General features: G+C 71.4%; 43 protein-coding genes and 1 other RNA gene (2 of these 44 only partly in view). 34 read left to right on the top strand and 10 right to left on the bottom strand.

Features of this window, described 5'->3' with window-relative positions; translation table 11 throughout:
• Positions 1 to 1,603, top strand: the 3' portion of a protein-coding gene (locus IF29_RS0128315; RefSeq protein ID WP_198037582.1) for an LpqB family beta-propeller domain-containing protein. 278 nt of this gene lie to the left of the window's left edge; only the last 1,603 of its 1,881 coding nucleotides appear in the window; its start codon lies beyond the left edge, outside the window; its stop codon occupies positions 1,601 to 1,603.
• A gap of 132 nt (positions 1,604 to 1,735) precedes the next feature.
• Here IF29_RS0128315 and IF29_RS0128310 read toward each other — a convergent pair whose 3' ends face one another.
• Positions 1,736 to 2,488, bottom strand: coding sequence for a ComF family protein (locus IF29_RS0128310; RefSeq protein WP_063757627.1), 753 nt, complete (start codon positions 2,486 to 2,488; stop codon positions 1,736 to 1,738).
• A 430-nt stretch (positions 2,489 to 2,918) separates the two neighbouring features.
• Between IF29_RS0128310 and hpf the strand changes: the two genes are divergently transcribed.
• Positions 2,919 to 3,551: a ribosome hibernation-promoting factor, HPF/YfiA family gene (gene hpf / locus IF29_RS0128305; protein ID WP_030260689.1), complete on the top strand. Its 633-nt coding sequence runs from the start codon at positions 2,919 to 2,921 to the stop codon at positions 3,549 to 3,551.
• Between the two features lie 182 nt (positions 3,552 to 3,733).
• A complete protein-coding gene (locus tag IF29_RS0128300) occupies positions 3,734 to 4,462 on the top strand; it encodes a response regulator (RefSeq protein WP_030260686.1) in 729 nt (242 codons plus the stop codon).
• Between the two features lie 16 nt (positions 4,463 to 4,478).
• Here IF29_RS0128300 and IF29_RS0128295 read toward each other — a convergent pair whose 3' ends face one another.
• Positions 4,479 to 5,672 (bottom strand): winged helix-turn-helix domain-containing protein, encoded by a 1,194-nt coding sequence (locus IF29_RS0128295; protein ID WP_030260683.1) that lies wholly within the window; start codon positions 5,670 to 5,672, stop codon positions 4,479 to 4,481.
• Positions 5,673 to 6,030: 358 nt separating this feature from the next.
• On the opposite strand from IF29_RS0128295, the gene IF29_RS0128290 reads away from it, so the two are divergent.
• The 5 genes from IF29_RS0128290 (at position 6,031) to IF29_RS0128270 (ending at position 12,910) form a co-directional block, all read left to right on the top strand.
• Positions 6,031 to 8,274 (top strand): hypothetical protein, encoded by a 2,244-nt coding sequence (locus IF29_RS0128290; protein WP_051726119.1) that lies wholly within the window; start codon positions 6,031 to 6,033, stop codon positions 8,272 to 8,274.
• Between the two features lie 103 nt (positions 8,275 to 8,377).
• A complete protein-coding gene (pelF, locus tag IF29_RS0128285; protein ID WP_051726118.1) occupies positions 8,378 to 9,865 on the top strand; it encodes a GT4 family glycosyltransferase PelF in 1,488 nt (495 codons plus the stop codon).
• Positions 9,862 to 11,265: a hypothetical protein gene (locus IF29_RS0128280; RefSeq protein ID WP_030260674.1), complete on the top strand. Its 1,404-nt coding sequence runs from the start codon at positions 9,862 to 9,864 to the stop codon at positions 11,263 to 11,265. The genes pelF and IF29_RS0128280 overlap by 4 nt, the downstream gene beginning before the upstream one ends.
• Positions 11,266 to 11,327: 62 nt before the next feature.
• Positions 11,328 to 12,062 (top strand): spherulation-specific family 4 protein, encoded by a 735-nt coding sequence (locus tag IF29_RS0128275; RefSeq protein WP_232242558.1) that lies wholly within the window; start codon positions 11,328 to 11,330, stop codon positions 12,060 to 12,062.
• The gene (locus tag IF29_RS0128270) at positions 12,059 to 12,910 is read left to right on the top strand and encodes an endo alpha-1,4 polygalactosaminidase (protein WP_030260669.1); all 852 of its coding nucleotides are present in this window, start codon (positions 12,059 to 12,061) and stop codon (positions 12,908 to 12,910) included. Before IF29_RS0128275 ends, IF29_RS0128270 begins: the two co-directional genes overlap by 4 nt.
• Before the next feature lie 48 nt (positions 12,911 to 12,958).
• Here IF29_RS0128270 and IF29_RS0128265 read toward each other — a convergent pair whose 3' ends face one another.
• The gene (locus tag IF29_RS0128265; RefSeq protein ID WP_030260665.1) at positions 12,959 to 13,504 is read right to left on the bottom strand and encodes a GNAT family N-acetyltransferase; all 546 of its coding nucleotides are present in this window, start codon (positions 13,502 to 13,504) and stop codon (positions 12,959 to 12,961) included.
• A gap of 245 nt (positions 13,505 to 13,749) precedes the next feature.
• Here IF29_RS0128265 and secA point away from each other — a divergent pair, with 245 nt between their 5' ends.
• The gene (gene secA / locus IF29_RS0128260; protein WP_030260662.1) at positions 13,750 to 16,512 is read left to right on the top strand and encodes a preprotein translocase subunit SecA; all 2,763 of its coding nucleotides are present in this window, start codon (positions 13,750 to 13,752) and stop codon (positions 16,510 to 16,512) included.
• Positions 16,513 to 16,545: 33 nt separating this feature from the next.
• Here the strand turns inward: secA and IF29_RS43930 are convergent, their stop codons facing one another.
• Positions 16,546 to 16,902: an Rv3235 family protein gene (locus IF29_RS43930; protein ID WP_051726117.1), complete on the bottom strand. Its 357-nt coding sequence runs from the start codon at positions 16,900 to 16,902 to the stop codon at positions 16,546 to 16,548.
• A 388-nt stretch (positions 16,903 to 17,290) separates the two neighbouring features.
• Between IF29_RS43930 and IF29_RS0128250 the strand changes: the two genes are divergently transcribed.
• From IF29_RS0128250 to IF29_RS0128235, 4 genes are all read left to right on the top strand, one after another.
• Positions 17,291 to 17,806 carry a DUF6912 family protein gene (locus IF29_RS0128250; protein WP_030260657.1) on the top strand — a complete coding sequence of 172 codons (516 nt, stop codon included), beginning with the start codon at positions 17,291 to 17,293 and terminating at the stop codon, positions 17,804 to 17,806.
• Between the two features lie 58 nt (positions 17,807 to 17,864).
• On the top strand, positions 17,865 to 18,521 hold the full coding sequence (locus IF29_RS0128245) for an HAD family hydrolase (protein WP_030260654.1): 657 nt from the start codon (positions 17,865 to 17,867) through the stop codon (positions 18,519 to 18,521).
• A 13-nt stretch (positions 18,522 to 18,534) separates the two neighbouring features.
• Positions 18,535 to 20,160 carry an L-glutamate gamma-semialdehyde dehydrogenase gene (gene pruA / locus IF29_RS0128240; protein WP_030260652.1) on the top strand — a complete coding sequence of 542 codons (1,626 nt, stop codon included), beginning with the start codon at positions 18,535 to 18,537 and terminating at the stop codon, positions 20,158 to 20,160.
• 263 nt (positions 20,161 to 20,423) lie between these two features.
• Entirely contained in the window at positions 20,424 to 25,385 is a 4,962-nt protein-coding gene (locus tag IF29_RS0128235) for an NAD-glutamate dehydrogenase (RefSeq protein WP_030260648.1), read from the top strand.
• A 69-nt stretch (positions 25,386 to 25,454) separates the two neighbouring features.
• On the opposite strand, the gene IF29_RS42425 is transcribed toward IF29_RS0128235, so the two are convergent.
• On the bottom strand, positions 25,455 to 26,564 hold the full coding sequence (locus IF29_RS42425) for a bifunctional glycosyltransferase/class I SAM-dependent methyltransferase (protein ID WP_232242557.1): 1,110 nt from the start codon (positions 26,562 to 26,564) through the stop codon (positions 25,455 to 25,457).
• Positions 26,565 to 26,620: 56 nt separating this feature from the next.
• On the opposite strand from IF29_RS42425, the gene IF29_RS47970 reads away from it, so the two are divergent.
• On the top strand, positions 26,621 to 26,785 hold the full coding sequence (locus IF29_RS47970) for a hypothetical protein (RefSeq protein WP_232242548.1): 165 nt from the start codon (positions 26,621 to 26,623) through the stop codon (positions 26,783 to 26,785).
• Between the two features lie 80 nt (positions 26,786 to 26,865).
• On the opposite strand, the gene IF29_RS0128225 is transcribed toward IF29_RS47970, so the two are convergent.
• Positions 26,866 to 28,200 carry a glycosyltransferase 87 family protein gene (locus IF29_RS0128225; protein ID WP_084715101.1) on the bottom strand — a complete coding sequence of 445 codons (1,335 nt, stop codon included), beginning with the start codon at positions 28,198 to 28,200 and terminating at the stop codon, positions 26,866 to 26,868.
• Between the two features lie 149 nt (positions 28,201 to 28,349).
• Between IF29_RS0128225 and IF29_RS0128220 the strand changes: the two genes are divergently transcribed.
• The 4 genes from IF29_RS0128220 (at position 28,350) to IF29_RS0128205 (ending at position 33,323) form a co-directional block, all read left to right on the top strand.
• Positions 28,350 to 29,720 (top strand): polysaccharide biosynthesis protein, encoded by a 1,371-nt coding sequence (locus IF29_RS0128220; protein ID WP_051726115.1) that lies wholly within the window; start codon positions 28,350 to 28,352, stop codon positions 29,718 to 29,720.
• A 174-nt stretch (positions 29,721 to 29,894) separates the two neighbouring features.
• Positions 29,895 to 31,280 (top strand): ABC transporter substrate-binding protein, encoded by a 1,386-nt coding sequence (locus tag IF29_RS0128215; RefSeq protein WP_051726114.1) that lies wholly within the window; start codon positions 29,895 to 29,897, stop codon positions 31,278 to 31,280.
• Positions 31,281 to 31,380: 100 nt separating this feature from the next.
• Positions 31,381 to 32,355, top strand: a complete 975-nt coding sequence (locus tag IF29_RS0128210) for a carbohydrate ABC transporter permease (protein WP_051726113.1) — start codon at positions 31,381 to 31,383, stop codon at positions 32,353 to 32,355.
• Positions 32,352 to 33,323 carry a carbohydrate ABC transporter permease gene (locus tag IF29_RS0128205; RefSeq protein ID WP_030260638.1) on the top strand — a complete coding sequence of 324 codons (972 nt, stop codon included), beginning with the start codon at positions 32,352 to 32,354 and terminating at the stop codon, positions 33,321 to 33,323. The genes IF29_RS0128210 and IF29_RS0128205 overlap by 4 nt, the downstream gene beginning before the upstream one ends.
• A 156-nt stretch (positions 33,324 to 33,479) precedes the next feature.
• Here IF29_RS0128205 and IF29_RS0128200 read toward each other — a convergent pair whose 3' ends face one another.
• Positions 33,480 to 36,356, bottom strand: coding sequence for an FHA domain-containing protein (locus IF29_RS0128200; protein WP_030260636.1), 2,877 nt, complete (start codon positions 36,354 to 36,356; stop codon positions 33,480 to 33,482).
• A gap of 308 nt (positions 36,357 to 36,664) precedes the next feature.
• Here IF29_RS0128200 and IF29_RS0128195 point away from each other — a divergent pair, with 308 nt between their 5' ends.
• The 4 genes from IF29_RS0128195 (at position 36,665) to IF29_RS0128180 (ending at position 42,085) form a co-directional block, all read left to right on the top strand.
• On the top strand, positions 36,665 to 38,491 hold the full coding sequence (locus tag IF29_RS0128195; RefSeq protein ID WP_051726112.1) for a serine/threonine-protein kinase: 1,827 nt from the start codon (positions 36,665 to 36,667) through the stop codon (positions 38,489 to 38,491).
• A 145-nt stretch (positions 38,492 to 38,636) separates the two neighbouring features.
• Entirely contained in the window at positions 38,637 to 40,166 is a 1,530-nt protein-coding gene (locus IF29_RS0128190; protein ID WP_063757626.1) for a serine/threonine-protein kinase, read from the top strand.
• A gap of 52 nt (positions 40,167 to 40,218) precedes the next feature.
• Entirely contained in the window at positions 40,219 to 41,328 is a 1,110-nt protein-coding gene (gene prfB / locus IF29_RS0128185; protein ID WP_030260631.1) for a peptide chain release factor 2, read from the top strand.
• Positions 41,329 to 41,536: 208 nt separating this feature from the next.
• Positions 41,537 to 42,085 carry an LPXTG cell wall anchor domain-containing protein gene (locus tag IF29_RS0128180; protein WP_030260629.1) on the top strand — a complete coding sequence of 183 codons (549 nt, stop codon included), beginning with the start codon at positions 41,537 to 41,539 and terminating at the stop codon, positions 42,083 to 42,085.
• A gap of 80 nt (positions 42,086 to 42,165) precedes the next feature.
• Here IF29_RS0128180 and IF29_RS0128175 read toward each other — a convergent pair whose 3' ends face one another.
• Complete coding sequence (locus IF29_RS0128175) at positions 42,166 to 42,360, bottom strand: hypothetical protein (RefSeq protein ID WP_030260626.1); 195 nt, start codon at positions 42,358 to 42,360, stop codon at positions 42,166 to 42,168.
• A gap of 429 nt (positions 42,361 to 42,789) precedes the next feature.
• On the opposite strand from IF29_RS0128175, the gene ftsE reads away from it, so the two are divergent.
• From ftsE to murJ, 10 genes are all read left to right on the top strand, one after another.
• Complete coding sequence (gene ftsE, locus IF29_RS0128170; RefSeq protein ID WP_030260622.1) at positions 42,790 to 43,479, top strand: cell division ATP-binding protein FtsE; 690 nt, start codon at positions 42,790 to 42,792, stop codon at positions 43,477 to 43,479.
• 74 nt (positions 43,480 to 43,553) lie between these two features.
• Positions 43,554 to 44,474: a permease-like cell division protein FtsX gene (ftsX, locus tag IF29_RS0128165; RefSeq protein ID WP_030260619.1), complete on the top strand. Its 921-nt coding sequence runs from the start codon at positions 43,554 to 43,556 to the stop codon at positions 44,472 to 44,474.
• A 128-nt stretch (positions 44,475 to 44,602) separates the two neighbouring features.
• Positions 44,603 to 45,724 (top strand): S41 family peptidase, encoded by a 1,122-nt coding sequence (locus IF29_RS0128160; RefSeq protein ID WP_030260618.1) that lies wholly within the window; start codon positions 44,603 to 44,605, stop codon positions 45,722 to 45,724.
• A 33-nt stretch (positions 45,725 to 45,757) separates the two neighbouring features.
• Positions 45,758 to 46,255, top strand: a complete 498-nt coding sequence (smpB, locus tag IF29_RS0128155; protein ID WP_030260614.1) for an SsrA-binding protein SmpB — start codon at positions 45,758 to 45,760, stop codon at positions 46,253 to 46,255.
• Between the two features lie 167 nt (positions 46,256 to 46,422).
• Positions 46,423 to 46,792, top strand: a transfer-messenger RNA (tmRNA) gene (gene ssrA, locus IF29_RS44495).
• Between the two features lie 99 nt (positions 46,793 to 46,891).
• Positions 46,892 to 48,004, top strand: coding sequence for a winged helix DNA-binding domain-containing protein (locus IF29_RS0128150; RefSeq protein ID WP_030260611.1), 1,113 nt, complete (start codon positions 46,892 to 46,894; stop codon positions 48,002 to 48,004).
• A gap of 166 nt (positions 48,005 to 48,170) precedes the next feature.
• Positions 48,171 to 50,423 (top strand): HelD family protein, encoded by a 2,253-nt coding sequence (locus IF29_RS0128145; RefSeq protein WP_030260609.1) that lies wholly within the window; start codon positions 48,171 to 48,173, stop codon positions 50,421 to 50,423.
• A 315-nt stretch (positions 50,424 to 50,738) separates the two neighbouring features.
• Positions 50,739 to 52,190, top strand: a complete 1,452-nt coding sequence (locus IF29_RS0128140) for an NAD-dependent malic enzyme (RefSeq protein WP_030260607.1) — start codon at positions 50,739 to 50,741, stop codon at positions 52,188 to 52,190.
• Positions 52,191 to 52,542: 352 nt separating this feature from the next.
• Positions 52,543 to 52,824, top strand: a complete 282-nt coding sequence (locus tag IF29_RS0128135) for an HU family DNA-binding protein (protein ID WP_030260605.1) — start codon at positions 52,543 to 52,545, stop codon at positions 52,822 to 52,824.
• A gap of 95 nt (positions 52,825 to 52,919) precedes the next feature.
• Complete coding sequence (gene murJ, locus IF29_RS0128130) at positions 52,920 to 54,563, top strand: murein biosynthesis integral membrane protein MurJ (RefSeq protein ID WP_084715099.1); 1,644 nt, start codon at positions 52,920 to 52,922, stop codon at positions 54,561 to 54,563.
• Here the strand turns inward: murJ and IF29_RS0128125 are convergent.
• Together IF29_RS0128125 and murA are read right to left on the bottom strand one after the other, a co-directional pair.
• Entirely contained in the window at positions 54,541 to 55,293 is a 753-nt protein-coding gene (locus tag IF29_RS0128125) for a hypothetical protein (RefSeq protein ID WP_232242532.1), read from the bottom strand. The genes murJ and IF29_RS0128125 overlap by 23 nt on opposite strands.
• 46 nt (positions 55,294 to 55,339) lie before the next feature.
• Positions 55,340 to 56,671: a UDP-N-acetylglucosamine 1-carboxyvinyltransferase gene (gene murA, locus IF29_RS0128120; protein ID WP_030260598.1), complete on the bottom strand. Its 1,332-nt coding sequence runs from the start codon at positions 56,669 to 56,671 to the stop codon at positions 55,340 to 55,342.
• A gap of 337 nt (positions 56,672 to 57,008) precedes the next feature.
• Between murA and IF29_RS0128115 the strand changes: the two genes are divergently transcribed.
• Both IF29_RS0128115 and IF29_RS0128110 read left to right on the top strand, forming a co-directional pair.
• Positions 57,009 to 57,587 (top strand): YqgE/AlgH family protein, encoded by a 579-nt coding sequence (locus tag IF29_RS0128115; RefSeq protein ID WP_030260594.1) that lies wholly within the window; start codon positions 57,009 to 57,011, stop codon positions 57,585 to 57,587.
• Positions 57,588 to 57,611: 24 nt separating this feature from the next.
• Positions 57,612 to 57,671: the beginning of a DUF3039 domain-containing protein gene (locus tag IF29_RS0128110; protein WP_030260591.1), read on the top strand. Its footprint extends 219 nt past the window's final position; 60 of the gene's 279 nt are visible here — the first part of the coding sequence; it begins with the start codon at positions 57,612 to 57,614; the stop codon falls past the right edge of the window.

Below are 57,671 nucleotides of genomic sequence, written 5' to 3'. Positions count from 1 at the left end.
GCAGAGCGCGACCGTTCTGGACGGCCTGAAGATGACGGAGATCAACGACGCTTCCACTTCCAAGAAGGTCGTCATGCGGGTCACCGGCAAACAGGTCGCAACGCTGGACGCACGGCATGCCTTCAAGCCCGTCAACAACGTTCCGTTCGAAGAGGACTACACCTTCACCAAGGGTCCCAGCGGGTGGCGGATCGACAGTCTGCCGAACGGGCTGGTGCTCAAGAAGGAGGACTTCCAACGGATATACGAGTCCGTCAACGTCTACTTCCCGATCGCCGGCCAGTCCCCGAGCGGGACGCAGACGCCGCTGGCGGCCGATCCGGTCTATGTTCGCAGCCATGTCGACCCGTTGACCGAGGCCGCGAACATCCTGCTGAGCGGACCGAGTTCGTGGCTGGCCCCGGCGGTGCAGCCCGGGTTCCCGAGCGGGACCACGCTGGCCGCCTCCGCGCCCGCGGTGCAGGTCTCAGCTGACGGCACCGCGTCCGTGCGGCTCAAGAAGGCGGTGGCGGGCGGGTTGCAGACCTGTGAGCGGATGGCCGCGCAGCTCTACTTCACCCTGGCCCAGGTCTCGACCCAGCAGGCCAAGGAGGCGGGCCAGCAGATCACCAAGGTGAGCCTGTACGAGGGTGACGGTTCCACGCAGTCCTGCGACTCGCTGGGGAGCAGCTCCTACTCGCCTGTCCAGTCGGCGACCGGGGCGCCGACCATGTACTTCGTGGACGCGGCCGGACACCTTGCCAGCCTTGACGCCGCCAGTCGCGGCTCCGGAGGCGGACAGCAGGTGACCGGGCTGCTCGCACCCGCCACCGTCAAGTCGATCGGCGGCTTCGCCGTGGCTCCCGACCTCAGCGGCAGGACCGCGGTGCTGTCGAACGATCAGAAGTCCCTCTATCTCAGTACGCTGACCAGCACGACGGCCCCCACCCATGCCGCGAGCACCGACAGCGTCGGGTTCGGATCGTTGAGCTGGGACAGCCTCGGCACGCTGTGGACGGTCGGCAACGACCCTGCGGGCCAGGGGATCGGCGCCGTCTCCGGCCAGACGGGGAAGGTCGTCCCGGTCGTTGTGGACGGGCTGAAGGGTCGGGTCATCAACGCCAAGGTCGCGCAGGACGGGGCCAGGATCGCTCTGGCCGTGGACGACGCCGGCACCATCTCGGTCCAGGTCGGCCGGGTCCAGCGCGCCACCACCAGCGGTTCGCCGGAACTGACCATCGCCGGGCTGCACCCGATCATGCCGGGGAGCGACCTGACCAGCGTCACATCGCTGTCCTGGAACGACGGCGACAGCATCATCGTGCTCGGACAACAGACCACGACCGGCAAGGCCCCTTCGGTCTGGGAGATCGACGGCTCCTCCGCCGTCATGCCGGGTGTGCAGGCGCCTTCGTCCGCCGACGGGATGAACAGCATCAGCGCGCTCCAGCAGGATCCGAGCACGCTGGGGACCGGCGTGAAGGCGCCGTACCTGCGGGACGCGAGCGGGACCTCCGCGGTCGGCGAGAGGGGCAAGGTCTACCGCTGGGAGAAGGGCGGCTGGGAGTTCCTCACAACAGGGAGCAGTTCGGCGCTCGGCCCCATGCCCAGCTACCCGGGCTGACCGAAGCCGGATTGACCGAACCCGGGCTGACCGAAGGCTGGTTGGCCGGGATCGGGCTGACCGGAGCTGGGTTGTCCGAACCCGGGTGGTCCGGACCCGGACCCGGGCCGGCGCTGACCGGACCTGGACTGGTCACCCCAGCCGCGCACCCCGGTCGCGCACCCCGCCCGCTCCGCCGCCCGCGTCCCTGCGGACCGTCGTGGCGACGACCGCCGCCGCCAGGACGTCCCCGCCTGCCTCGGCCAGGGCGCGGGCGCCCTCGGCCAGGGTCGCGCCGGTGGTGACCAGGTCGTCGACCAGGACGATCCGGCCGTGGCCGAGGAGTCCGCGCCGGTGTCGCGGCACGGCGAGTGCGCCGCTCAGATTGCGCAGCCGTTCCGCCGCGCCCAGTTCGGACTGGTCGGCCACGGCCCGCTGCTGGCGCAGTACGGCCAGCAGTCTGGCGGGGACGCCCGCACGCCGCAGGGCGCGGGTGGCCGCCAGGGTGAGCCTGCGGGTCGGGTCGTGGCCGCGGGCCCGTACGGTCGACGGCGCCGACGGCATCGGGACCAGCAGCAGTGGTGCGCCCCGGGTGCCGCCGGTCGGTACGGCGGCGCGTACCGCGCGGGCGAGTGCGCCGCCCAGGGGTTGGGCGAGCCGGAGCGCTCCGCGCTCCTTGTGCGCCAGCAGGATCTGCCGGGCCGCCCCCTCGTAGGTGGTTGCTGCATACACCTCCGGTAGCCCGGGCGGCGCGGCGTGGGGGCGCGCGGCGCGCGGCTGCGCTCGATCGAGCTCCTCCCGGCAGGCGGTGCAGAGCTGGGCGTGCTGCAGGCCGCAGCCCACGCACTGGGCCGGGACGAGCAGATCCAGGGCGGCATCGAAGAGGCGGACGGACGCACTGGTCACGGGGGTCCTCCGGGCGTCGACGGCGGATCGCGGGACGGTCGCGGGACGGGGGTCGGACTCCGCAGAGCGGGGACAACAGGATGCTGCAGGGACGGAAAGGGCCGCGGAGTTTTACCGTGAGTTCATCCGTACGGGGGTAGGACTGACGCGAGGGCTGTACAAGGCCCCGTACTGCCGCGATTTTGGGTGCTCAGGAGGTTCCGGCCGGTGCCGGTGCCCTCTGGTCGCCCCGATCGCACCGCATCCTGCCGGCAGCGGGCGGGCGGAATCCCCGGAACCGTTGTTCCATGGGGTTTCAACCGTCCCCAGTGGGGAGGAAGGGATGTGAGGGGCGGTTCCGCCCATCCCGAGCGGGCGGTGCTGCGTACTCGATGGGCCGCGCGGACCTTGAGGGTCCGACCGGCGACAGTGCAAGGGATCGGAGTTCTGCGTGGACATCGTCGTCAAGGGTCGGAAGACCGAGGTGCCCGAGCGGTTCCGCAAGCACGTGAGCGAGAAGCTGGAGCACATCCAGAAGCTCGACGGCAAGGTGATCAGCCTGGACGTGGAGCTCTCCAAGGAGCGCAACCCCCGCCAGGCGGAGCGCTCCGAGCGCGTGGAGATCACGCTGCACAGCCGGGGACCGGTGATCCGGGCCGAGGCATGCGCCCCCGACCCGTACGCCGCGCTCGACCTGGCCTCCGCCAAGCTGGACGCCCAACTGCGCAAGGTCGCCGACCGGCGGCGGGTGCACAAGGGACCGCGCTCGCCGATGAGCGTGGCCGAGGCCACGGCGCGGCTCTCGACCGCTCCCGACGTGGCCACCCCGGAGCAGATCGCGGCGCCGGCGGCGAAGACGAAGATCGGTTCGCTGGAGATCGAGGGCGACGGTCCGCTGATCGTCCGGGAGAAGACCCACGCGGCCGTGCCGATGGCGCTCGACCAGGCGTTCTACGAGATGGAGCTGGTCGGCCACGACTTCTTCCTCTTCATGGACACCGACACCATGCAGCCGAGCGTGGTCTACCGCCGGCACGGCTACGACTACGGCGTCATCCATCTCAAGCTGGAGGGGCCGGAGTAGGACTCCGGCAGCGATCCGGCGCCCGAAGCAGGGGCGCGGCAGGGGCGCGGCAATCGTTGCCGCGCCCCTGCGGCGCGCCCGGAGTCACTCGTCCGAGCCAATGCTGGCCTGCGGAATGATCGCACGGCGGCCGGAGCGTGGAATCATGGCGGCAACAGCCACCAGCCGAGGGGGAGTACCGGATGGCGGAGCGATGGGACGAGCGGCGCGGCGACGACCGGGAGCTCGACGAGCCGCGGCGTGCCGCCGAGCCGATCAGGGTCCTGGTCGTGGACGACCACGCACTCTTCCGGCGCGGCCTGGAGATCGTCCTCGCCCAGGAGGAGGACATCCAGGTCGTCGGTGAGGCGGGGGACGGGGCCGAGGCCGTGGAGAAGGCCGCCGACCTGCTGCCGGACATCATCCTGATGGATGTCAGGATGCCGCGGCGCAGCGGCATCGAGGCCTGCACCTCGATCAAGGAGGTGGCCCCCAGCACCAAGATCATCATGTTGACGATCAGCGACGAGGAGGCCGACCTCTACGAGGCGATCAAGGCCGGGGCCACCGGCTACCTGCTCAAGGAGATCTCCACCGACGAGGTCGCGACCGCCATCCGGGCGGTCGCGGACGGGCAGTCGCAGATCAGTCCGTCGATGGCGGCGAAGCTGCTGACCGAGTTCAAGTCGATGATCCAGCAGCGCACCGACGACCGCAGGCTGGTGCCCGCGCCGCGGTTGACCGACCGGGAGTTGGAGGTGCTCAAGCTGGTGGCCACCGGGCTGAACAACCGCGACATCGCCAAGCAGCTCTTCATCAGCGAGAACACCGTGAAGAACCACGTCCGCAACATCCTGGAGAAGCTGCAGCTGCACTCCAGGATGGAGGCGGTGGTCTACGCGATGCGGGAGAAGATCCTGGAGATAGGCTGACCGCGGCCGGCGACGCCTACTGGAGCAGCAGTTTCTCCAGCGGGGTGCGCAGGGCCTCGTCGTCCAGCCGCTCCACCCTGACCGCGTCGCAGCCGACCCACTCGGCGGCCTCGCGCAGCGCCCCGGCCAGCGCCGGGAGTGCCTTCGCCGAGTCCAGTGTGATCTGACGGGCGATCAGAGTCCGTCCCTCGCGCGCCGGATCGACCCGGCCGACGAGCCGGCCGCCGGCCAGCAGCGGCATGGCGAAGTATCCGTACTGCCGCTTCTCCTTGGGGGTGTAGGCCTCCAGGCGGTGGCTGAGGCCGAAGATCCGCTCGGTGCGGGCCCGGTCCCAGACCAGCGAGTCGAAGGGGGACAGCAGCGTGGTGCGGTGCCGGCCGCGCGGTTCGGAGTCCAGCGCGGCCGGATCGGCCCAGGCGGGTGCAGCGGCCCTGCCCCGGCCCCAGCCCTCGACCAGCACCGGGAGCAGACCGCTGTCGGGCAGCGCGGCGGCGACCTGATCGACCTTCAGCCGGTGGTAGTCACTGAGGTCCTTGACGGTGGCGACCCCCAGCGCGGCGCCCGACTGGCGCACCAACTGCCGTACGCAGGAGGCGTCGTCGGGATCCGAGTCGAGCAGCTCAGCGGGGACGGCGCGCTCGGCCAGGTCGTAGACCCGCTTCCAGCTGCGGCGCTCGGTGCAGACCACCCGCCCGGTGTCCAGCAGCCACTCCACCGCGATCTTGGTCTCGGACCAGTCCCACCACTCGCCGCCCTTCCTGGCGCCGCCGAGCTCGGTCGAGGTCAGCGGGCCGTCCGCGGTCAGCCTGGCCAGCACCTCGGCGCAGGAGCGCTCGGCGTCCTCCATCCGGTGCCAGCGGTGGCCCCGGGCCAGGAAGGCCCGGCGGCGGAAGGCGAACAGTGGCCACTCCTCGACCGGCAGTACGCAGGCGGCATGGGACCAGTACTCGAAGGAGGTGCCGCCGCCCCAGTAGGCCGCCTCGACGCCGGCGCGCCCCACGGCGCCCAGGCGGGCGTACGGGACCAGCTCGTGCGAGCGGGCCAGCACCGAGATGGTGTCCAGCTGCACCGCGCCCAGGTGGCGCAGCACGCCGCGAACCCCGCCGCGCCGGTCGGGGGCGCCGAGCAGGCCCTGGGCGCGCAGGGCGATGCGGCGGGCCTGGTCCGCGCTGAGGGTGAGGACGCCGGCGGGTGAGGTGGCTTCGGTCATGGGGTCAGCGTAGGAGCTGCCACTGACAGCACCCCCCTTGCGGGTGAGCGAAACCGAACAGCTGGCTGGAGATGAACCCGCAAGGGTGAGCTTTGGTCCGCACTCGCCGGTAAGGGTCGCAGCCGCCGCGTCCGGGCTTCTAGCATATGAACGCAACGCCACGCACCGCAGTCACGGCAGTACGAGCAGTGACGGCGGACGGGGGCTGGGCGTATGCGGGCGCGGACAGTCGTGGGGGCGACGGGGCGACTTCCTTGAGTGTCGGGGGCCACTTCATTCCATTGAGGCGCGGGGTATCGCGCCACATCCGTACTTCGGCATGCCCACTCGGACGTGGGGTGCCTCTGGAGGGGACATCATGGGTCGTAGGACCCGTTGGGCCGCCGCGTTCACCGCGGCGGGACTGCTGGCAGCCGTGGCACCGGCCGCCGGAGCACATGCGGCGACCGCCGCGCAGCGCATCGACCTCAGAGTGCTGGTCGTGGACGACGGCGGACCGGCCACCGCCGCGATCATGAACGAGATGGACATCTCCGGCACTCCCTACACGGTGGTGAAGCTCGCGGACAGCAACCGGCCGACGATCAACGCCGCCTTCCTCAGCGGTACCGCCAACGGCCAGGCCGAGGGCAAGTTCCAGGCCGTGGTGCTGCCCAACAACTCCCCCTTCGCGGCCGGTTCGGCCGAGATGGCGGCGCTGACCAGCTACGAGCAGACCTTCGGGGTCCGCCAGGTCGACGCGTACACCTACGCCCAGCCGGCCGTCGGGCTCAACTACGCCGCCGATCCCGGCTACATCGGCTCGCTGGACGGCACCACCGGGACGGTCACGGCGGCCGGGCTGGCCGGGCCGTTCAAGTACCTCAAGGGGACGCTGCCGTTCGAGGACAACGACCCCACCGTGACCGAGAGCTACGGCTACCTGGCCACCCCGCTGGCCACCCAGGCGGCCGGGGCGACCTTCACCCCGCTGGCCACCGCACCGATCCCGGGCAGCAGCTCGCAGGGCGTGCTGGCGGGCGAGTACGACCACGGCGGCATCTCCGAACTGGTGCTGACCTTCGCCTACAACCAGTACCAGGAGCAGTACCGGCTGCTCGCCCGCGGCATCGTCGACTGGATGACCCAGGGCATCCACCTCGGCTACGACCGCAACTACTACGAGCAGCACATCGACGACGTGTTCCTGCCGGACGACCGCTGGAGCTCCACCGCCAAGTGCACGCCGGGTGACGCCGCCTCGGCCTGCAGCGGCACCCCGGCCGAGTCCACCATCCGGATGACCCCGGCCGACGTCACCTACGCCCAGCAGTGGGAGCAGGCGCACAACTTCACCTTCGACTTCCTGTTCAACGGCGGGGGCAGCGACGAGCAGGTCGCCGCGACCGGATCGGACCCGCTGCTGACCGCGCTGACGGCGGCCAAGTCCTCGTTCCGCTGGGTGAACCACACCTACGACCACCCCTTCCTGGGCTGCGTCCAGAACACCACCACGGTGCCGTGGTCCTGCACCACCAACGCCGACGGCAGCACCGCCTGGGTGAGCAAGGCGACCATCCAGACCGCGATCACCCAGAACCAGCAGTGGGCCGCCAGCCACGGCTTCAGCACGGACAACACCGAGCTGGTCACCGGCGAGCACTCCGGCCTGGCGACGCTGCCGCAGCAGCCGGTGGACAACCCGAACCTGGCGCCCGCGCTGGCCGCCGCCGGGGTCAAGTGGACCGGCAGCGACCACTCCCGCGAGGCGAACCAGCGCGCGGTGGGGTCGGCGCTGACGGTGCCGCGCTACCCGATGAACGTGTACTACAACGCCGGTCACACCAATGACGAGGTGGACGAGTACAACTGGCTCTACACCAGCACCGCGCAGGGCGGCAGCGGACTGTGCACCGCCAACCCGGCCACCAGCACCTGCCTGCCCTCGCCGCTGGACGAGTCCACCGGGTACAGCAGCTACATCGCGCCGCTGGAGGCGCGGATCGACCTCGGGCACATCATCGACAACAGCCCGCTGCCGACCTACGCGCACCAGTCCAACCTGGCTGAGGACCGGATCCTCTACCCGGTGCTGAACCAGATCTTCGACAGCTACGCCAACCTCTTCGCCGCCAACGCGCCGATCGTCAACCTGCGCGAGTCCGCCATCGGCGCCGAGCTCAAGCAGCGCACCGCCTGGCAGGCGGCGGTCACCGCCGGGACCGCCAGCGGCTACCGCGTCGGCAGCACGGTCACGGTCACCGCTCCCAGCGGTGTCGCCGCCCAGGTCACCGTGCCCACCGGCACGGTGCAGCAGCAGCTGCTGGGCACCAGCGCCTTCGGCAGCGCCTACGCCGGGGAGCTCTCCGGCTGGGTCAGCCCGGGTCTGCTGCAGGGGAATGTCACGCTCAAGCTGAACGCCGCCGGGACTCCCGCGGCGCCGGCGGCCGGCGCGGCCACGACGCCCAGCAGCAGCCCCAGCAGCAGCCCCAGCAGCAGCCCGAGCGCCGGCTCCAGCACGCCGCCCACCTCCAGCACCACCCCGGTGGTGCCCAACGGGGTGAAGAACCTGGTGCCGCTGACGGTCGCCGGGGTCGCCAAGCTGGTCGGCGCCCTGCTCTGACCGAGGACCGCAGCATCTGACCGGACCGCGTCCGGGGCCCCCGACACCACGGGCCCCGGACGCGCCGCGCCGCGAACATCTGGAGCAGGGGGAACGCAGGGACATGCACGGACCAGTGGAAGTAACCCTCCTCACCGAGGGCACCTATCCCTATGTACACGGCGGGGTGAGCGTCTGGTGCGACCAGCTCGTCCAGGGCATGCCCGATGTGCGCTTCCATGTGCTGGGCATCACCGGGAGCGGTCGCGAGCCCCAGGTCTGGACGCTGCCGCCGCAGGTCGCCTCGGTCAGCTCTGTACCACTGTGGGGGCGCACCCCCGGCGGTTCCGCGCCGCGCGGCCGCGACCTGCGCCGCTTCCTGGCCGGGTACGAACGCTTCCTGCTGTCGCTGCTGGACCAGGACTTCGAGAAGTACTTCGCCGACGAGCTGTACGAGCTGGCCGAGTTCGCCCTCACCGGCGGCTCGCTCACGGCTGCGCTGCGCACCGAGGGCGCGCTGCGCTCGCTGCAGAAGCTCTGGCAGCGGCCCTTCCTGGCGACCCACGCCTCCCAGCCCACGGTCCAGGACGCGCTGGAGGCCACCGACCTGCTGGAGCACGCGCTGCGGCCGCTGACCGTGCAGCCGCCCAGCCGGGGTGTGGCGCACGCGGTCACCGGCGGTCTCGCAGTGCTGCCCGGGCTCACCGCCCGGCGCTTCCACGGGGTTCCGCTGCTGCTCTCGGAACACGGCATCTACCTGCGGGAACGCTATCTCAGCTACCGCTCGGCGCCGTACCGTTGGCCGGTCAAGGCGCTCATCCTGGGCTTCTTCCGGCTGCTGGCCACCGAGGGCTACCGCGGCGCCGATCTGATCACTCCGTGCAACCGCTACAACCGCCGCTGGGAGGAGCGCGGGGGCTGCGATCCGCAGCGGATCCGCACCGTCTACAACGGGGTCGATCCGGAACTCTTCCCCTATGCCGGACCGGAGCCCGAGGCGCCGACGCTCAGTTGGGCCGGCCGGGTCGACCCGATCAAGGACCTGGAGACCCTGATCCAGGCCTTCGCCCTGGTCAGGGTGGAGATTCCGAATGCCGCGCTGCGCCTCTTCGGAGCGCCCCCGGCCGGCGGTGAGGCCTATCTGGAGCGCTGCCGGGCGCTGGCGGCGGAGCTCGGGGTCGCCGCCGCGGTGACCTTCGAGGGGCGGATCGACACGGTCCGGCACGCCTACGCGGCCGGCAGCGTGGTGATGCTGTCGAGCATCTCCGAAGGCTTCCCGTTCAGCCTGATCGAGGCGATGGCCTGCGGCCGGGCCACCGTCTCCACGGATGTCGGCGGGGTGCGCGAGGCCGTCGCCGACACCGGCCTGGTGGTCCCGCCCAGGGATCCCGAGGCCATGGCGCGGGCCGCCGTCGGCCTGCTGCGGGACCAGCGGCGCCGACAGGAACTGGGCGACGCCGCCCGGGCCCGGGTCATCGAACAGTTCACCCTGGGCCGGACGGTGGCGACCTTCCGCACCGTCTACGAGGCACTGCTGGAGGATCCGACCCGGCTCTGGTCACCGGCCGGCGACCCGACGCCGATGCGCTCCCGGATGGCGGCCACCGCATGAGCGCCGTCCTGGAGTTGCGGCCGGGCCTGCGGCTCAGTCCACTGCCGGAGCCGCTGCCGAGGCCGGTCGGACCGCTGGACCCGGCGGCGGAGGCGGCGCTGCGCTTCGGGAGCGTCGCAGCGGCCGCAGTGCACCCCTTCGAGGTGGCCGCCGCCATCGAGGCCGAAGGGGTGACCGACCGTCAGGTCCAGCGCCGCTACGGCAGATCGGACGCCTTCGAGCTCGCCGAGGACCTGTACGCGGAGACCCCGCGCAGCTATCCGGAACCCGAGGCGGCCGTGTCACCGTGGCACGCCCCGCTGTCCACCAGCGTGCTGCGTGGCTGCCTCTACGCCCTGCCCGGCCTGGCCTTTCCGCTGGGCGCCCCGATGCTCAAGGGCCCGCCGGACGCCGGCGGCCTGCCGCATGGAACCTTCGCGCTGGCCCTGTCCGTGCTGTTCAACTGGGCCTGGAACCAGGCGCTGGCGCACCGCACCCATGCCAGGCTGGGCCGCGGCCTGCGCCGCTCCGGCGGACGTTGCCTGCTGCGCGGTGCCCTGGTGGGGACCGGGCTGGGGATGCTCGGCGCCGTGGTCGGCGTGCTGGCGGCCGGTCACCGCAGCGGCGGTGTGCTGCTCTTCTGCGGCGGCCAGGCGGTCTACCTCGGCAGCTCCTGCGTGCTGCTGGTGCTGGGTCGGGAGCTGCTGCTGCTCCGTGCGCTGGCCCCGGCGACGCTGGGCGGGGCCGCGGTCCTGCTGGGGCTGGTCCGTCCGACCCCGCTGACGGCACTGCTGCTGCTCTGCACCGTGCTGCTGACGCTGCGTCTGGCCGGGCGCGAGCTGCGCGACTGCCTGGCGGAGGCGGACGGTGACAGCGCGATCGAGCCGCTGCCGCCGCTGCGGACCTCGGTGCCGCACGGCCTGTTCGGCATGGCGATGTCGCTGCTCACCCTGGGCATCGCCCTGCGCGGCGGCCATCTCGACCTGGGCCCCACGGTGGCGCTCACCATCAGCATGGGCCCGGCCGAGTGGCTGCTGTACGGGTACCGGAACCGGATCCACGGCGCGCTGCGCGCCGCCCACACCGCACGGGGATTCGCGCTGCTGTCGGCCCGGTCGCTGGCCCTGGGCCTGGCCAGCTATCTCGTCCTGCTCGCCGTACTCGGCGGGGCGGTCGGGACGGCCCTGGCCGGCGGCTCGCTCGGGGAGCAGCTGCCGGGACTGCTCGCGCTGGGGGCGACCATCTGGACGGCGCTGTTGCTCCAGGCCTTCGGGCTGGCCTGGGCCGCAGCCGGGATCTGCACCCCGGCGGCGGCCGCGACGGTCGCCGGTGCGACGGAACTGGTGGTGGGATCGACCGCCGCCGCGCTGCTGCTGGCCGTTGCCTGCTGGACGCTGGGCCGGGTCACGGTGCACAGGTGACACCGAAACAACTGGCACCAAACAACTGACATTCTGAACCGAGCGGACGAAGGAGAGCGGAAGTGACGACCGGTGAGCCGGGAGACGGGCCGGTGGAGCGGTGCCTGCTGGTGCCGTTGTACGTCCACCCCGGGGCGGATCCTGCTGCCTGGGAGGCGACGGCGGCGAACGCGGCGTCCGTGGCCTGGGTGGTGTTCAACCCGGCGAGCGGTCCCGGCGGCGCTCCGCAGCCGGAGTTCATCGAGGCGGCCGCACTGCTGAGCACGGCGGGGGTGCCGCTGCTCGGCTATGTGGACACCGACTACGGCAGGCGGAGCCACCACGAGGTGGTCGCCGACATCGAGCGCTACCAGGACTGGTACCGGATCGGGGGTGTGTTCCTGGACCAGGCCGCCGCGGCGACCGAACTGCTGGCCCACTACCGGAGGTTGGCGGTGGCGGCCCGTTCGCTGGAGGCCTGGCAGGTGGTGCTCAACCCGGGGACGCACCCGGACCCGGGCTATGCGGAGTTCGCCGACGTGGTGGTCACCTTCGAGGGCGACGCGGCCTGCCACCGGAGGCTGCTGGTACCGGAGTGGACCATGGACTTCCCGGAGCGGCGCTTCGCGCACCTGGTGCACGGGGCGACCCCGGAGGACTGCGCCGGGATCCGCGAGTCCGCCCGCCGCCACCGGGCCGGTTACTGCTACGCCACCCCGGGGAGCGGCGACAACCCCTGGTCCGTGGTGATGCCGGAGCTGCTGCTGACAGCCGCACCGGCTGCACCGGCCGTACGGTCCGGGCAGGGGACGGCGTGAGGTGGACCCGGACCGGGCCGGCCGTCGCCGCCGCGGCGCTGCTGCTGGCCCTGGCCGGCTGCACCTCGGGTGGGACGGGCGGACAGCCGACCCGCCCTCCTGGTTCCGGTGACACGGCTCCCAGCTCCAGCACCAGCCCCGGTTCCGGCGCCCGCTGGCAGCCGACCCCCGGCACCAGCTGGCAGTGGCAGCTCAGCGGCACCGTGGACACCGGCGTGGACGCGGCGGTGTACGACATCGACGGCTTCGACACCAGCGCGGCCGTGGTGGCCGCGTTGCACGCCAAGGGCCGCAAGGTGATCTGCTACGTCAACGCCGGCGCCTACGAGGACTTCCGCCCGGACCGTTCCGCCTACCCCGCGTCGCTGCTGGGCTCGGGCAACGGCTGGCAGGGCGAGCGCTGGCTGGACATCCGCCGCCTCGACACGCTGCGGCCGATCCTCGGCAGGCGGTTCGACCTCTGCCGCAGCAAGGGCTTCGACGCGGTGGAGCCGGACAACGTCGACGGCTACCAGAACGACAGCGGGTTCCCGCTCACCGCGGCCGACCAGCTCGCCTTCAACCGCATGGTCGCCGGGCTGGCCCATGCCAGGGGGCTGGCGGTCGGCCTCAAGAACGACCTCGACCAGGTGCCGCAACTGGTCGGCGACTTCGATTTCGCGGTGAACGAGCAGTGCGCCGAGTACCGCGAGTGCGATCAGCTGACGCCGTTCGTCGAGCGGGGCAAAGCGGTCTTCGAGGCCGAGTACAACCTGCCCACGACTGCTTTCTGCCCGCAGGCCCGACGGCTCGGGTTCAGCGCCCTGCGCAAGCACCTGGCCCTGGACGCCTGGCGACAGGCCTGCTGATCCCCGGCAGTCGATCCCTCAGCCCAAACCGGGTCAGCCCAAGCCGGGTCAGCCCAGGTCGGACGGCAGCAGCGAGCCGAGCCAGCCGTCGATCTTCGCTCCGCGCAGGTCCATCCGGGAGCGCACGGTGCCCTCCATGATGAAGCCCACCTTCCTGGCCACCGCCCAGGACCCCTCGTTGCCGACCCCGGCCAGCCACTCCAGCCGGTGCGCGCCCAGCGTCCCGAAGGCCCAGCGGCACATGGCGGTGGCCGCCTCTGCGGTGTAGCCGTGGCCGCGCTGCTCCTTGGCGGTCCAGTAGCCGATCTCCACGACGCCGCTGGGGCGGGTCAGCCCCTGGTGCAGCCCTATGGACGAGACCAGCTCCCCGCCGTCGCGGGTGAAGGTGCCCAGGTTGAACAGGGTCTCCTCGCGCCAGCCGGTCGCGCAGACCTCCTCGACGAAGAAGCGGGCGTCCTCGCGGGTGTACGGGACCGGGACCGGGATCCAACGCTGGATGGCCTCGTCCTGGCAGGCCGCGGTGATCGCGTCGAGGTCGGCGCCGGTGAAGGGGCGGAGGATCAGCCGGGGTGTTTCCAAGATCACGGGTTCCATCGGCAGATTATGGCCCAGGCGGCGAACGGACTGCTTCAGGATTTTTTCATGTCCGTTTTGTTCACTGTTGGACGGACTGGCCGACCCCCTCGGGAGAGTGACACTCAGCTGGTCTGCTGACGGACCTCCCGACCCGCTCGTTTCCTCGCATACGATGGCCACGCGGTGGTGCGTCTCCATCGCCGGTGCGCAGAACACAAGTGCACAGACCGCCCAGTGCCAGCCCAGGCAAGGAGCCAGCCCACGTGTCCGTCTTCGACAAGATCCTGCGCGCAGGCGAAGGAAAGATCCTTCGCAAGCTGCACCGCATTGCCGCCCAGGTCAATTCCATCGAAGAGGACTTCGTCAACCTGACGGACGCCGAGCTGCGTGCGCTCACCGACGAGTACCGGGAGCGCCTCGCGGACGGCGAGTCCCTCGACGACATCCTCCCCGAGGCATTCGCCACCGTGCGCGAGGCGGCCCAGCGCACCCTCGGGCAGCGCCACTACGACGTCCAGATCATGGGCGGCGCCGCGCTGCACATGGGATATGTGGCCGAGATGCGCACCGGTGAGGGCAAGACCCTGGTCGGCACGCTCCCCACCTATCTGAACGCGCTGTCCGGCAAGGGCGTGCACCTGATCACCACCAACGACTACCTCGCCGAGCGCGACTCGGAGTGGATGGGCCGGGTGCACCGCTTCCTCGGCCTCGAGGTCGGTGTGATCCTCGCCAACATGAGCCCGGCCGAGCGTCGCAAGCAGTACCTCTGCGACATCACCTACGGCACCAACAACGAGTTCGGCTTCGACTACCTCCGCGACAACATGGCGTGGTCGCAGGAGGAGCTGGTGCAGCGGGGCCACAACTTCGCCGTGGTCGACGAGGTCGACTCGATCCTGATCGACGAGGCCCGTACCCCGCTGATCATCTCCGGCCCGGCCGACCAGGCCACCAAGTGGTACGGCGACTTCGCCAAGCTGGTCACCCGGCTCAAGCTGGACCGCGACTACGAGGTCGACGAGAAGAAGCGCACCGTCGGCGTGCTGGAGGAGGGTGTCACCCGGGTCGAGGACTACCTGGGCATCGACAACCTCTACGAGTCGGTGAACACCCCGCTGGTGGGCTTCCTCAACAACGCCATCAAGGCCAAGGAGCTCTACAAGAAGGACAAGGACTACGTCGTCATGAACGGCGAGGTCCTGATCGTCGACGAGCACACCGGCCGTGTGCTGGCCGGCCGCCGCTACAACGAGGGCATGCACCAGGCGATCGAGGCCAAGGAGGGGGTGGAGATCCAGAACGAGAACCAGACCCTGGCCACCATCACCCTGCAGAACTTCTTCCGCCTGTACGACAAGCTCTCCGGGATGACCGGTACCGCGCAGACCGAGGCGGCCGAGTTCCACCAGATCTACAAGCTGGGCGTCGTCCCGATCCCGACCAACAAGACCCCGCAGCGCACCGACCAGCCGGACCTGATCTACAAGTCCGAGCCGGCCAAGTTCGCCGCCGTGGTCGAGGACATCGTCGAGAAGCACGAGAAGGGCCAGCCGATCCTGGTCGGCACCACCAGCGTCGAGAAGTCCGAGTACCTGTCGCAGGAGCTGCGCAAGCGCGGCGTCCAGCACGAGGTGCTCAACGCCAAGCAGCACGAGCGCGAGGCCCAGGTGGTCGCCCAGGCCGGGCGCCGCGGCGCGGTCACCGTCGCCACCAACATGGCCGGCCGAGGCACCGACATCATGCTCGGCGGCAACCCCGAGCACCTGGCCGCCGCCGAGCTGGCCCAGCGCGGGCTCTCTCCGGTGGACACCCCGGAGGAGTACGAGGCCGCCTGGGGCGAGGCCCTGGACAAGGCCAAGGCCGCGGTCAAGGCCGAGCAGGAGGAGGTCCAGGACCTGGGCGGCCTCTACGTGCTCGGCACCGAGCGGCACGAGTCGCGCCGGATCGACAACCAGCTCCGCGGCCGCTCCGGCCGCCAGGGCGACCCGGGCGAGTCCCGGTTCTACCTGTCCCTGGGCGACGACCTGATGCGTCTGTTCAAGGCCGGCATGGTCGAGCGCGTGCTGTCGATGGCCAACGTCCCCGAGGACGTGCCGATCGAGTCCAAGATGGTCACCCGCGCCATCGCCTCCGCGCAGACCCAGGTCGAGCAGCAGAACTTCGAGATCCGCAAGAACGTGCTGAAGTACGACGAGGTGCTCAGCCGCCAGCGCGAGGTGATCTACGGCGAGCGCCGCCGGGTCCTGGAGGGCGAGGACCTGCGCGAGCAGATCGACCACTTCATGGACGACACGGTCGACGCCTACGTCAAGAACGCCACCGCCGAGGGCTTCGCCGAGGAGTGGGACTTCGACAAGCTCTGGCAGGCGCTGGGGCAGCTCTACCCGATCGGCCTCACCGTGGAGGAGCTGGAGGGCGAGGACGGCGACCGGGCCGGCATCACCTCCGACCTGCTCGCCGACGCGATCAAGGAGGACCTGCACGCCAAGTACGTCGATCGCGAGAGCCAGCTCGGCGAGGCCGTGATGCGCGAGCTGGAGCGCCGGGTGGTGCTCTCGGTGCTGGACCGCCGCTGGCGCGAGCACCTCTACGAGATGGACTACCTCCAGGAGGGCATCGGCATGCGGGCCCTGGCCCAGCGCGACCCGCTGGTCGAGTACCAGCGCGAGGGCTTCGACATGTTCGCCGCCATGATGGAGGGCATCAAGGAGGAGTCCGTCGGCTACCTGTTCAACCTGGAGGTCCAGGTCGAGCAGCAGGTCGAGGAGGTCCCGGTCGCCGACGGCAACACCATCGTGATGGACAAGGCCCCCGAGGACGCGCGTCCCGAGATCCGTGCCAAGGGCCTGGAGGCCCCGCAGCGTCCGGACCGGCTGCACTACACCGCGCCGTCGGTCGACGGCGAGGGCGGCGTGATCGAGGGCGACTTCGCCACCGGCGATGTCGAGGACGAGACGGACGAGGAGAGCGGCACCCGCGCCGAGCGCCGCAAGGCCGCGAAGGGCCGTCGCCGCAAGAAGTAGCACCGCTCGGATTCCGAACAGCCCCATGGCGGTTCACCACCTGGTCTCCAGGGCGGTGAACCGCCATGCCGGTTCCGGGCGCCGTGGCGTGCGGTGCTGCTCCAGCCGGAAGGCCAGGAACTCCAGCCGCTCGTCGACCCCGACCGTGGCGGTCACCTCCAGCACTCCGGGCGCGGGGGAGTCGTCGAAGACCCGCCGCAGCACCGGACGCGCGCCGCCCGGCCCCGGGCCGTGCAGGGAGCGCCGCCGGACCAGTGTCCTGACGTCGTCGTAGACCTCCTCGGTGGCCAGCGCGGCGAGCTGGTCGCAGACCCGGTGCCCGCTGAGCACCTCCAGCAGCCGTACCGCGTAGTGCCGTGCCAGCGTGTTGTGCCCGGTACGGGTGGGCATCGGGCCGCAGTGTCTGGCCCTGACCGCTCCGAGCCCGTGTACCCGCCCGATCCTGACCCCGGTGGTCGCAGTGTCGACCATGCCCGTACCCCCTTGACTCGCGGTGGTGTGCGTGAGGCCAGTGGTATCGGCTGCCACCGACAGCGACAAGGCTCCCGCCGCGGCCCCGGAGGCTCCGGCGAAGTTCACCTATCCGAGTGAGCAAACGGGCCTGATCTGGGAGGACGCCGATTCCGCCGGCCCGCGGCCGGTCACGCAGCGCAGTCAAAGCCCACTCGATCGGTGACTCTCCGCAGGCATTCGTGGGGAAGGCCCGGCTGCGCGGCTCCGGTGGTCCGGCCGCATATGCTGGACGCCGGTCCCACCCCACCGTCGACCGGAGTGCCCCATGCGCGTGTACGTCCCCACCACCCTGCACGCGCTGGCGCAGGCGCACGCCGACGGAAGCCTGGGGCCGCTGCCGCTGCGGGCCTACGCGGTCACCCCGGCGCTGCGCGAGTGGTACCTCAGCGACGACATCGAGGAACTGGAGTACGCCGCCCTGGTGCGCGCCGCCCAGTCCTCGCTGCGCCTGCTCGCCGCGGACGGCGCGGCTCCGCGCCGCCGGGTGGTCGTCGCCCTGGACGTGCCGGACGGCGCCGTGGCGCTGCAGAACGACGCCGAGCACGCGGACGCCGCCGCCCTCGGCGCGGTGTCCCTGTCCGAGGCCCCGCCGTTGGCCAGGGCGGCCGCGGTGCACGCCGACGCCGACGAGGCCGAGGTCCGCGAGGACGTCGCGGCGGCCGCCGCAGCGGTGGCCGCCGCGGACACCGGGGACGAGGACGCCAGGTTCACCGTGGACGGCGCCGAGGACCACGAGCTGCTCTGGTTCGCGACCCAGGAGATCCCCGGCCTGCTGGCCTGACCGCGCTGGGGAACGTCCCGCCTCCCCGGTTGTCGGAGTCGCCGGGTACCGTGCGGCCATGCGCGCACACATCGTCTGGGACTGGAACGGCACGCTCTTCGACGACATCGAGGTGGTGGTGGAGGCGAGCAACGCCGCCTTCGCCGCGATCCAACTCGCCCCACTCACCGTCCAGCAGTACCGCGAGCAGTACCAGGTCCCGGTCATCGGCTTCTACGAGCAGGTGATGGGCCGGACCCCGACCGCGGAGGAGTGGGTGGTCATGGACGCCCGCTTCCACCGCCACTACGAGGCGCTCAGGGACGGCTGCCGGCTGACCGGGGGGGCCGCCGAGGCCCTGGCCGGATGGTCCGGGTCGCAGTCGCTGCTGTCCATGTACACCCACGCCGACCTGGTCCCACTGGTGCGCCGGCTCGGTGTGGAGCGGCACTTCATACGGGTCGACGGCCGGGCCGCCAGCAGCGGCGTCAGCGGCAAGGCCGAGCACCTGGTCCGGCATCTGGCGGCCATTCAGGCCGAGGGAGTGGACCCGTCCCGCACCGTGCTCATCGGCGACGTGGTCGACGACGCGCTCGCGGCGGCCCATGTCGGAGCGCACGCGGTGCTGTTCAGCGGCGGCTCGCACGCGCGGTCGGAGCTGGAGCGGGTCGGCGTGCCGGTCGCCGACACCCTGGCCGAGGCTGTCGGATATGCCCAGGACCTGGTCAAATCATGACAGCATAGGACGTATGGACGCTGTCACCCAGGTACCGCTGCCCGTGAACGAGCCGATCCACGGGTACGCCCCCGGCAGTCCCGAGCGGGCCCGGATCGAGTCCAGACTCGGGCAGCTCGCCGGGGAGTACGCGACGCTGTCGATGACCGTCGGCGGGGTGCAGCGGATGGGCGGCGGCGAACGCATCGAGGTGGTCCAGCCGCACCACCACGCGGCCAGGCTGGGCGTGCTGGGCAACGCCACCCGGGAGGACGTCCAACTCGCGGTCGACGCCGCGCTCGCGGCGGCCCCCGGCTGGCGGGAGCTGTCCTTCGACGACCGGGCGGCGGTCTTCCTGCGCGCCGCCGACCTGCTGGCCGGGCCTTGGCGGGAGACCGTCGCGGCGGCCACCATGCTGGGCCAGTCCAAGACCGTGCAGCAGGCGGAGATCGACGCGCCCTGCGAGCTGGTCGACTTCTGGCGCTTCAACGTCCACTTCGCCCGGCAGATCCTGGCAGAGCAGCCGGTCAGCAGTCCGGGGGTGTGGAACCGCAGCGACCACCGGCCGCTGGAGGGCTTCGTCTGCGCCGTCACCCCCTTCAACTTCACCGCCATCGCCGGGAATCTGCCCACCGCGCCGGCGCTGATGGGCAACACGGTGGTCTGGAAGCCCTCGCCCACGCAGACCCTGTCGGCCTGGTACACCATGCGGCTGCTGGAGGAGGCCGGGCTGCCGCCCGGTGTGATCAACCTGGTGACCGGCGACGGCCAGGCGCTGTCGCAGGTCGCGCTGGTCCACCCGGACCTGGCCGGGATCCACTTCACCGGTTCGACCGGGACGTTCCAGCAGCTGTGGCGGACCGTCGGCGCCAATATCTCCGGCTACCGCAGCTACCCCCGGCTGGTCGGCGAGACCGGGGGCAAGGACTTCGTGGTCGCGCACCCCAGCGCCGACCCCGCGGTGCTGCGCACCGCGCTGGTGCGGGGGGCGTTCGAGTACCAGGGGCAGAAGTGCTCGGCGGCGTCGCGCGCCTACATCCCGCGCAGCCTGTGGCGGCTGATGAAGGACGACTTCCTGGCCGAGGTGCGCGCTCTGACCGTCGGCGACGTCACCGACTTCTCCAGCTTCATGGGCGCGCTGATCGACGCCCGGGCCTACGCGAAGAACAAGGACGCCATCGACCGGGCACGCAACGACCACAGCCTGGACATCGTGGCCGGCGGCCACTGCGACGACGCCATCGGATACTTCGTCAGCCCCACTGTGATCATTTCCACCGACCCCCGCCATGAGATCTTCTCGACCGAGTACTTCGGTCCGGTCCTGGCGGTCCACGTCTACGAGGACGGCCGCTGGGAGCAGACCCTGGACCAGTTGGAGTCGGTCGCCCCCTACGCCCTGACCGGTGCGGTCATCGCCCGGGACCGGGCCGCGATCGCGGTAGCGGCGCAACGGCTGCGCTTCGCCGCGGGCAACTTCTACGTCAACGACAAGCCGACCGGTGCGGTGGTGGGCCAGCAGCCCTTCGGCGGCGCGCGAGCCTCGGGCACCAACGACAAGGCGGGATCGGCGCAGAACCTGCTGCGCTGGACCTCCACCCGGTCCATCAAGGAGACCTTCGTGCCGCCCACCGACTACCGCTACCCGCACATGCTCTAGAGCAGCCGCCGGGCGCCGGCGGGGCGGGTTGGACAACTCGTACAGGAGGGACCAATGTTCCTGACGCAGTGCACCGTTCCGGCCCCTGACAGGGTCTCTTACCCCAGTTAGGCTCGCTGGGAAACCTCGCGAAAGGCGGGATTTCGCCGGGCGGTTCGCATCCTCATCCGGACATGCGGGAGGATACGGACAGACCCGGCGGGATGCCAGACCTACGCACACCACCGAGTCACGCAACGGCGCGCGACAGGAGCCAGATAGCCATGCAGACCCAGCTGGACGCGGCGAAGGCCGAACTGCTCAGCAAGGCGACAGTCCAGGGAGACTCCGGTACGGAGTTCGGCGACGGAGCCGGCGGCTCGCTCGCCTCCTACCTGAAGCACTACTACCTGCACACCGCCCCCGAGGACCTGCTCGACCGGGACCCGGTCGACGTCTACGGCGCCGCGGCCTCGCACCACCGCCTCGCCGCCCGCAGACCGCAGGGCACCGCCGAGGTCCGGGTCTCCACCCCCTCGGTCGAGGAGAACGGCTGGTCCTGCGGCCACACCGTGGTCGAGATCGTCACCGACGACATGCCCTTCCTGGTCGATTCGGTGACCAATGAGCTGACCCGTCAGAATCGCGCCATCCACGTGGTGATCCACCCTCAGCTGCTGGTCCGCCGTGACATCACCGGCAGGCTGCTGGAGATCCTGGACACCGACGCCTGCAACGCCGCCGGCGCCGACCAGCCGCAGGACGCCCAGCTCGAGTCCTGGATGCACGTCGAGATCGACCGGGAGACCGACCGCGAGGACCTGCGCGCCATCGAGGCCGATCTGCGCCGGGTCCTGAACGACGTCCGCGAGGTCGTCGAGGACTGGGGCAAGATGCGCGACGGCGCGCTGCGCCTCGCCGACGAGCTGGGCACCGAGCCGCCCAAGGAACTGCCGGCCCAGGAGGTGGAGGAGGCGCAGGAGCTGCTGCGCTGGCTCTCCGCCGACCACTTCACCTTCCTCGGCTACCGCGAGTACGACCTGGTGCAGGGCCCGGACGGGGAGGACCTGCTGCAGGCCCTGCCCGGCACCGGCCTCGGCGTGCTGCGCTCGGACCCGCGCGCGGACGCCCACGCCGGCGACACGATGGCCTCCGCCTCCTTCGGCCGGCTGACCGCCCCGGCCCGGGCCAAGGCCCGGGAGAAGAAGCTGCTGGTGCTGACCAAGGCCAACAGCCGCTCCACCGTGCACCGCCCGTCCTACCTGGACTACGTCGGCGTCAAGAAGTTCGACGCGCAGGGCAATGTCGTCGGCGAGCGCCGCTTCCTCGGCCTGCTCTCCGCCGCCGCCTACACCGAGTCGGTCAACCGCATCCCGGTGGTGCGCCGCAAGGTCCAGCAGGTGGTCGCCGAGTCCGGCTTCACCGTCGAGAGCCACGACGCCCGCGACCTGGTGCAGATCCTGGAGACCTACCCCCGCGACGAGCTGTTCCAGACCCCGGCCGACGAGCTGCTCTCGGTCGCACTGAGCGTGCTCTACCTGCAGGAGCGCCGCAAGCTGCGGCTGTTCCTGCGCCAGGACGAGTACGGCCGCTACTTCTCCGCGCTGGTCTACCTGCCGCGCGACCGCTACACCACCCGGGTCCGGCTGCGGCTGATGGACCTGCTGATGAAGGAGCTCAGCGGCACCGCCATCGACTACACCGCCTGGAACACCGAGTCGGTGCTGGCCCGGCTGCACTTCGTGGTCCGGGTCGAGCCGGGCAGCGAGCTGCCCAAGCTCTCCGACTCCGACGTCGAGCGGCTGGAGGCCAAGCTCGCCGAGGCGGCCCGCTCCTGGATGGACGGCTTCGGCGAGGTGCTGGTCCGCGAGTGCGGCGAGGAGCGCGCCGCCGAGGCGTCGCGCCGCTACGCCAACGCCTTCCCGGACGGCTACCGCGCCGACTTCACCCCGGCCACCGCCGTCGCCGACCTGCGCCAGCTGGAGCTGCTGACCGGCCCGACCGACTTCCGGCTGAACCTCTACCAGCCGGTGGACGCCGCCGAGGGCGAACGCCGCTTCAAGATCTACTGGGTCGGCGGCTCGGTCTCGCTCAGCGACGTGCTGCCGGTGCTGCAGCGGCTCGGCGTCGAGGTGCTGGACGAGCACCCGTACGAGCTGCGCCGCAGCGACTCCACCGTCGCCTGGGTCTACGACTTCGGCCTGCGGCTGCCGGCCGACGTCGCCAGCACGGTCAACGAGGACGCCAGGGACCGCTTCCAGGAGGCCTTCGCCGCCGCCTGGACCGGCCGGGCCGAGAACGACGGCTTCAACTCGCTGATCCTGCGGGCCGGGCTGAACTGGCGTCAGGCCGTGGTGCTGCGCGCCTACGCCAAGTACCTCAGGCAGGCCGGGTCCACCTTCTCCCAGGACTACGTGGAGGACGCGCTCACCAACAACGTCCACACCACCCGGCTGCTGGTGAACCTGTTCGAGGCCCGGCTCTCGCCGGCCCACCGCTCCGGCGGCGAGGAGCTCACCGACGGGATCATGGAGGAGCTGGACGGCGCCCTGGACCAGGTGGTCAGCCTGGACGAGGACCGCATCCTGCGCTCCTTCCTCACCCTGATCAAGGCCACCCTGCGGACCAACTTCTTCCAGCGCGACGCCGTCACCGGCGAGCCGCACTCCTACGTCTCGATGAAGTTCGACCCGCAGGCCATCCCGGACCTGCCCGCGCCGCGCCCGGCCTACGAGATCTGGGTCTACTCGCCGCAGGTCGAGGGCGTGCACCTGCGCTTCGGCAAGGTCGCCCGCGGCGGGCTGCGCTGGTCGGACCGGCGCGAGGACTTCCGCACCGAGGTGCTGGGCCTGGTCAAGGCGCAGATGGTGAAGAACACCGTGATCGTCCCGGTCGGCTCCAAGGGCGGCTTCGTCGCCAAGCAGTTGCCGGACCCGACCGTGGACCGGGCCGCCTGGCTGGCCGAGGGCATCGCCTCCTACAAGACCTTCATCTGCGGTCTGCTGGACATCACCGACAACCTGGTCCCTGAGGTCGGGGTGATCCCGCCCAAGGACGTGGTGCGGCACGACGGCGACGACACCTACCTGGTGGTCGCCGCGGACAAGGGCACCGCGACCTTCTCCGACATCGCCAACGAGGTGGCCGAGTCCTACGGCTTCTGGCTCGGCGACGCCTTCGCCTCCGGCGGCTCGGCCGGCTACGACCACAAGGGCATGGGCATCACCGCCCGTGGCGCCTGGGAGTCGGTGAAGCGGCACTTCCGCGAGCTGGGCCACGACACCCAGACCGAGGACTTCACCGTGGTCGGCGTCGGCGACATGTCCGGCGACGTCTTCGGCAACGGCATGCTGCTCAGCGAGCACATCCGGCTGGTGGCGGCCTTCGACCACCGCAACATCTTCATCGACCCCACCCCGGCGGCGGCCGCCTCCTTCGCCGAGCGCAAGCGGCTGTTCGACCTGCCGCGCAGCTCCTGGGAGGACTACGACAAGGCACTGATCTCGGCCGGCGGCGGGGTCTTCCCGCGCAGCGCCAAGTCGATCAACATCACCGCGCAGATGCGGGCCGCGCTCGGCATCGCCGACGGCGTCGGCCGGCTCACCCCCGCCGAGCTGATGAAGGCCATCCTGCTGGCCCCGGTCGACCTGCTGTGGAACGGCGGCATCGGCACCTACGTCAAGTCCTCGGCGGAGAACAACGCCGAGGTCGGCGACAAGGCCAATGACGCGATCCGGGTCGACGGCGCGGACCTGCGGGTCAAGGTGCTGGGCGAGGGCGGCAACCTGGGCGCCACCCAGCTGGGCCGGATCGAGTTCGCCACCAGCGGCGGCCCGGTCGGCGAGTACGGCGAGCGCACCGGCGGCGCGGTCAACACCGACGCCATCGACAACTCCGCCGGCGTGGACACCTCCGACCACGAGGTGAACATCAAGATCCTGCTCAACCGGGTGGTCACCGACGGCGATCTGACGGTCAAGCAGCGCAACGCCCTGCTGGCCGAGATGACCGACGAGGTCGGCACGCACGTCCTGGAGAACAACTACGCCCAGAACGTGGCCCTGGCCAACGCCCTGGCGCAGGCGCCGAGCATGCTCGACGTGCACTCCCGGATGATGCGCAGGCTGGTCGTCGACGGGCACCTCAACCGGTCCCTGGAGTTCCTGCCCAACGGTTCGCAGATCCGCGAGCGGGCCTCGGCCGGGCGCGGGCTCACCCAGCCCGAGCTGTCGGTGCTGCTGGCCTACACCAAGATCACCCTGGCCGACGAGATCCTGGCCTCGGACCTGCCGGACGACGCCTACCTCCAGGGCAAGCTGCACCGCTACTTCCCGGCCCAGCTGCAGCAGCGCTTCGGCGACCAGATCGACGCCCATGCGCTGCGCCGGGAGATCATCACCACGGTGCTGGTCAACGAGACCATCAACCGCGGCGGCTGCACCTTCGCCTTCCGGCTGAAGGAGGAGACCGGGGCCACCTACGAGGAGATCGTCCGCTCGCACACGGCGGCCCGGGCGATCTTCGACCTCAAGGGCATGTGGGCGCAGATCGAGGGCCTGGACAACCGGGTCCCCGCCGCGGTGCAGACCCGGATGCGGCTGCACAGCCGCCGCCTGGTGGAGCGGGCCACCCGCTGGCTGCTCAACAACCGGCGCCAGCCGCTGGACATCGCCGGCACCATCGAGATGTTCCGGGAGCGCTGCAACCAGGTCTGGAGCCTGCTGCCGGAGCTGCTGCACGGCTCGGACCGGGAGTGGTTCGACCTGGTCTACGGCGAGCTGGCGGAGGCCGGGGTGCCGGCCGAGCTGGCGGTCCGGGTGGCCGGGCTGTCCTCGGTCTTCCCGACCCTGGACATCGTCGAGACGGCCGACCGCACCGGCCAGGACGTCCGCACCGTCGCCGAGCTGTACTACGACCTGGCCGACCGGCTGCAGATCTCCAACCTGCTGGACCGGATCATCGAACTGCCCCGCGGGGACCGCTGGCAGTCCATGGCCCGGGCCGCGATCAGGGAGGACCTCTTCGCCGCGCACGCCTCGCTCACCGCGGACCTGCTGAACCACGGCGATCCGGGGTCGACCCCCGAGCAGCGGTTCCAGGCCTGGTCGCAGACCAACGCCACGCTGGTGAACCGGGCCCGGGCCACGCTGGACGACATAAGGGGTGCGGAGGCCTACGACCTGGCCAACCTCAGTGTCGCGATGCGGGTGATCCGGACCCTGCTGAAGAGCGGTTCGATGCGCTGACCGGTCGTCACGACGCCGCTGGGCGGGCCCCGTTCGGGGTCCGCCCAGCGGCGTTCTCGGAGCGGCGTCTCAGCCGGCGGCGCCGTGGATGCTGCCGCTGCCGGCCCTGGCGGACTGGTGCAGCAGCAGCTCCTCGACGTGGTCGCCGTCGCCCACGGTGAGGATGCGCTCGGCGTGCGGGGTGAGCCGGGCGACCAACTGGTAGCCGAACAGCGTCGGCCGGGCCTTCACCAGGGCCTTGGAGACGCCCCCGGCGATCCTGGTGACCACGCTGTCCTCGCCGGCGAAGTTGACGAAGGGGGAGCCGGTGAAGCTGAGCCCGAGCAGGTCGTAGCCGGCCGTGCGCATCGCCCGGCGCAGGCTGGCCCGGGAGTAGAAGCGCAGATGGGTCTCGTCGAGGATGCCGCGGCGGTCGTAGTCGAAACCGCCGAGGGCCACCCGGCCGCGGGAGTACCAGTGGCCGATGTTGGGCACCGAGAGCAGCAGCTCCCCGCCGGGCCGCAGCACCGTGCGGATCTCCTCCAGCACCCGCTCCGGGCGGTGCAGGTGCTCGATCACGTCACCGGCCACGACCAGGTCGTAGCCGTCCCCCACGTCGTCCGGGAGGCCGTTGTTGAGGTCGGCCAGCAGGAAGCGGTCGGTCCGCTCGCGGACCCCCTCCACCTCGATGTAGTCCACCCCGGTGACCTCGTGGCCGAGGGCCCGGACGCGTTCCGCGAACAGCCCGCCGGAGCAGCCCAGGTCCAGGATCCTGGACGGCGGGACGCCCTGCAGCATCTCCAGGATGGCGGCGTGCGAGGAGCCGTCGCCCTCCTTGAAGGCGTACTCCTCCGGCTTGGGTATCCAGGGGCAGGTGCCGAAGCCCTTCTGGGCCAGCCGGTACTGCAGCACGTCCTTGACCACGTCCTTGGCGTACCTGACCCCGTTGACGTAGCAGATCTCGTCGCCGTAGTAGGTCGGGATCGGGATCTCGACGATGCGCTTACCGGCGTCGATCAGCTGGACGATGATCTGGGTGTCGAAGTCGAAGGCGTCGGTGTTGTTCTCGATCAGCAGCTCGGCCAGGGCCGACACCCGGTAGGCCCGGTAGCCCGAGTGGAACTCGGTGAGGCTGGTGTTCAGCAGGCCGTTCTCGATCCTGGTGAGGATGCGGTTGCCCAGGTACTTGTAGGCCGGCATGCCGCCGCGGCGGGCGGCTCTGGTTGCCGCCGTAGCCCAGGTTCTTGGTGTGCCGCATGACCACGGTGGGCGGCGCGTCCTCCTGCTGGGACCAGCGCCAGCCGGCCAGGAAGGTGGTGTCGTGGCTGGCGTCGTCCATGATCAGGATCTCGCTGATCCGCGGTCGGAAGTCCACCGGTATCCGGCTGAGGGTCTTCTCCAGCGTCGACTCGGCGTTGTAGGCGACGACGAGGACGCCGATGCGCGGGGACTCGATCGGACTGGGTGACAAGGTTCTCTCCACTGGGGATCAGGATTCCGTTCAGGGTTCCGTGATGTCGGCGGCGTCGGCGGGAGCACGTAGGGCGGAGCGGACCGCGGAGCTGAGCCGGCGTTCTGCCGGCTGCTCCTGGAAGCCCTCTGACGGGGCGTCGGCCGTGGCCGCCGGCTTCGGGGCCGGGCCCGCGGCGGCCGGGGAGCGCAGCACCGCGCGCACCGAGCAGACCAGTGCGGCGGCCAGCGCGGACCAGCTGAGCAGTGCCAGCTGGGTGTTGGCGCCGGACCAGCTGGTGGCCCTGGCGACGTCCCAGGTCCCCCGGCTCCAGGAGTCGTAGAGCCGGTAGAGGAACAGACCGCCCATCAGGCTGTAGACCAGCGCGGTCCATGGTTCGGCGAGGAAGAGGCCGGCCACGGCCCAGGTGAGGTACTGGGTGCCGGTGGCGGTGCTCAGCAGCAGCAGGGTGGCCAGCGAGATGCCCACGGCGGGGGCGAGGGCGTCCCTGCGGCGCAGCACCAGGCCCATGCCCAGCAGCGCGGAGACGAGGACCACCGGCGTGCGCAGATGGTCCAGTACGGAGCGCAGTTCGGCGGACCGGATCCCGAGGTCCTGGAGGACCTGGGCGAGGCCCCACTGCGGTGTGCTCCAGCCGTTGTAGCCGAGGACGTTGTCGCGCAGGGCGGGCCAGTGCGCCACCACGGCCGGCCCCCAGACCACGGCGAGGGTGGCCGCCAGGCCGGCGGCGAACAGCAGCAAGGTGCGGCGGCCGCGCAGCAGCGCCCACAGCAGCAGCACCGGCAGGGCGACCAGCGGGACCACCTTGATGCTGAGGGCCAGCGCGAAGACGCAGCCGGCCGGCAGCGGCAGCCGACGTCGCGTCAGCAGCCATACCGAGAGCAGCACCAGGAGGATGAACACCGGGTCGATGTTCCCGTGGAATCCCGAGATGATGATCAGAACGGGGCTGCAGGCCATTCCCGCCCCGGCCCACATGGCCCGGCGGTCGCTACCGGTCCAGTCGCGTACCAATTCGAATACCAGCAGGCTGGTGAAAACATCCGCCACGATGGCCGGGAGCCTGATCAGCAGCGGAAAGGATACCCCCTCCCGGCTGATTTGCTGGAGGATCCACAGCAGGTCGCCGGTCAAAGGAGGATGGTTGTAAAGGCCACCGGCCGCGTGCGGTACGCCGTAGATTCCTACCGGGCCCACACGGCCGATGATTCGGGCGAACTGCTCGAATGTGCGGACGTCGTCGGTTCCGTGGGTCGTGGCCGCCAGCCAGGACTTCAAGGCCAGGAACACCAGTGATACAGCTAGAACTACCGATCGAGCGCGGGTGGTTGAGCCTATGTGGGTTTGCTGTGCGGGCGGCGACATGGGCGGATACTATACGGCGCGCAATACAACTGAGCATCGGTCAAGAACTTCTTACCGTACTCGATCCATTCAGGCCGATACGTTTACCTATTCAGCCTGGAGTGGACGGCGGGCAACCGCCCGGAACCGCACTTCGAGAGGCCGAAACCGTGCCCGATCCCATTCCCGCCCCCAGGACGGCAGCCGACTCCAGGGCGAGCGCGCTGCGTACGGCGCTGCGCCGGCTTCCGCCGGGCACGATCCCGGTCGGCGGTGGGGTCTGCGCCCTGGCGCTGGCCTCCTACGTGTACCTGGCCATCGCCGGGCGGACCCTCTCGGTCGATGCCATGGCGGGCCTCTCGGTGCTGTGGTCGCTGGCGTTCTCCGTGGGCACCGGTCTCTTCCTGCCGCTGGAGCAGGAGTTGACGCGGGTGGTGGCCGCGCGGCGGGCCCGCGGCGAGGGGGTCGGGCCGCTGGCGCTGCGCGGGGTGCGGATCTCGATGAGCCTGCTGCTGCTCTGCCTGGCCGGTCTCGGCCTGTTCGCCGGACCGCTGGCCCGGCAGCTGTTCCGCGGCGACCGGTCGCTGGTCTGGGCGCTGGGCGCGGCGCTGGCCGGGCTCTCGGTGGTCCACATCAGCCGCGGCCTGCTCGCCGGCTCCGGACACTTCCGGGCGTACGGCGCGCAGTTGGGCATCGACTCGGTCCTGCGGGTGGTCCTGGCGCTGGCCCTGAGCCTGGCCGGGGTCACCGCGCCGCTCCCGTTCGCGCTGCTGCTCAGCCTGGCGCCGCTGATCTCGGTGGCCGCCGGCATCGCCACGACGGCCCGCACCGCGCAGCCGGGGCCGGCGGCCGGGCCGACGGAACTGCGCAAGGGCCTGGCCCCGCTGACCTTCTCCACCCTGCTCGGCCAGGTGCTGCCGAACGCCCCCGTGGTCCTGGCCGAGCTGATGACCAGCGCGTCGATGAAGAGCGCCGGGTCGGCGCTCACCGCCGCGCTGCTCAGCGCCATGATCATCGTCCGGCTGCCGATCTTCGCGGCGGTCTCGGTGCAGCCGTCCGTGCTCAGCGTGCTCAGCCGTGCCTACGCGCTGGGAAACCGTGCGGCCTTCCGGCGGCAGCTGCTGGGGGCTACCGCGGGCGCGCTGCTGCTGGGCGCGGCCGGGCTGCTGCTCAGCGGGGTGCTCGGACCCTGGCTTGCGACGACGCTGTTCCACACCCCCCGGGCGCTCGGGAACGGTGACTTCGCCGTGCTCTCGCTCGCGACCGCCGGACTGCTGCTGGCCCTGATCCTCAGTCAGGGGCAGTTGGCGATGAACCGGCAGCGGGCCCAGGGCACCGCGTGGGCCCTGGGAGCCGCGGTGTTCCTCGGGTTGGCGTTGCTGCCGGGTTCTGTCATGGCACGGCTGGAGGCCAGTTACTCCGGGGGATGCTGGACGGTGGCCCTGGTCCTGGGCCTCGGCATCGCCCGCCACCTGCGGCGACACCCGGCCGGCCCGGTCGCGGAGGCCTCGGCCGCGAAGGCCGGGACGGTCACTGTGTGACACCGATATCGGATCGGTATGCGTTCGGGAGTCGAAGCCTGTGCGATCTATTGGCGTGGCTCTCCCTGCAAGTTATGGTCCAGTTCTTGCTCAGTCGAAGAGTTCTGCCGGCAAAGAGATTCAGCACCTCGGGATATGACAGCGCGGTCGACTTCCCTCTAGGAGGCTTGTCCTATGCACACCCAAGTCGGTCGGGGTGGGGGGTGGCGTCGGCAGCTCATCGCCGTCGGCGCGGTGACCTCCCTGGCACTGCTCGCGGCCTGCTCCAACGGCACGTCCTCGTCCGGCGGCTCCAAGTCCTCGGGCTCGGCGGCGGCCCTCACCGGGGACTGCGCCCAGTACCAGGCGTACGCGGGGCACGCCGGCACCAAGGTCACCATGTTCGCGTCGATCCTCAGCCCCGAGTCGGACTCGCTCCAGACCTCCTGGAAGCAGTTCAGCACCTGCACCGGCATCACCATCTCCTACGAGGGATCCAACGACTTCGAGTCCCAGCTCCCGGTCCGGGTCAACGGCGGCAACGCCCCCGACCTGGCGGTCATCCCGCAGCCCGGCCTGCTGGCGCAGATGGTGAAGACCGGCAAGGTGGTCAAGCCGCCGGCGCAGACCGTCACCAACGAGGACAAGTGGGCGCCGATCTGGAAGACCTACGGGTCGGTCAACGGCACCTTCTACGCGGCGCCGATGAGCGCCAACATGAAGTCGCTGGTCTGGTACTCGCCCAAGGCGTTCTCGGCCGCCGGCTACAAGGTCCCGACGACCTGGGCCGACCTGATGAAGCTCAGCGACACCATCGCCAAGGCCGGTAAGAACAAGCCGTGGTGCGGCGGCCTGGCCTCCGGCACGGCCACCGGCTGGCCGGCCACCGACTGGCTGGAGGAGATCGTCCTCGGCAAGTACGGCGGTGACGTCTACGACCAGTGGGTGAACCACACGGTCAAGTTCAGCGACCCGAAGATCATCGCGGCGATGAACGTGCTGCAGGGCTGGATGCACAACCCGGCCTGGGTCAACGGTGGCTTCGGCGGGGTCAGCACCATCGCCTCCACCACGTTCCAGGACGCGGGCTCGCCGATCCTCACCGGCAAGTGCTCGATGCTGCAGCAGGCGTCGTTCTACGAGGCGCAGTGGCCCAAGGGCACCAAGGTCGGCCCCTCCGGCGACATCTGGGCCTTCAAGCTGCCGGCCGCCGACCCGTCGGTCAGCGACCCGGTCGAGGGCGGCGGCGAGTTCGTGGCCGCGTTCTCGGACCGGCCCGAGGTGCAGGCGGTGCAGAACTACCTCTCCACCGCGGCCTGGGCCACCAGCAGGATCAAGGTCGCGCCCGGATGGGTCTCCGCCAACCAGGGCGTCGACCCGGCGGTCTACACCGACCCGGTCGACCAGCTGTCGGCGAAGTACCTGACGGACCCGGCGGCGACGTTCCGCTTCGACGCCTCCGACCTGATGCCGGCCGCGATCGGCTCCGGCAAGGAGTGGTCCGAGTTCACCGCCTGGTTCTCGAACAACCAGTCGGTCGCCAAGACGGCGTCCAACATCGACGGGGCCTGGCCCCAGTAGCCCGCACGGGCGCGGGGGACCGCGCGACGGAGGCTCGTCCCGCTGTCGCGCGGTTCCCCGCGCCCCTTCGAACGATTTCGAACGAAGGAGCGCCACGACGATGTGGGCTGACGCGCTGACCAAGTTCGGCAATGCGGCCGGTGCCGTAGTGGTCTTTGTCGCCGTTCTGCTGCTGATCTTCTTCGCCGCCGGACGCGCCAGCGGCCGGGTGTCCAAGCCGCTCGCGGTGACCATCTTCCTCGGGCCCGCGCTGCTGCTGCTGGCGGTGGGGCTGGTGGTGCCGGCGATCAGGACGATCACCCTCAGCTTCTACAACGACGACTCCACCAAGTTCCTCGGCGGCAACAACTACACCTGGGCCTTCACCAGCAGCGGTGAGCAGCAGATCCTGCTCAACACGCTGCTGTGGATCATCGTGGCGCCGGTGGTCACCACCGTGCTCGGGCTGGTGCTGGCACTGCTGGTGGACCGGCTGCGGCACCAGGGGCTCTACAAGGCCTTCATCTTCATGCCGATGGCGATCTCCTTCGTCGGCGCCAGCATCATCTGGAAGTTCGTCTACAACTACCGGGACCCCTCGCAGCCGCAGATCGGGCTGCTCAGCCAGATCTGCCTCTGGCTGGGCTGGCACAACCCGCCCAACTGGATCCTCTCGCACCCGCTGAACAACTTCCTGCTGATGGTGATCATGGTCTGGGTGCAGACCGGGTTCGCCATGGTGGTGCTGTCGGCGGCGATCAAGGCCATCCCGGACGAGATCACCGAGGCGGCGGTGCTGGACGGGGCGCGCGGCTGGCGGCTGTTCCAGTACGTGACCATTCCGATGATCCGCAACACCCTGGTCGTGGTGCTGACCACGGTCATGATCACCACGCTGAAGCTGTTCGACATCATCCGCACCATGACCGGCGGGAACTTCGGCACCCAGGTGCTGGCCAACGAGATGTACTCGCAGTCCTTCACCGAGTTCAACACGGGCCGGGGCAGCGCGCTCGCGGTGATCCTCTTCGTCGCGGTGCTGCCCCTGGTGGGCTACAACATCGTCCAGCTGCGCAGGGAGCGTGCGACCCGATGAGCGAAGAGACCGTCGAAGTTGCACCGGGCGCGGAGGCGCCGGTGGTCCCGGCCGGGGGACAGGCCGGAGCCAAGGCCGTGCGCCGGGCGTTCAGCAGCCCGATCGCCTCCTTCCTGGTGATCGCGCTCACCGTGGTGTGGACGATCCCCACCCTCGGCCTGCTGGCCACCTCGCTGCGTCCGGAGAAGGACGTGGCGCAGACCGGCTGGTGGACCTTCTTCGCCCACCCCGGCATCACCCTGGCCAACTACCACGACGTGCTGTTCAACGGCGGGTTCGGGGTGTCCAACGGCCTGATGCCCTATCTGGTCAACTCGCTGGCGATCACCGTGCCGGCGACGATCTTCCCGCTGGCCCTCGCCTCGATGGCGGCCTACGCGCTGGCCTGGGTGCGGTTCAAGGGCAGCGACATCATCTTCTTCGTGATCTTCGCGCTGCAGGTGGTGCCGCTGCAGATGGCGCTGGTGCCGCTGCTCCAGCTGTACTCCGGCGGTGCGCACATCGGCAGCGTCACCATCTTCCCGAGCCTGGGCCTGGGCGGGACCTACGCCCCGGTGTGGATCTCGCACACCATGTTCGCGCTGCCGCTGGCCGTGTTCCTGCTGCACAACTTCATCGCCCAACTGCCCAACGACCTGATCGAGGCGGCCCGGGTGGACGGCGCCAGCCACTTCCGGGTGTTCCGCTCGATCGTGCTGCCGCTGGCCACCCCGGCGCTGGCGTCCTTCGCCATCTTCCAGTTCCTCTGGGTCTGGAACGACCTGCTGGTCGCCCTCACCTTCGCCGGCGGCACCCCCGAGGTGGCCCCGCTGACGGTGCGTCTGGCCCAGCTCTCGGGCTCCTTCGGGGACCACTGGGAGATCCTGACGGCGGGCGCGTTCATCTCCATCATCATTCCGCTGGCCGTGTTCTTCAGCCTGCAGCGGTACTTCGTCCGAGGGCTCCTGGCCGGAAGCGTCAAGGGATAGGGCCGGACTTCGGCTGCGGACCGTACGTGGCTGGGCGCGCAGTTCCCCGCGCCCCTACGGTGCTGCAACTGATCCGCCGTGGTCAGGTTGCAGCCCCCAGGGGCGCGGGGAACTGCGCGCCCAGCCCCCTACGGTCCGCAGTCGGCGATCCCCCCGTCACAGCAGCCCCGCGGCGCCCCCCGCCCCAGCGGTCTCCGCGGCCCGCTGCAGCGCGCTGGCCAGCAGCGCCAGGTCGGTCGGCCCGTTGCCCAGCTCCCGTACCGGCCGGCGGGCCGGCGGATCGCCCATCGCGGCCCAGTCGATCGGCGCCACGGTAGGGCGCAGCGTCGCTGTGCGGGGGATCCGGCCGCTCACCCTGGCGCCCTGAAAGGCCGTCACCCCGCCGTCGGTGTAACGGATCCAGCCGCGTCCGGGACGGTCCTCCGGGACCGCCGCGGCGTCGTCGACATGGATCAGCAGCGACGACAGCCGGGAGTCGTCGGTGCGCAGCGCGATCCGCAGATGCGCGGCCTCGTCCAGCTCGGTGCCGCTGCTGCGGTCGGGACGGCCGGTGGCCACCGCCAGGTGCACGCCCAGCCGCGGCCCGCGGACGGCGACCGTGTCCAGCGCCGCCGCCAACGCCGCCCGCTCCCGCCCCGGCAGCAGCAGTTCGTCGTGGTCGTCCACGACCACCAGCAGATGTGCGGGCGGGGCGGTGTCCACGGCCACCCGGGCGGGGGAGGGCGCCACGGGTGGAGGCGCGTCGTGCGGGTAGTCGTCGGCGGCCCGGCGCGGGGGCGCCAGCCTGGCCAGCGCGCGCTCGGCGTGCCAGGAAGCGAAGGAGCGTCCCTGGAGCAGCAGTTCACGCCGGTCCAGCTCGCCCAGCAGGCCCTGGGCCGCGTGCAGCAGCTGCTGCGGGTCCGAGCCGTCGACGTAGTCGGTGACCTGCGGCAGCTCGGTGCAGGGCAGCAGCCCGTCGGCCGGGTCGCGGGGCGGACGGCCCTCGATGACCATCACGCCGAGGCGGTCCGGCCGTTCGGCGACCGACAGCGAGGCCAGCAGGGTGCGCAGCAGTTCGGTCCGGCCCGAGCCCGGGGCGCCGCCGATCAGCAGATGGCTGGCCAGGTCGAGCCCGCAGGCGCCGTCGCGGTCCGCGCCGACCAGCACTGCCGGCAGCGCGCCGGAGGCGACCTGGAGGTCCTCCCAGCGGCTCGCCAGCTTGGCCGGGGTGACCAGGTCGAGGCCGAGCAGGTCCAGCAGCCGGGGGGCGTCCGGCAGTGCGCCGCGGCCCGGCCTGCGGTTGCCGTCGGGCTCGCGCAGCGGGGCCAGCCCGCGGGCCAGCCGCTCGGCCCAGGCGGCGGAGACCGCGTCCAGGGCGATCCCGTCCACCAGTTCCGGCGCCGGTGCGGCCCGGTGCTGGCCGCCGGCCGCGGGGCCGGTCCGCTCCGCCGGACGCTCCAGCGTGAGCAGGGTGTCGACCTCGCCGCCGATGGCGGCGGTGGCGCCGCAGCCGTGCGGCAGCAGGTCCGGCCGTTCGGCGAGGGCGATCACATGGACGCCCTGGGCCGGGCCGTGCGCCAGCAGGCTGCCCAGCGCGGCGCGGGCCTGGGTGCTGCCCGGATCGCCGTCGACCACCAGCACGGTGAGCGCGCAGGCCCGGGGGGCGGCGCTGCCGCCGGCCGCGCCCAGCTCGGCCAGCCGGGCCAGGGCCTGCTCCGGGTCCAGCGCGGTGAGCAGCCGGCACGCCTGCCCCCGCAGCGGGCGCAGCTGCGGCAACCAGAACGCCCAGGACCAGTCCTGGGCGCGCAGTTCCGCGGGGCGCGCCGGGTCGGCGGAGATCAGCACCAGCTCCAGGGCGGCGGGGCCGTGCAGTACGGCGAGCTGGGCGACCAGGGCGCGGGCCAGCCCGGCCAGCCGGGGCTGGGGGCCGCTCAGGCCCAGGCTGCCGACGCCGCGCAGGTCCAGGGTGACCGGGGCGGCGTGCGGTCCGACGGTGCCGAGCCGCAGCGCCAGGGTGTCCGGGTGCTCAGGGCCGCGCTCCCAGAGCCGGGGTCCGGGGCCGAGCGCGGTGTGCAGCAGTTCGGCGGGATCGGGCCAGCGCCCGGCGTCGGCGCGGCGCAGGCCCGGCGCCGGGGCCAGCCGCAGGCCGTGCGGGGGCGTTGCGCCGGGGCCCGGGACGCTCCGGGGCCCGGCCGGGACCGGGGGCGGCACCGGCGGGCGGAGCGCCGACCTGCCGCCGCGCAGCAGCCGCTCCCCGCCGCGGGCCAGCAGCCCGCGGGTGCGTCCGGCGGACGGCTTCGGCACCGGGGAACTGCCGGTGCCGGTTGCGGTGGGACCGCCCGGAAGCCGGGGTGCCGCCGGTGGCGGCGGGGCGGCCGGACGCTGGGTCAGCTGCAGCTGACCCTGGCCGTCCGCCAGCAGCCCGGAGCCGCCGAGCGGCCCGGGACGGCCCCCGCCGGCGGTGACCACCAGGGCGGACTCGCCGAGGCCGATCACCGAACCGGGCGGCACCGGGACCGGCTCGGGGCCCACCGGCAGGCCGTCCAGCGCGGTGCCGTTGGTGGAGCCCAGGTCGGCGACCGAGACCCGGCCGTCAGCGGCGACGTCCAGGGAGAGGTGGAACCGGGAGACGTCGGGGTCGTCCAGCGGGACGTCGGCCTCGGCCGAACGCCCCACCCTGACCCGGCCCGGCAGCAGCAGATGGATCCCCCCGGCGTCGGGGCCGCCGACCACCCGCAGCTCGGTCGGCGAACCGGCCCTGGTGTCCGGGACGTGGTCCGGGTCGGGCTCGTCCAGGCGCAGCACCGCCCCGTCCACCAGCGGGGGGTGGCCCAGTACGGCCCGCTCGTCCAGCCGCTGGTCGCCGGCGTAGAGGTGCACATGGGTGGCGGAACGGGTGCCGCGCGCCCCCGGGCGCCCGGCCACCGCGCCCGCGAGGGCGACCGCCACCGCGCCGAGGGCCGTCCCCACCGGGGCCGTCACCAGCACGTCGGCATGTGCACGCGACGGCGCGGCGCCGTCACGTGCCGCGAGCACGCTCAGCCGGATCTGCATCGTCCCTCGGCCCCTTCCGCAGGCTCCTGGCAGCGGCACTTGCCAACCCACCCGGTACAGCACCACCCGGTCCCACAAACCCAACGATCAGACCCCGCAAGCGGAGTGGTCGCCACGGTGCTGAATGCATCCTCCCATCCGCCACCGACAACTCGCTCCCCTCACCCGTATCGGCGCCGCGACACTCCGGAGGACGGGCCCCGCAGCGCCGGAACGGGAACTTGAAGCACCCTGGAGCACGTCCTCGGGGTAGGGGCTTACTGTTGCCTCCCACAGGCATGACGAAAGCATGGGCGAGGAGCGCACGGGTGCGGCCGGTCGGCAGTAAGTACCTCCTGGAGGAACCGCTGGGACGCGGGGCCACCGGAACGGTGTGGCGTGCGCAGGTGCGGGACGAGTCCGGCACCGGGGCGGTGCTCCAGCAGGTCGCGATCAAGGTCCTCAAGGAGGAGCTGGCGACCGACCCCGACGTGGTCATGCGGTTCCTGCGGGAGCGCTCGGTGCTGCTGCGCCTGGTGCACCCCAATATCGTCCGGGTCCGCGACCTGGTCGTCGAGGGCGAGCTGCTGGCCCTGGTGATGGACCTGATCGACGGCCCCGACCTGCACCGCTACCTGCGCAGCCAGGGCCCGCTGAGCCCGGTCGCGGGGGCCCTGATGATGGCCCAGATCGCCGACGCGCTGGCGGCCAGCCACGCGGACGGCGTGGTGCACCGCGACCTGAAGCCGGCCAACGTGCTGCTGGCGACGGTGGTCACGGCCGACGGCAGCCAGCAGATGCACCCGCTGCTCACCGACTTCGGCATCGCCCGGCTGGCCGACTCGCCGGGCCTGACCCGCACCCATGAGTTCGTCGGCACCCCGGCCTACGTCGCCCCGGAGTCCGCCGAGGGCCGCGAGCAGACCTCGGCCGTGGATGTCTACGGCGCCGGGATCATGATGTACGAGCTGCTGACCGGGCAGCCCCCGTTCCGCGGGGACGGTCCGCTGCAGATCCTGCAGATGCACCTCTCGCAGGAGCCCGAGCGGCCGCGCAACCTGCCGGAGCCGCTGTGGACCGTGATCGAGCACTGCCTGCGCAAGAACCCGGCGCAGCGTCCGACGGCCGTGGTGCTGGCCACCGCGCTGCGCACGGTGGCGGCCGGGATCGGGGTGCACTCCACCCCGGCCCAGATCGACGCGGCCATCGCCGTCGGCGCACTGCTGGCCCCGGCGCTCGCCCCGGTGGGGCAGGACCCTACGCTGCCCAACGGCATGCGCTACGACCCCGGTGCCCCCACGGTGTTCGGCGGCTCGCCGGCCGCGGGCCCGGGGGCCACCATGGTGAACGCCTTCGGAGCGGCGGACCCGACCCAGGTGCTGCCCCCCGGCGCGGCGGAGCGCACCCAGCGGCTCGACCCGGGCCAGGCCCCCGGCGCGCCGCAGCAGACCCGGGTGATGCCCACGCCCCCGGGGCAGAACCAGAACCAGGGCTACGGCCAGAACCAGAACTACGGCCAGAACTACAACCAGAACCAGCAGTTCGGGTCGGACGCCCCGCAGCAGCCGGCCGGACCGCACCCGTGGGAGAACCAGCTGCGGGCGGCCCGTACCCGGAACGAGCAGACCCAGGTCGGCTACCCGGTCCAGCCGGGTCCCGAGCAGCAGCCGCAGGTGGCCCCGCCGCCCTACCGCGGGCAGCAGCAGCGTCCCCAGCAGCCGCCGCCGTACCGCCAGCCGCCGCCGTACCAGGAGGCCTCGGGGTACTCCGGGAACCCGGACTACCAGGAGCCGCAGCAGGCGCCGCAGCGGCGCTCCGAGCCCCCCGCCGCGCGCCCCGAACCGCAGCGTGCGCCCAAGCGCGAACCGCGACGCGAGCCGGAGCGCGAGCCCGAGCCGCGCCGGGAGCGCGAGCCCAGGCCCCCGCGCCGCCGACGGATGCGCATCCCGGGCGGCGGCTGCCTCCGCGCGCTGCTGATCCTGGTGGTCATCGGGGTGGTGGTCTGGTACTTCACGCCGATGCAGCACTGGATCCACAACATCCAGACCTGGTACCACGACGTGGTGAACTGGGTGCGCAGCATCACCGACACCGCGAACAAGGTGAAGAAGGACGTCAACAGCGTCCCCACGGGTCTTCCGACCAACCTTCCCTAGCCCGCGACCGGCAAGTGTCCGGAGCGGAACCAGGTTTGACGCTTTGTCGACATCTGACCTGCGGCAATGGGTGTCCCGTTCCCCCAACCGGCCCCATTCCGCGTACTTTGGTCGCTGACATCCGCCCTATGCGCACGGAGCAGCCTTGGCACGCAAGATCGGCAGCCGCTACACCGCGCACCAGGTGATCGGCCGTGGCTCGGCGGGGACCGTCTGGCTCGGCGAGGGTCCCGAAGGGCCGGTGGCGATCAAGCTGCTCCGCGAGGACCTCGCCTCCGACCAGGTGCTGGTGGGCCGCTTCGTCCAGGAGCGCACCGCGCTCACCAGCCTGGACCACCCGCGCGTGGTCGGCGTGCACGACCTGGTCGTGGACGGCGACGACCTGGCCCTGGTGATGGAGCTGGTGCACGGCACTGACCTGCGCTCCCGGCTGGACCGCGAGGGTCCGCTCATCCCGCAGGCCGCCGTCTCCATCGCCGCCGACGTCGCCGAGGGGCTGGCCGTCGCCCACGCCGCCGGCATCGTCCACCGCGACGTGAAGCCCGAGAACATCCTGCTCGACCAGGCCTCCTCGCCGGGCCCCGGTGGAGCGCCGCGCGCCAAGCTCTCCGACTTCGGCATCGCCCGCCTGGTCGACGCGCCCCGCCGGACCCGGGCCACCCGGATCATCGGCACCCCCGACTACCTGGCCCCCGAGGTCATCGAAGGCCTGGAACCGCGCGCCGCGGTCGACATCTACGCCCTGGCCACGGTGCTGTACGAACTGCTGGCCGGCTTCACCCCGTTCGGCGGCGGCCACACCGGCGCGGTGCTGCGCCGCCACGTCACCGAGAGCGTGGCCCCACTGCCGGGACTGCCCGAGGACCTGTGGAAGGTCATCGCGCAGTGCCTGGCCAAGGCGCCGGCCTCGCGGCTGCGGGCCACCGAACTGGCCGCGCGGCTGCGGGAGCAGCTGCCCTCGCTGGCCGGCCAGCCGGTGCTCAGGGTGAGCCACCCCGACGCCTCGACCCTGCCGGCCGCCGAGTACGACGACGGCTACGACCCGCACGGGCCGGACGACGGCGAGGACCACGGTGACCCGGGCCGCGGCGGCACCCGGCAGCGGGTCGCCCGCCGGCGCGGCCCCGCGGTCCCGCTGGTGCCCGGCGCCCAGCCGGACTCCAGCCGGGACACCCACACCAGCCTGCGCCGCCCCAACCGCGAGGAGCTGGCCGCCTTCGCCGAGGCCTCCCGCCAGGAGCGCGCCGCCCGGGAGGCGGCCGCGGCCCGCCCCGGGTCCGGCAGCACCCACCGGCGCCCCGGCTCCCGGCGCAGCGGCGCGGGCAGCAGCGTCCGGCGCCGCCGGCTGCTGGTCGGCGTGGTGGCGCTGCTGGTCGCGGCCGGGGCGCTGGGCGCCTACAAGGCCTTCGCCGGCGAGAACGGCAGCGCCGGCGCTCCCGGCGGCGACTCCTCCAACTCCCCGTCCACCGGCCCCACCGACGGTTCCACGGACAGCTCCACCGACAGTCCCTCCGCCGGCACCGACCCCACCAGCACGGCCCAGGCCGCGGGGCCGGAGCGGGCCCCCGGCACCGTCTCCGGCTGGGGCGCGCTCACCGGCATACCGGTCGGCGGACCCCCGGTCGCGGCGGCCCTGTCCGGCAGCCGAATGCCGCCGCCCGCCCGCACCGCCTGAGCTCCGGCACGGGCAGTCGGGACCCGCTCCCGCAAGCCGTTAGGCTTGCACCGTGGCAGCCATCGATCCTTCCGAAGCAATCAAGTCCCTCGAGACGACGATGTCGTCGATCGAGGCCGTGGTCGATCTCGACAAGATCCGTGCCGATATCGCGATCTTCGAGGAGCAGGCCGCCGCTCCGAACCTCTGGGACGACGTGGACGCGGCCCAGCAGGTCACCAGCAAGCTCTCCTTCCTCCAGGGCGAGCTCCGCAAGGTGGAGACGCTGCGCAGCCGCATCGAGGACCTCTCGGTCATGTTCGAGCTGGCCGAGGACGAGAACGACGCCGACGCGCGCGCCGAGGCCGAGTCCGAGCTGGAGAGCGTCCGCAAGGCCGTGGACGAGATGGAGGTCAGGACGCTGCTGTCGGGCGAGTACGACGCCCGCGAGGCCCTGGTCAACATCCGGGCCGAGGCCGGCGGCGTCGACGCGGCGGACTTCGCCGAGCGGCTGATGCGGATGTACCTGCGCTGGGCCGAGCGCCACGGCTACCCCACCGAGGTCTACGACACCTCCTACGCGGAGGAGGCCGGCATCAAGTCGGCGACCTTCGGCGTCAAGGTGCCCTACGCCTACGGCACGCTCTCGGTCGAGCAGGGCACCCACCGGCTGGTCCGGATCTCCCCGTTCGACAACCAGGGCCGCCGGCAGACCTCCTTCGCCGGCGTCGAGGTGCTCCCGGTGGTCGAGAAGAGCGACCACGTGGACATCGACGAGTCCGAGCTGCGGGTGGACGTCTACCGCTCCTCCGGCCCCGGCGGCCAGGGCGTCAACACCACCGACTCCGCGGTCCGGATCACCCACCTCCCGACCGGGATCGTGGTCTCCTGCCAGAACGAGCGCTCGCAGATCCAGAACCGCGCCAGCGCCATGAACGTGCTCCAGGCCAAACTGCTGGAGCGGCGCCGCCAGGAGGAGAAGGCGGAGATGGACGCGCTGAAGGACGGCGGCAACTCCTGGGGCAACCAGATGCGCTCCTACGTCCTGCACCCGTACCAGCAGGTCAAGGACCTCCGTACGCAGTACGAGGTGGGCAACCCGCAGGCGGTCCTGGACGGCGAGCTGGACGGCTTCATCGAGGCGGGCATCCGCTGGCGCAAGCAGAACGAGAAGGCCGAATAGGGCCTGCCGCGAGTTCGGCAATATTCATACCAATCACGGCGATCTGCCCCTGAAAAGGGACAGATCGCCGTTGACGTTACCGGGTGTGATTCACCATGCTGGCCCGCAATGCCCGGTGCGGGCGGGACCTGAGGTTGCGAGAGGGGCCGTTGTGGCCATGGCAGGGCGCGGACACCGGAAGAAGTACACCGGCATACGCTCACGCGGGGTGCGTGTCGCTGCGGCAGGACTGGCGCTGGCCGGGACGGGACTGCTGGTCAGCGGGGTCGCCTCGGCCGCCACCACGCCCGATCTGGTGCAGACGAAGGTGGTCGACGGGCCGCAGGACAGCGCGGTCACGCTGAACGCCTCGGCGTCCGACGACGCCGCGACCGACACGGCTACGCCGAGTGACGAAGCCACCACGACGGACCCCACCGGCGACCCCGCGGAGAGCTCGACCGGCACCCCCTCGGCCTCGGCGACCGCGACCGCCACCGGCAGCGCGGCCTCGTCGGCCGCCACGGCCGCCTCCTCGGCGTCCGCCGCGGCCTCCGCCTCCGCGTCGCCCTCGGCGAGCGGCAGTGCCGGCAGCGGCGTGGGCAGCGGCTCCTCGGGCGGCGGCGGAGCGAGCGCCCCGCAGCCCCGGCAGACCCTCGCGGAGACCGGTACCGACGACAGCGCCCCGCTGCTGTTCGCCGGCGGCCTCACGCTGCTGGCCGGCGGCCTGGTGTTCCGCTTCGGCCCCCGTACCGGCACGCCCCGGCACGCGGCCTGAGCGCCGGTACACAGGCTCGACAGCAGAGAGGCCGGGCCCCGGGAGACGTTTCCCGGGGCCCGGCCTGTTTCGCTGTGGGGTCAGGCGAAGGCGTGCCTGGCTATCAGGGCGCAGGCGACCAGCGCCACCAGTAGGGCGATCAGCGCGGCGGGGGAGAGCGAGCCGAACAGGCCCTGCTGCTCCTGCATCCGCTGCCGGCTGGCGCGGCAGGTGGGGCAGCGGCCCTCTGCCACAGGTCCGGCACAGTTGGCGCACACCAGACGGTCGAGCGTCATGTCGATCTCCTCCTTCGACCTGCCCAACGAGACACCATGCCGGGTGGGTTCCCTCCACTGTGCCATGCCGAACGCGATCCGGTCGGGTTCCGGCTCCGCCACCGGGGGCAGGGGCGGCGCACAGCCGTCAGGGAATGATCACGGGGAGTGAACATGATGGCAGGTTCCCATGATTCTTACGCTTGAAAATTCCGATTTGATGTCGTTTGACCGTGAACTCCCCCACCTTTCCGTGAGCGCGACTGCAAGCCGGCGTCGGGTTCGCGTAAGGTCGGCCAACCGGGGGAGCTGTCAGCGCGGGTGCACCATGCCGTCCTGCGGTGCGGCTCCGTCAGACCTGTCCCTGTCCGCGAGGGGGTGGTGAAGGTTCCGGAGTAACCGGAGCCCGCGTCAACCCTTCCACCTAGACTGGCCGACCGTGATGCAGCCGTGATCCGATTCGACAACGTCTCCAAGACCTATCCGAAGCAGAACCGTCCCGCCCTGGACAACGTCTCGCTCGAGATCGAGAAGGGCGAGTTCGTCTTCCTGGTGGGCTCGTCGGGCTCCGGGAAGTCGACCTTCCTGCGGTTGATCCTGCGCGAGGAGCGGCCCTCCATCGGCGAGGTGCACGTCCTCGGCAAGGACCTGGCCAAGCTGTCCAACTGGAAGGTCCCGCAGATGCGGCGCCAACTGGGCACGGTCTTCCAGGACTTCCGGCTGCTCCCGAACAAGACGGTCGGACAGAACGTCGCCTTCGCACTGGAGGTGATCGGCAAGCCGAGGTCCGTCATCGGCAAGGTCGTCCCCGAGGTGCTCGAACTGGTCGGCCTGGCCGGCAAGCAGGACCGGATGCCGGGCGAGCTCTCCGGTGGTGAGCAGCAGCGCGTGGCCATCGCCCGCGCGTTCGTGAACCGGCCGATGCTGCTGATCGCGGACGAGCCGACCGGAAACCTCGACCCGCAGAACTCCGTCGGCATCATGAAGCTGCTGGACCGGATCAACCGGACCGGCACCACGGTGCTGATGGCCACCCACGACCAGGCGATCGTGGACCAGATGCGCAAGCGAGTCATCGAACTGGACACCGGACACCTGGTCCGCGACCAGTCCCGCGGCGTCTACGGCTACCAGCACTGACCGCCGGAAACCGCCGCACGTACCGCACGCCCAGGCGTCCGCACCAGGCCGACGTCCCGACCAGCTAGGAAGTCATGCGAGCACAGTTCGTCATGTCGGAGATCGGAATCGGTCTCCGCCGAAATCTGACGATGACCATCGCGGTCGTCGTGAGCGTGGCGCTCTCGCTTGCCCTGGCGGGGGCGGCGCTCCTCCTGCGCGACCAGGTCAGCACCATGAAGGGCTACTGGGACGGCAAGATCGAGGTCTCGGTCTACTTCTGCAACAAGACCGACGCCAACCAGGGCTCGGTGAACAAGAACTGCTCCACCGGAGCGGCGACGCAGAATCAGATCGACTCGGTGCAGAGCCAGTTGGAGAAGACCGGCCTGATCGAGAAGATCTACACCGAGACCCCGGCGCAGGCGCTGGCCGAGTACACCAAGCAGGACCCCAACAACCCGCTGCTGACCTCGCTGACGCCGGACAGCATGGAGTACTCGCTCCGCATCAAGCTCAAGGACCCGCAGAACTACCAGATCGTGACCGGTCTGGTGGGCGGGCAGCCCGGGGTGATGAAGGTGGAGGACCAGAGCGAGGTCCTGAAACCGCTGTTCAACCTGCTCAACGGGGCCCAGGTGGTGGCCCTGGTGGTGATGGTCATCATGCTGGGGGTCACCCTGTTGCTGATCGTCAACACGGTCCGGGTGTCCGCGTTCAGCCGCAAACGCGAGACCGGGATCATGCGACTGGTCGGCGCCTCCAACTACTACGTGCAGATGCCGTTCATCGCGGAGGCCGCGTTCGCGGCCGTGGTGGGCGCGGTCCTTGCGTCGGGGATGCTGGCGGTGGGCAAGTACCTGCTGATCGACCGGTTCCTCAAGAACCAGATCCAGCTCATCAACTTCATCGGCTGGGGGCCGGTGTTCCAGGTGATGCCGCTGATGCTGGTGCTCGGTGTCGGGATGTCCTCGATCGCCGCCTTCCTGACGCTGCGCAAGTACCTCAAGGTCTGAGCCCTGGACCGATGTCGGCCCTTTCCGGTCCGACATTCCGATGAACGCCCCGGTCGCTGTACTGCGTCCGGGGCGTTCTGCCGGGTACGGACCTTCGCGGCCGTCGTACGCCCCTAGACTCACCTGCCATGTCAGGTAGCTATCCGCAGCTCCGCCTGCATCTGGCCCTCGGGCTGGTCTTCGGGACCCTGCTCGCCACCGGCGCGGCCACCGGCGCCTGGGGCAGCGAGGGCCGCCCCGCGCAACTGCCGCAGCCGCCCGGCGTGCGGCTCAGCGGCGACGCCGCGGCCCGCGACTGGGTGGAGACGGGCGGCGACCGCTGGGCCGCGTTCTACACACCGCAGCAGTACGCGACCATGGCCGAGGCGCTGGACGGGCGCTACACCGGGGTCGGGCTGTGGGTCTCCCGCAGCGCCGCCGGGGTGGTCACGGTCTCCAAGGTGCCCGCCGGCGGCCCGGCCGACCGGGCCGGGGTCCGGGTCGGCGAGCGGCTGCTCGCGGTGGACGGCCGCGCGGTGGGCGGACTCCCGGTGACCGACACGGTCGCCCTGCTCCGCGGCGCCCCCCAGGACGCCGGCAGCACCGTCGTGCTGCGGCTGCAGCGCGGACGGTCGGTGCGCCAGGTCGAGCTGCGCCGTGAACTCCTGGACACCGACGACGTGGTGGTGGACCGGCCGGCGGCCGGGATCACCAGGATCGCGGTCTCGGCCTTCACCGCCGGCACCGGCGACCAGGTCGCGGACGCCGTGCGGCAGCGCGGGACGGGCGCACGCGGCGGCGGCATCCTGCTGGACCTGCGCGGCGACTCCGGCGGCCTGGTGGCCGAGTCGGTCCGGGCCGCCTCGGCCTTCCTGGACGGCGGCCCGGTCGGCTCCTACCAGGCGGACGGCGCCACCCACTGGCTCACCGCGACCCGCGGCGGCGACACCGCCACCCCGGTGGTGGTGCTGGTGGACGGCGGCACCATGAGCGCCGCCGAACTGCTGACCGGCGCGCTGCAGGACCGTGACCGCGCCGTCGTGGTCGGCTCGCGGACCTTCGGCAAGGGCGCGGTGCAGCAGCCCAGCCCGGTCAGCGGCGGCGGCACCCTGGAGCAGACCGTGGGCCACTACCGCACCCCGGCCGGACGCGACCTCGACGGCACCGGCATCACCCCGGACGTCGCGGTCCCGCCCTCCGCCGGGCCGCAGGCGGCGGAGCGCACCGCGATCACCGTGCTGGACGACCTGGCGGCCGCGGGCCCGAGGTAACTCCCGTGCCGAGAGCCGCTCCGGAGTGCGAGAATGGCCCGCATCATGGCCAAGGTAAAAGAACCCGGACGCAAGATCGTCGCGCAGAACAAGAAGGCGCGGCACGACTACAACATCCTGGACGAGATCGAGTGCGGCCTGGTGCTGACCGGCACCGAGGTCAAGTCGCTGCGCGCGGGACGCGCCTCGCTGGTGGACGGCTTCGCCGAGATCACCAACGGCGAGGCCTGGCTGCACAACGTCCACATCATGGAGTACGCGCAGGGGACCTGGACGAACCACGCCGCCCGGCGCAAGCGCAAGCTGCTGATGCACAAGGAGGAGATCAACAAGCTCGACGCCAAGCTGCGCGAGTCGGGGTTCACCCTGGTCCCGCTGTCCCTCTACTTCAAGGACGGCCGGGCGAAGCTGATGCTGGCGCTGGCCCAGGGCAAGAAGCTGCACGACAAGCGGCAGACGCTGCGGGAGAAGCAGGACCGCCGCGAGACCGACCGGGCACTGTCCGCGGTGCGCCGCCGGGCGCAGGGCTGACGTGCAGGTCTGACGCGGTGTCGGTCGGCGGTAATGAGCTGGACCGTCCCCCCAGCGGGGACGTAGGATGACAGAGTTGCGCAGGACCCCCCAGGTCCACGCGGAACGGCACGCGATTCGGACCGGAGATCCGGAGTGCGGGTCTTGAAAAATGAATAGCACCCCATGGGGGTGATCGGTTTCGACTGGGGATGTCGATCCAGGGGAAGCGAGCCGAGGAACGCGGCAATGATCTCGTAAACCATATGTCGCAAACTATAATCGCCAACTCCAAGCGCGATTCCTTCACCCTCGCCGCCTGAGCGAGTAACTGAAGGTGTCAGACCGGGCGTGTTCCCGTCCCGGACCCTGGCATAATCTAGGGAACTCCACCGTCGCGTCCGGTCACGGGATGCGGCGGGAAATCAAACAGTGGCTGGGCCTGTCGGTGGCTTGTCCGTGTGACTGCCGGGGCCGAGAAAAGCACAGCGGACTGCGCTCGGAGAAGCCCTGGTTTTGCACCACAGGACGCGGGTTCGATTCCCGCCACCTCCACCACACTGCTTGAGAGCAGAGCAGCCCCCATGCGTCATGAGCCGCCCGTCGTAGCAGACGAGGCGGCTTTCGGCGTTCCGGCAGGTGATCTAGGGTTCGGCCATGGCCTCCGAGAAGCTGACCGTCCGTTCGCTCAACCGCGCCCTGCTCGCCCGGCAGTTGCTGCTGGCCCGGGAGCAGCGGAGCGCCCTGGAGACCGTTCGGTTCCTGGCCGGCATGCAGTCGCAGGTGCCGGGGGCGCCCTACGTCGGGCTGTGGACCCGGCTGCTGGGCTTCGACCCCGAGGAGGTCTCCGCGCTGATGACCGAGCGGGCCCTGGTCCGGGTCTCCGCGATGCGGGGCACCGTGCACCTGCTCGACGCCGACGACGCGCTCTCTTGGCGCCCGCTCTGCCAGGTCGTCAACGACCGCGGCCCGTACGGGAAGAACATCTACCGCAAGGCGCTGTCCGGGATCGACCCGGCACGGCTCAAGGGGACCGCGGCCGAGCTGCTGGCGGAGCAGCCGATGACCAACGCGGCCCTGGGCGCCGCCCTGGCCGAGGCCTTCCCCGGCCACGACCCGGGGACCCTGGCCTGGGCGATCCGCGACGGCCTGGCCCTGGTGCAGGTGCCGCCGCGCGGACTGTGGGGCAAGAGCGGGCAGACCACCTCCACCACCCTGGAGCACTGGCTCGGCCGACCGCTCGACCCGGACCCCAGCCCGGACGCGATGGTGCTCCGCTACCTCGCCGCCTTCGGCCCGGCCGGCGTGCTGGACGCCCAGGCCTGGTCGGGGCTGACCCGGCTGGTCGAGGTCTTCGAGCGGCTGCGCCCGCAGCTGCGCACCTTCCAGGACGCGGCGACCGGCCGCGAGCTCTTCGACCTCCCCGACGCGCCCCGTCCGGACCCGGACACCCCCGCCCCGACGCGCTTCCTGCCCGAGTACGACAACGTGGTCCTGGGCCTCGCCGACCGCACCCGGATCGCCGCCAAGGAGGCGGAGCTCGGTCTGCGCACCGGGAACGGCTTCAGGGCCGCCTTCCTGGTGGACGGCACGGTGCGCGGGCACTGGTCGCTGAGCTTCACCAAGCAGGGGCCGGAGCTCACCGTCAGCGCCTTCACCAAGCTCACCGAGGTCGAGATGGAGGCGGTGCAGGAGGAGGCCGAGAAGCTGATGCGGTTCCACCGCCCCGCCATGACCGAGTCGATGACGCGTTTCCCCGACCCGGGCTGAGAACCCGCAGCCGGGGGCGGATGACGTAGGATCGTCCGTCTCCCTTTGCGCATCAAGGGGCGAGCGCCGCACACCACGTACACAGGGGGCCTTCTTGACCGCGCCCAGCGACACCGCCGCTGCCGCCAACACCGCCGCCGACCCCGAGAACGCCACCGCAGAGACCCTGCGCGATCGCGAGATCGCGGTCGAGCAGCAGCACCTGGACCGGGTCTACCACCGTCTTGAGGAGAAGCTGGCGGAGGCCGAGTTCATCCTCAGCGACGCCAGCCGCAAGGCCTTCGTCGGCACCCCCGGCGCCCTGGCCGAACGGGACGCCCAGGTCTACCGGGCCGGACGGCACCTCCAGCGGTTGAACAACGAGTTCGAGGACTTCCTCTTCGGGCGCATCGACCTGCAGCAGCCGGACGGTCCCGAGGAGGACGGCTTCCCCTCGCAGACCCCGCTCGACCCGGCCGACCCGGCCGTCGCCGAGACCCTGCACATCGGCCGGCTCGGAGTGCTCGACACCGAGTACGGCCCGCTGGTCATCGACTGGCGCGCGCCCGCCGCCGCACCCTTCTACCGGGCCACCCCGCTGCAGCCCGGACGGGTGGTCCGGCGCCGGGTGATCCGCTCCCGGGGCCGCCGGGTCCTCGGCGTCGAGGACGACCTGCTCCGCCCCGACCTGGAGCCGGTGCTGGACGGCGAGCCGCTGGCCGTGGTCGGCGACGGCGCGCTGATGGCGACGCTGGGCCGGGCCCGCAGCCACACCATGCGGGACATCGTCTCCAGCATCCAGCAGGAGCAGGACATCGTGATCCGGGCCCAGGCGGCCGGGGCCACCCTGGTCACCGGCGGCCCCGGCACCGGCAAGACCGCCGTGGCCCTGCACCGCGCCGCCTTCCTGCTCTACCAGGACCGCCGCCGCTACGCCGGCGGCATCCTGGTGGTCAGCCCCACCCCGCTGCTGGTCTCCTACACCGAGGGCGTGCTGCCGGCGCTGGGCGAGGAGGGCCAGGTCGCGATCCGGGCCGTCGGCAGCCTGGTCGACGGCGTCGAGGCGGACAGCTACGACAGCCCCGAGGCGGCCAGGGTCAAGGGCTCCTCGCGGATGGTCGCGCTGATGCGCCGCGCCTCCCGGGCCGCGCTGGACGCTGCCGGCAGCCCCGCCGAGCTGCGGGTCAGCGCCCTGGGCGAGGTGCTGCGGCTGGACGCCAACGCGCTGCGCAACCTGCGCCGCTCGATCCTGGGCAACGGCGCCACCCCGATCAACCTGCTCCGCCCCCGGGCCCGCCGGCTGCTGCTGGACGCCCTCTGGTCCCTGCTGCTGCGCACCAGGCCCCGGACCGGCGACCGGGTCGACCGCGAGCAGCAGCAGCGCGAGCGGGAGACCTTCGACGACCACGTCGGCGACGACGACCGCTTCCTGGCGTTCCTCGACGCCTGGTGGCCCGCGCTGACCCCGCGCCGGGTGCTGGCCACCCTGCGCGACCCGCGCCAGCTGGCCAGGCAGGCGCGCGGCTCGCTGAGCCAGCAGGAGACCCGGCTGCTGGCCGCCTCCTGGCGGCATCTGGACGACACCGGCCGCGGCAGCCTGACCGCGCACGACGTGGCCCTGCTGGACGAGCTGCAGGTGCTGCTCGGGGAGGCGGCCAGGCCGCGGGCCCGCGAGGTGGACGCCGCCGACCTGCTGACCGGCCTGGACGAGGTCACCACCTTCGCCGACCGGACCCGCCGCGGCGAGCGCGAGCCGGCCGAGCGCAGCGAGTACGCCCACGTCATCGTGGACGAGGCGCAGGACCTGACGCCGATGCAGTGGCGCATGATCGGCCGCCGGGCCCGCCAGGCGACCTGGACCATCGTCGGCGACCCGGCCCAGAGCTCCTGGATCGACCCGGCCGAGGCCCAGGCCGCGATGGACGAGACGCTGGGGGCCAAGCCGCGCCGCCGCTACACCCTCACCACCAACTACCGGAACCCGGCCGAGATCGCCGAGGTCGCCGCCAGGGTGCTGGCGCAGGCGGCGCCGGGGACGGAGTCGCCGCGGGCGGTGCGCTCCACCGGGGTGCACCCGCGCTTCGTCTCGGTGGCCGCCGAGGCCGAGGTGGGCCGGGCGGCCCGGGCCGAGGTGGAGCGGCTGCTGGCCGAGGTGGACGGCACCGTGGGCATCGTGGTGCCGATGGACCGGCGCGGCGAGGCGGCCGGCTGGATCACCGGGCTCGGCGAGCGCGCGGTGGCGCTGGGCAGCCTGGAGGCCAAGGGCCTGGAGTACGACGCCACGGTGGTCGCCGACCCGTCCGGCATCGCCGGCGAGTCCGAGGCCGGCCTGCGGGTCCTCTACGTGGCGCTGACCCGGGCCACCCAGCGGCTCACCGTGCTCTCCGGACCGCTGGACCTGCCGGACGCCGCAGGCGTCCCGGCACTGCTGCACGAGTAGTCAGGAACGCCGAAGGGCTCCGCCAACTTCCGTTGGCGGAGCCCTTCCTGACGTTCTATACGACACCGACCCGCCATGCTCGCCTCGCGGCAAGTGGTCGCTCGAAGCGACTAAGGTTGGGCCCGGGGGCTTGGATCGAGCCGGTGCCGTACACCCAGACTAACAAAGCCTCCCGGGAACGCATTCCCTTCCCGCGAGAAACCTCGTGTGCCTCCACTGTGTGGAACAACATTTCCAGTTACGCGGTAGTAGGTGCGACGATCAGACCACAACGTCGGAAGTCTGATGAGCGCGCGTACGAGAGAAGGAACGTCGATGGCGACGGTGCCCAGTGTGTCGAACTCGATCACGGTCAGGATGGAGGTCCCGGCCCGCGGAAACGCTGTGAGCCAGGTCACCACCCTGGTCGAGTCCTGCGGCGGGACCGTCACCGGCCTCGACGTCACCGCCTCGGGCCTGGAGGCGCTGCGGATCGACGTGACCATCGCCGCGGCCTCGGTCGCGCATGCCGAGGAGATCGTCGACAAGCTCCGCACCATCGACGGCATCAGCATCGGCAAGGTCTCGGACCGTACCTTCCTGATGCACCTCGGCGGCAAGATCGAGATGTCCTCCAAGGTGCCGATCCGCAACCGTGACGACCTGAGCATGATCTACACCCCGGGCGTGGCCCGGGTCTGCATGGCCATCGCCGAGAACCCCGAGGACGCCCGCCGACTGACCATCAAGCGCAACAGCGTCGCCGTGGTCACCGACGGCTCCGCCGTGCTGGGGCTGGGCAACATCGGCCCCAAGGCCGCGCTGCCGGTGATGGAGGGCAAGGCCGCGCTGTTCAAGCGGTTCGCCGGCATCGACGCCTGGCCGCTCTGCCTGGACACCCAGGACAGCGACGAGATCGTCGCCATCGTCAAGGCAATCGCCCCCGGCTTCGCCGGGATCAACCTGGAGGACATCTCGGCGCCGCGCTGCTTCGAGATCGAGGCCCGGCTGCGCGAGGCCCTGGACATCCCGGTCTTCCACGACGACCAGCACGGCACCGCCATCGTGGTGCTCGCCGCGCTCACCAACGCGCTGCAGGTGGTCGGCAAGGAGATCGGCGACGTACGGGTCGTCATGTCCGGTGCCGGCGCGGCCGGTACCGCGATCCTGAAGCTGCTGCTGGACGCGGGTGTGCAGCACGCCACCGTCGCCGACGTGCACGGCGTGGTCCACGGCGGCCGGGAGGACCTCAACGACTCGCTGCGCTGGATCGCCGACAACACCAATCGCAGTGGGCGCACCGGCAGCCTCAAGGAGGCCGTCCGCGGCGCCGACGTCTTCATCGGCGTCTCCGCGCCCAACGTGCTCGACGGCGACGACATCGCCGCCATGGCCGACAACGCCATCGTGTTCGCGCTGGCCAACCCGGACCCCGAGGTCGACCCTGCGGTCGCCCGGCAGACCGCCGCGGTGGTCGCCACCGGCCGTAGCGACTTCCCCAACCAGATCAACAACGTGCTGGTCTTCCCGGGCGTCTTCCGCGGCCTGCTGGACGCCCAGAGCCGCACCGTGAACAGCGAGATGATGATCGCCGCGGCCCGCGCCCTGGCGGCCACCGTCAGCGCCGAGGAGCGCAACGCGAACTACATCGTCCCCAGCGTGTTCCACCCGGACGTCGCCAAGACCGTCGCGGCCGCCGTCCGTGACGCTGCGCACGCGGCCGGGACGGCGCAGGCCGCGTCCAACCCGGTCGGGGAGACCGGGAGCTTCCCCGCCGTACAGCTCTGAGAGGGCCTCCCGCGGGCCGTTTGGGGGCCGTTTGGGGCCATCTGGCCCCAGGGCGTACGGTAGGGCCTGCACCGGCGTGGCGCGCCTGCAGGCTTGGCGCGCCGCCCTAGAGTGTCCCGCGGGAGTCGACGAACCGTCACTGCGCGTGCTGCATGGCGCTGTTCGTGTGACCCCCGCTGGAGCCGGATTCGCTTTCCCGGCGGTGGTGGGGGCAGGATTCGTCCCAAGGCAAGAGATTTGCGCAGCCTGGGGCGTCCAGCGGAACCCCCATCGCCTGTCGGTACGACAGTCGAGGCGGCGGTCCTCCGGGGCAGCCGAGGATCGCAACGCGACAGACCACAATGGAGTACACATGAACCGCAGTGAGCTGGTGGCCGCCCTCTCCGAGCGCGCCGAGGTGACCCGCAAGGACGCCGACGCCGTCCTGGCCGCGCTCGCCGAGGTCGTCGGCGACGTCGTCGCCAAGGGTGACGAGAAGGTCACCATCCCCGGCTTCCTGACCTTCGAGCGCACCCACCGTGCCGCTCGTACCGCGCGCAACCCGCAGACCGGCGACCCGATCCAGATCGCCGCCGGCTACAGCGTGAAGGTCTCCGCGGGCTCCAAGCTCAAGGAAGCCGCCAAGGGCAAGTAAGTCCCCCTGGGCAGCCGCAGCAAGCAGCCGCCGGGTTCACCGTCCCCTCCCGGGGCCGGGGAACCCGGCGCTGTGCGTCCGGCGTCCTGCCCCCCATGGGATCAACGCGCCACGCCGCACGTCACGCCGCCCGCCGACGCCCGGCCGGGGGCCTGGCCAGGACCTCGGCGCTGATGGTGGTGGGGACGGTGGTCTCCCGGGCCACCGGCTTCATCCGGCTGGGACTCCAGGTCGCCGCGCTCGGCACCGGGCTGCTGGCGACCACCTACAACAACGCCAACACCGTTCCGGCCAGCCTCTACACCCTGCTGATCGGCGGAGCGCTCAACTCGGTCCTGGTGCCGCAGTTGGTCCGGGCCAGGGTGCAGCACCGGGACGGCGGACTGGCGCACGAGCAGCGGCTGCTGACGATGGTGCTGTGCGTACTCGCTGCCGGCACTCTGCTCGCTGTGCTGGCCGCCCCCGAGATCGCCTCGATCTACCTCCCGGACACCCCCGACCACCACGCCGCCTTCGAACTGACGGTGGTCTTCGCCCGCTTCCTGCTGCCGCAGATCCTCTTCTACGGGCTCTACGCGATCCTCGGGCAGCTGCTCAACGCCCGGAACAGGTTCGGCGCGATGATGTGGACCCCGGTGCTCAACAATCTGGTGCTGATTACGCTGTTCGGTCTCTACCTGAGCCTGATCGGCAGCTCGTCCGGGTCGACTTCGGTCACCCCGGCCGACGTCCGGCTGCTCGGCATCGGCACCACGGCCGGCATCGCGCTGCAGGCCCTGGCCCTGATCCCGTACCTGCGCGGATGCGGCTTCAGCTTCCGGCCACGCTTCGACTGGCGCGGTACGGGGCTGCGCGCGAGCATCAGCGCCGCCCGCTGGACCCTGCTGTTCGTCGCGGCCAACCTGGCGGCCGTCACCGTCGTCACCCGCTACGCCACCGCCGCGGACTCGGCGCTGCCGCACGGGGGCGTCGGCACCTCCGCCTACACCTACGCGCAGACCATCTGGCAGCTGCCGCAGTCCGTTATCACCGTCTCGCTGGTGACCGCACTGCTGCCGAGGCTCAGCCGGGCCGTCGCCGAGCAGCGTCTCGACGACGTCCGCGACGAGCTCTCCCGAGGCCTCAGGGCAACCGGGATGGTGATCGTCCCGGCCGCCTTCTTCTTCCTCGCCTTCGGCCCCGAGATCACCGCGCTGCTCCCGGGCCACGGCCCGACCCTCCCCATGGGTCGGATGCTGCAGGCCTTCGCCCTGGGGCTGATCCCGTTCTCCGCCCAGTACCTCCTGCTCCGCGGCTTCTACGCGTTCTCCGACACCAGGACCCCGTTCTGGGCCGCCCTGTGGATCTCCGGGCTGGACATCGCCCTCGCCGTCGGCTGTCACCTGCTGCTGCCGGCGCGCTGGGCGGTGACCGGGATGGCGGCCGCGTACTCGCTCTCCTACCTGGCCGGGCTGCTGCTCACCGCGACCCGGCTGCGCCGGAGGCTGGCGGGACGGCTGGACGGAAGACGGCTGTCCCGCACCTACCTGAAGCTGGTCCTCGCCGCCGGACCAGCTGCGGCTGCATCCTGGGCGGTGGTGCGGAGCCTGCACCTGGGCGCACCGGTGTCGGCGCCGGCCGGCGCATTGGCGATGGGCCCGTTGTTCCTGGCCTCGGCCTGGTTGCTGCGGCTGCCGGAGTTGCGCCTGGTACGGCGGTTCGCGCCGGGGGCCCGGGCTACCAGCGGATCCAGACCTTGAGGGGGCCGAGGGTGTCGAAGCCCTGGGTGAGGGCGGAGTCGAGGTCCTCGCCGTGTTCGTAGCCGACGACCGGCAGGCCCGGCCAGTGGCGCCCGGCGACGGCGGACGCGTCCGCCCAGGCTTCGAGCAGGCCGCGCTCGGCGGCCTCGGTGACGAAGACGTTGGAGAGCCCGACCACGCCGGCGACGGTGGCGCTGCGGTTGGCCACAGCCCCGGCCAGCACCCGTCCGTCACGGTCCCGGGCCTGCAGCACGGCAACGTCCTGCTGGTCGAGGAGTTCGGACCGGAAGATCTCGCCGTAGCCCTGCCCGCCGTCCCAGGCCGTCGCCCAGGCGGCCAGACCGTCGGCGTCGCGGACCACGGACCAGCCCGGGACGGGCCGAAATCGCTCCTCCGGTGCCCGGATGATCCACTGGGCCTCGAACAGCGGGGAGAAGCCGACCCCGGCCAGGTCCAGGCAGTCGAAGGAGTCCTTCACGGACGCGGTGGCAGGGGTCAGCTCGATCCGCGCCACCGCCTGCGCCCCGGTGGCGGCCGGGTCCAGCGTCACCACGTCCGGGTAGAGCGGAGGCGGCGTCCCGTCACTGCTCCACAACCCCCGGGCGAACGTCCCGCCCCCGGCCGGGCCCAGATCCTGACGGTGCGTCCGACACACGGCCGCGCACCATTCCGCGTTGTTCCAGGCCGCTGCCCGTATCCAGGTCCGGCGGTCGGTCGCTGTCCTGATCACCTGTTCGAGTCAACCAGCGGGACCGCCGGTTGGCAAAGCATTATGGCTACTCCGCCTCGCCCGGGAGCTCCACATGTGCGCCCAGGGCCCGCAGCTTCTCCATGAAGTTCTCGTAGCCGCGGTTGATCAGGTCGATGCCGTGGACCTTGGAGGTGCCCTGTGCGGCCAGCGCCGCGATCAGGTAGGAGAAGCCGCCGCGGAGGTCGGGGATGACGAGTTCGCCGCCCTGGAGCTTGGAGGGGCCGGAGACCACCGCGGAGTGGAGGAAGTTGCGCTGGCCGAAGCGGCAGGGGGTGCTGCCCAGGCACTCGCGGTAGAGCTGGATGTGGGCGCCCATCTGGTTGAGCGCCGAGGTGAAGCCGAGGCGGGACTCGTACACCGTCTCGTGGACGATGGAGAGGCCGTCGGCCTGGGTGAGCGCCACCACCAGGGGCTGCTGCCAGTCGGTCTGGAAGCCGGGGTGGACGTCGGTCTCCAGGGCGATGGCGTTGAGCTCGCCGCCCGGGTGCCAGAAGCGGATGCCCTCGTCGTCCACCTCGAAGGCGCCGCCGACCTTCCGGAAGGTGTTGAGGAAGGTCATCATCTCCAGCTGGCGCGCGCCGTGGACGTAGATGTTGCCGCCGGTGGCCAGGGCCGCGCAGGCCCAGGAGGCGGACTCCAGGCGGTCCGGCAGAGCGCGGTGGTTGTAGCCGGTGAGCCGGTCCACGCCGGTGACCAGGATGGTGCGGTCGGTCCCCATGGAGATGATCGCGCCCATCTTCTGCAGCACGCAGATGAGGTCGACGATCTCCGGCTCGATCGCCGCGTTGCGCAGCTCGGTGACGCCCTCCGCCAGCACCGCGGTGAGCAGCACCTGCTCGGTCGCGCCGACCGAGGGGTAGGGCAGCTCGATCTTGGTGCCGCGGAGCCGCTGCGGCGCGGTGAGCACGGTGCCCTGCGGGTGCTTCTCGATGACCGCGCCGAACTGCCGCAGCACGTCGAAGTGGAAGTCGACCGGACGGCCGCCGATGTCGCAGCCGCCGAGGCCGGGGATGAAGGCGTGGCCGAGTCGGTGCAGCAGCGGGCCGCAGAACAGGATCGGGATCCGCGAGCTGCCGGCGTGCGCGTCGATGTCGGCGACGTTGGCGCTCTCGACATGGGTGGGGTCCAGGATCAACTCACCGGGCTCGTCCCCCTCGTGCACCAGCACCCCGTGCAGCTGCAGCAGCCCCCGGACGACCTTGACGTCGCGGATGTCGGGGACGTTGCGGAGCCGACTGGGTTCGTGTCCGAGCAGCGCGGCCACCATGGCCTTCGGCACGAGGTTCTTCGCGCCGCGGACACGGATCTCGCCCTCGAGCGGGTTGCCGCCGTGGACAAGCAGGACATCGTCGGTCATGTTCTCGCGATCCAGGGAGGTGAGGAGTGGTTCGGGACGGTGCGGAGAGACCGGGCTGCACAGGTGGGCTTCTTGTACGTGTGCCTGTGAGTTGATGCCGGTCCGTCACCCCAGGAGATGTTAATCCGGATGGCCCTGGTTCCCCAGCGGCGCCTGTCCTTGGTATGGCGGCGTTAAACCGCAGGTCGGTATCAAAGAATGTGTCGAACGCCACATGGACAACGGCTGGAGCCGGTCGGTTCGGCTCGGCCCGCCTCGGCTCGCGGAGCTGACCGCGCATCAGCCCGGGCGTCCGCCGGCGGCGAATTCGTTGCCCGCCCGCCTGGACTGCGGGATCATGTCGACCATGACCGAGGCCGTCTCACTCGCGGGCAGGCTGCTCGTGGCGACGCCCGCGCTCACCGATCCGAACTTCGACCGCGCCGTGGTGCTGCTGCTCGACCACGACGAGGAGGGCACCCTCGGGGTGGTGCTGAACCGGCCGACCCCGGTGGACGTGGAATCCGTGCTGGAGCCCTGGGCCGAGCTGGCGGGCGTCCCCGCGGTGGTCTTCCAGGGCGGCCCGGTCGCGCTGGACTCGGCGCTGGCCCTCGCGGTGGTCCCGGGGGACCAGCCGATCGAGGAGCTGCTGGGCTGGCGCCGGGTGCACGGTGCGATCGGCCTGGTCGACCTGGAGGCCCCGCCGGAACTGCTGGCCTCGGAGCTGGGCTCGCTGCGGGTCTTCGCCGGGTACGCGGGCTGGGGTCCGGGGCAGTTGGAGGACGAACTCCTCGAGGGCGCCTGGTACGTCGTCGAGTCGGAACCCGGGGACGTGTCGGTTCCCGACCCCGGACGGCTGTGGCGGGCGGTGCTGCGACGGCAGCGCGGGGAGCTGGCGATGGTGGCGACCTATCCGGACGACCCTTCGATGAACTAGGGGACGGTTCTAGACTGGTCTGCTATGAGCACCCTTGAACCTGAACCCGAGCGTGTAGGCGGCCTTGGCACCCTCGTCGAGCCG

The sequence above is a fragment of the Streptacidiphilus jeojiense genome, from assembly GCF_000719095.1.
GTDB lineage: Bacteria > Actinomycetota > Actinomycetes > Streptomycetales > Streptomycetaceae > Streptacidiphilus > Streptacidiphilus jeojiensis.
The sequence above is the reverse complement of the archived record's forward strand: the minus strand, read 5'-3'. Positions and strand labels throughout refer to the sequence as shown.

Excerpts from the sequence above, each read along its gene's own strand:
- IF29_RS0128160 (WP_030260618.1), top strand. The coding sequence starts at position 44,603 with ATGTCAGGTAGCTATCCGCAGCTCCGCCTGCATCTGGCCCTCGGGCTG.
- IF29_RS0128300 (WP_030260686.1), top strand. The coding sequence starts at position 3,734 with ATGGCGGAGCGATGGGACGAGCGGCGCGGCGACGACCGGGAGCTCGAC.
- smpB (WP_030260614.1), top strand. The coding sequence starts at position 45,758 with ATGGCCCGCATCATGGCCAAGGTAAAAGAACCCGGACGCAAGATCGTC.
- IF29_RS0128295 (WP_030260683.1), bottom strand. The coding sequence starts at position 5,672 with ATGACCGAAGCCACCTCACCCGCCGGCGTCCTCACCCTCAGCGCGGAC.
- IF29_RS0128265 (WP_030260665.1), bottom strand. The coding sequence starts at position 13,504 with ATGGAACCCGTGATCTTGGAAACACCCCGGCTGATCCTCCGCCCCTTC.
- IF29_RS43930 (WP_051726117.1), bottom strand. The coding sequence starts at position 16,902 with ATGCCCACCCGTACCGGGCACAACACGCTGGCACGGCACTACGCGGTA.
- pruA (WP_030260652.1), top strand. The coding sequence starts at position 18,535 with ATGGACGCTGTCACCCAGGTACCGCTGCCCGTGAACGAGCCGATCCAC.
- IF29_RS0128205 (WP_030260638.1), top strand. The coding sequence starts at position 32,352 with ATGAGCGAAGAGACCGTCGAAGTTGCACCGGGCGCGGAGGCGCCGGTG.
- IF29_RS0128245 (WP_030260654.1), top strand. The coding sequence starts at position 17,865 with ATGCGCGCACACATCGTCTGGGACTGGAACGGCACGCTCTTCGACGAC.
- pelF (WP_051726118.1), top strand. The coding sequence starts at position 8,378 with ATGCACGGACCAGTGGAAGTAACCCTCCTCACCGAGGGCACCTATCCC.
- IF29_RS0128280 (WP_030260674.1), top strand. The coding sequence starts at position 9,862 with ATGAGCGCCGTCCTGGAGTTGCGGCCGGGCCTGCGGCTCAGTCCACTG.
- IF29_RS0128115 (WP_030260594.1), top strand. The coding sequence starts at position 57,009 with ATGTCGACCATGACCGAGGCCGTCTCACTCGCGGGCAGGCTGCTCGTG.
- IF29_RS0128225 (WP_084715101.1), bottom strand. The coding sequence starts at position 28,200 with ATGTCGCCGCCCGCACAGCAAACCCACATAGGCTCAACCACCCGCGCT.
- IF29_RS0128175 (WP_030260626.1), bottom strand. The coding sequence starts at position 42,360 with ATGACGCTCGACCGTCTGGTGTGCGCCAACTGTGCCGGACCTGTGGCA.
- IF29_RS42425 (WP_232242557.1), bottom strand. The coding sequence starts at position 26,564 with ATGCCGGCCTACAAGTACCTGGGCAACCGCATCCTCACCAGGATCGAG.
- IF29_RS0128210 (WP_051726113.1), top strand. The coding sequence starts at position 31,381 with ATGTGGGCTGACGCGCTGACCAAGTTCGGCAATGCGGCCGGTGCCGTA.
- IF29_RS0128135 (WP_030260605.1), top strand. The coding sequence starts at position 52,543 with ATGAACCGCAGTGAGCTGGTGGCCGCCCTCTCCGAGCGCGCCGAGGTG.
- IF29_RS0128250 (WP_030260657.1), top strand. The coding sequence starts at position 17,291 with ATGCGCGTGTACGTCCCCACCACCCTGCACGCGCTGGCGCAGGCGCAC.
- IF29_RS0128290 (WP_051726119.1), top strand. The coding sequence starts at position 6,031 with ATGGGTCGTAGGACCCGTTGGGCCGCCGCGTTCACCGCGGCGGGACTG.
- ftsX (WP_030260619.1), top strand. The coding sequence starts at position 43,554 with ATGCGAGCACAGTTCGTCATGTCGGAGATCGGAATCGGTCTCCGCCGA.
- IF29_RS47970 (WP_232242548.1), top strand. The coding sequence starts at position 26,621 with ATGACCACGGTGGGCGGCGCGTCCTCCTGCTGGGACCAGCGCCAGCCG.
- IF29_RS0128215 (WP_051726114.1), top strand. The coding sequence starts at position 29,895 with ATGCACACCCAAGTCGGTCGGGGTGGGGGGTGGCGTCGGCAGCTCATC.
- IF29_RS0128200 (WP_030260636.1), bottom strand. The coding sequence starts at position 36,356 with ATGCAGATCCGGCTGAGCGTGCTCGCGGCACGTGACGGCGCCGCGCCG.
- IF29_RS0128140 (WP_030260607.1), top strand. The coding sequence starts at position 50,739 with ATGGCGACGGTGCCCAGTGTGTCGAACTCGATCACGGTCAGGATGGAG.
- murJ (WP_084715099.1), top strand. The coding sequence starts at position 52,920 with ATGGGATCAACGCGCCACGCCGCACGTCACGCCGCCCGCCGACGCCCG.
- murA (WP_030260598.1), bottom strand. The coding sequence starts at position 56,671 with ATGACCGACGATGTCCTGCTTGTCCACGGCGGCAACCCGCTCGAGGGC.
- IF29_RS0128235 (WP_030260648.1), top strand. The coding sequence starts at position 20,424 with ATGCAGACCCAGCTGGACGCGGCGAAGGCCGAACTGCTCAGCAAGGCG.
- IF29_RS0128150 (WP_030260611.1), top strand. The coding sequence starts at position 46,892 with ATGGCCTCCGAGAAGCTGACCGTCCGTTCGCTCAACCGCGCCCTGCTC.